Below are 57,671 nucleotides of genomic sequence, written 5' to 3' on the forward strand. Positions count from 1 at the left end.
ATCTCCGTCGGTGCCGCGGTGCTCAACCTGCGGGTTGCCGCGCGCCACCTCGGCTGGGCGCCCGAGCTGTGGCTGCTGCCCGATCCCGCCGACCCCGATCTGTTCGCCACCGTCCGGCTGGACGGGACGTCCCCGGTCCGGCTCCCCGGCACGGAGGCCCTGTACGACGCGATCTGGCGCCGCCACTCCATCCGCACCCCGTTCACCGGCGTACCCGTCCCGGCGGACGTCCTCGACCAGCTGGTGACAGCGGCCCGGGCGGAGGAGACGACCCTCCGCCTCCCCGGCGCGGACGAGACGGCCCGGCTGCTCGAACTCACCGCCGAGGCCGAACGCCGCAACACCACGGACCCCGCCCAGCGGACCGAGAGCCGCAACTGGATCCGGAGCGGGGACGCGCCGCCCTACGGCATCCCGGTGCGGGCCCTCGGCCCGCAGGACCGGGACGGCCGGCTCCCCATGCGGGACTTCGCCGCCATCCGCCCGGCCGAGCACCGGCCGCCCGCCACGTTCGAGCACGAGCCGCGCATCGTCGTGCTCACCACCGAGCACGACCGCCCCGAGGACTGGCTGCGCACCGGGCTCGCCCTGCAACACGTCCTGCTGGCGGCCACCGTCCACCAGGTGCGGGCCTCGCTGTTCCACCAGGTGATGGAGTGGCCGGACCTGCGCTGGGCCGCCCGGGAGCCCCACCTACGGCCCGAGTACGTGCAGATGCTCGTCCGCCTCGGCTACGGCCCGGAAGGAACTGCCACGCCCCGGCTGCCGGCCGCCGATGTCCTCGACCCCGAAACCTAGGGAGTGCTTGAAATCCTTGCTCAAGGTCAGGAACGCGACATAGCCTCTTGGAATGGTGCAAAGCGCAGCGAAGGATGTGGACGGCTACCTGGCCGAGGTGTCCGATGAGCGTCAGGACGCACTGGCTGAGCTGCGGCGACTGTGCCGTCAGGAGCTGGCGGGATTCGCTGAGGTCATGGCCCACGGTATGCCTGCGTACGAGCGGGACGGTGTCGCCGAGATCGCCTTCGCCAACCAGAAGCGGTACATCTCCTTCTATCTGATGCGCAGTGACGTCCGTGAGGCGTTCACCGAACGGCTGGCCGAGCAGGACATGGGCAAGGGGTGTCTGCGCTTCCGGAGGCCGCAGGCCGTCGACTTCGGTCTGCTGCGGGACCTGCTGCGAGCAACTGCGGCACGGCCGGGCAGGGTCTGCTGATGCGGGCCCGGCACCGGATCGTGATCAAGGTCGTTGCCCCGGGCGGTGCGACGGGCACCGGGTGAACCAAGGAGCCATCGTGAACCAGAACCGCGACATCGAGACGACTCGCCGCGCCGATCCTGCGGATGTCGCGCGCCGGATCACCGAGCGCCGCGACCAGCTCGGCCTGACCGACCGGATGCTGGCCCACCGCGCGGCCATGGCCCCTCGGTACCTGGAGCACCTGATGGCGGTTTCCTGCGGATCGCCGCCGCCCTGCGGCTCACCTACCCGGAGCTGGTCGACGGGCGTGCCGACACCCCGCCCGGAGAACCCGAGGCCGGGCCTCGCCCGCTGCTGTTCCACCTCACCGAGCCCGAGTGCTGGGACAAGATCGGCACCCACGGTGTGGGCCACTTCCTCGACCTCACCGTCGAGCGCACCTCGGCCGGTACCTGAGCTGGCCGCGATGCCTGTGTTCGGATGGCGCCGAGGGCGGGCCGGTCCTCACTCATCGCCAGGCGCGGGCCGTCACGTCCCCGGCAGTACAGCGCGTCAGCATCACGACTCCCCTACCCGACCGCGCCCGCGTGGCCGGTGAGGTCGAGGATCTCGTCGACCGGGCGGCGCGGGGTGGCGGGCCCGGGCGGGCCGTAGCCGAGTCGCAGGACGAGTTGGACGTGCCCGGGGCCTTCGCCCGGGTCGCGCAGGCCCCAGCGGGTGTCGGGCCACTCGACGGCCTGGTGCAGGACCGAGATGCGCACGCCGTGGGCCGTCGCCAGCAGCCACACCCGCTCCATCGCCTGGCCCGCGCGCAGCCAGTCCGCGGGCCGGTCACCGTGCGTGGTGAACGTGGCGAGCTGGGGCAGTGCCTCGAAGCGCTGGGACGCCGTGGTGGATGGTGTCCGGTCGGTGAAGCTCCGCATGGGCACGTGGGCGTCGTGGTCCTGCGGGCCCAGCGCGGCCGCCGGGATGCCGTCCGCCGCCGGCTTCTCCAGCCGCAGCCACGCGCGGGTCTCGGCCATCCGTGCCAGGTCGGTTCCGGTGCGCCGCTCGGCGTCGTGGGTCAGGGCCAGCACCCGCCGTACTCCCGCCTCCTCCAGCGGGGACAGCACCGCGCCTTCGTCGAGGGCCGCCGCGATCAGCTCGCCGAGTAGCACCTCGGGGACGTCCCGGTTGGCGAACGGCTGACGGCTGGAGTGGCGCTGCCCGATGGCCTCGAAGAGGTCCCTGCCGAAGGGAAGCGATGCCGACGACGGGCGGGCGAGGCGGACTGTCGCGACCAGGAGCGGCTCCGCCTCGTCGGGGATGAGTCGAACCTCCGGATCGCGTCCGAGCCGGAGGCCGGCGACACGCAGGTTGAACAGGGCCGCGCCGACCGAGATGTGCAGGGCCCGACCGTCCGGGTCGGTGATCGGCACGGCACGGTCCAAGTCGGCGTACACCCGCATGCCGAGCGCGTCGGGCATGGGGCGGAAGCGCCAGGGCTGGCTGTTGTGCAGGGACGGCGCAGCGCCGGCCGCAGCAGCAAGAAACCGCAGCTGCTCCGGGGTGAGGGGTTGCTCGGTCATCGTTGACAGCTCCTTGGGCCGGTCGGACCGGTACGCGCTTACGGCGGCTGGCGCGGGCCGCGGCGGGATGCCCCTGCCCGGTCCGGGCGGGGGCCGGCCTTGCTGCGGCTTCCATCATGCTTCGCAGGCCGAGCCGCCGTCTTGGGCCCACCGGCCCCACAACGCCCGCCGTATGTCCCCCGTACGCGGTCGTCAGCCATCATCGCCGCGGACCACCACGACGGGGCACGAGGCGTGCTGCGCGCAGTGCTGGCCCACGGAGCCGAGCAGGGCGCCGGCGAAGCCGCCGTGGCCACGGCTGCCCACCACGAGCAGATCGGCCCCGTACGACCTCTCCACCAGGACCTCGGAGGCGTTGCCGAGTACGGCCGTCTCTCGGATCTCGACCGGCCGATCGTCGCCGACCGCCTCGGTGACCGCTTGGGCCAGCACTCTCTCGGCGGCATGGCCGAGCTCACGATCCACCGACACCGGGGCGCGCCCGTACATGGCCGGGAGTACCCAACAGAGCACCGCCTCCACGTCGTCGCCGGTCAGCCGTGCCTGCCCGACCGCCCAGCGCAACGCCTGTCGGGAGGAGGGCGAGCCGTCCACCCCGACCACGATCCGGCGTGACGCCGGGACGTCCCTCTCCATCGCGTACCTCGCTTCCCGAGCGGGCCGGCGGACGGCCGCAGGCTTGGACGGCAGGGACCACCCACGGCTGTTTCAACTCTCCGCCCCACCACGACGTGACGCACTCCGCCGCTCGGGCCTCGGCCGAGTCGCCCGGGGCCGACCGCCCTGCCGGGCCGTGCGTCCGGAGAGACCATGAGGGTGTCCGAGAACATGCCGCACCGGATCCGCCTCCCTGCCACCGACTGGGAAGGGCCGCCATCCGGTGTGCCGCTCCGGAGGAGATCGCCGTGGCTGTCACCGATACCTCGCCCGTCCGGGTGGAGGCCCGACTGGACCTTCCGATCTCGCGCTGGCTCTGGCTGGTCAAGTGGATCCTGGTCATCCCGCACTGGATCGTCCTGTGCTTCCTGTGGGTGGCCTTCGTCCTGCTGACCGTGGTCGCGTTCTTCGCGATCCTGTTCACCGGCCGCTACCCGCGCGGGATCTTCGGCTTCAATCTGGGTGTGCTGCGCTGGTCGTGGCGGGTGTCCTACTACGCCTACGGCGGGCTCGGGACCGACCGCTATCCGCCGTTCAGCCTTGGTGCGGAGCCCGACTACCCGGCGACGCTGGACGTCACCTACCCCGGGGAGCTCTCTCGCGGTCTGGTGCTCGTGAAGTGGTGGCTCCTGGCGTTGCCGCACTACCTGGTGGTCGGTGTTTTCGTGGGCGGTTTCCACGAGCGGTGGGGTGGTGGCGGGCTGATCGGCCTACTGGCACTGTTCGCGGGGGCGGCGCTGGCCGTCACCACGCGCTACCCGCCGGGCATTTTCGATCTCCTCGTCGGTCTGAACCGCTGGGTGCTCCGGGTGGCCGCATACGCGGCCCTGATGACCGACTCCTACCCGCCGTTCCGGCTTGACCAGGGTGGCCTTGAGCCGGTCGCCCGAGACACCACGTGATACGGGCGGTCAGCCGACCGGCCGGTCTGGCCGAGGAGCAGGCGGCCCGGCTCCTGACGGAGCACGGGCCGAACACGGTCGGGGCGGCGCCGAGCCCGCCGCTGTGGCCCAGAGTCGCCGCACAGCTGCGCGACCCCCTGATCCTGGTGCTGCTCGCCGTCGTGGTGCTGACCGTGGCGACCGGCGACCACGCCGATGCGATCGTGATCGGCCTCGTCGTCGTGTGAACACCGCCGTGGGCGTCGCCCAGGAGGTCCGCGCGGACAACGCGGTGGCAGCCCTCTCGACGCTCTCCGCCCCTGCGGCCCGGGTACTGCGTGACGGCCGGGAGCGCGAGGTGGCGGCCGCCGCCGTGGTGCCGGGGGACGTTCTGCTGCTCGCCGAAGGAGACATCGTCCCCGCCGACGCGGACCTGACCGAAGCCGCGGGTGCGTGAACTGCTGCGCGAGCTCGCGAGGCCGGCGACGCCCGCCGCGCCGGGCGAGGGTGTTGGGACCGTACACGGCCTGGCGCCGGACCGCCTCGCGCTCCGGCAGACCCGCCGGTGACGTGCGCAGATCCCGGAACAGAAGCGCCATAGGCTCGCGCGGGTCGGGGGCGTCCGAGCGGTCGGTCGGCCGGAGCGCGTACTGCCGCGCAAAGGTGGGGCCTCCTTGCTGCTCGCCCTGCGCACCGCCGGGATCCGGACGGCGGCGGTCTCCACCAGCCGGCGCGGAGCGCTCATGCTCGACCGTGCCGGGCTGGCCGACCTGGTGGATGTCTGTGTGGACGCCGGGGACGCGGGGCACTACGGGCTCGCCGGACCGCCCGACCCGGGCCTGTACGAGCTGGCGCTGAGACTGCTGCAGACCGCACCGGCGCGCTCGGTTCTGCTGGCCGGCACGCCACTGGGCACGGCGGCCGGTGTCCGGGCCGGCTTCGGCCGGACGGCCGCGATCACCTTCGATCACGAGGGCCCCTCGGCGCCGTGGCCGGGCGGGGAGCCGGTCGTGCGTGGGCTGGGCGCCGTCGCGGTCGTCGAGAGCGGTTGAGTCCTCAGCGCACGAGAACACGCTCGCCCGAGCGCGGGACGACCGCCGTCCAGCCCGGTTCACGGTCGATGGTCACGCGCGTCATTGATGCGGGAAATCGTGCACCTGCCGGCGGGCGAGGGTGCCTGAGCTGTCCGGCGGCCCTTCGCGGAGAGACGATGGAGGGCACCGAGACGGAAGGCGAGGTCGAACGACGGGGCTGGATCGGACGAGGCCGCCAGTATCGGTGGCGGGCGGAAGGAAGGCCGGGAATGTGCGCCTCCGATGCGGGCCGGCCCCTGGCGGGCACGGTGCGGGCTGCCGCGTCCGCGCCCGGTGGCCTGCTGGACCTGCTGGGTGTGGCCGCAGCGGTGTTGGACGCGGATGGGCGGGTCGCCCTGTGGAGCCCGCAGGCTCAGGATCTCTTCGGCTGGAGCGCCGAGGAGGCGCTTGGCCGGTACGCGGCCGAGCTGCTGGTCGCCGAAGAGAACCGGGGTCTGATCCTTGAGCTGTTCGCCGAGGTGATGGGTGGCGGCGGGCGCTGGGCGGGGGTGTTCCCGGTGCGGCACAAGGACGGCAGCACCCGGCTGGTGGAGTTCCGCAACATGCGGTTGCAGGACGAGCGCGGCCGCCTCTATGCCTTGGGGATCGCCACCGACGAGGCCACGCTACGTGGCGTCGAGCGCGATCTGGCCCTGTCGGCGCGGATGGTGGCCCAGTCCCCGATCGGGCTGGCGGTGCTGGACACCGACCTGAGGTACGTCCTGGTCAACCCGACGCTGGAGCGCATCAACGGCCTGCCGGCCGAGCAGCACCTCGGTCGCGATGTCCGCGACGCGCTGCCGTTCCTCGACACCGGGGTCGTCGAGTCCGCGATGCGCCAGGTACTGGCAAGCGGCAAGCCGCTGGTGGATCAGTTCACGGTCGGCCGCACGCGTGCCGATCCCGACAGCGACCACGCCTGGCGAGCGTCGTACTTCCGGCTGGAGGACTCAGCCGGGCGGGTGATCGGCCTGGCCGTCGCGGTGGTGGACGTCACCGAGCAGCACCGCGCGGCCGCCGAGGCCGCCCGCGCCCGACAGAGACTGGCACTGGTCGCCCAGGCGTCCATGAGGATCGGCACCACCCTCGACCTCGGCCGCACTGCCCAGGAACTGGCCGACTTCGTCATCCCCGACCTCGCCGACGTCGCCGCGGTCGACGTTCTCGACTCGGTCCTGTGTGGACGCCCGCCCACACACGGACCGGTCGCGGGGCCGGTGACCCTGCGGGCCCTGGCCGTCGCGGCGGCCTACCCCTCCGACGCCTTGCGCGCCGCCGACCCGGTCGGGGAGATCGCCAAGTACGACGCCGACCGCCTGGTCACCCGGTGCGTGACCACCGGCCGTCCGGTGCTCGTGGCCCACGTGGCGGGCGAGGACCTGCCGGGCATCGCCCGAGACGGCGAGGCCGCGGCCGTGCTGGCCCGAGCGGGCCTGCGCTCCTACCTGGCGGTGCCGCTGATCGCCCGCGGAGAGGTGCTCGGCGCCCTGGACCTCAAGCGCGTGCGTGATCCGCTGCCCTTCGGCGAGGACGACATCGTGCTGGCCGAGGAGCTTGCCGCCCGCGCCGCCGTGTGCATCGACAACGCCCGCTGGTACCAGAGCCAACGCAACACGGCCCTGACCCTGCAGCGCCACCTGCTGCCGCACGTGCCCACGCGGCCCGTCGGTCTCCAGGTCGCCTCCCGGTACCAGCCCGCGGGACGCGCCGCGCTGGCCGGCGGTGACTGGTTCGACGCCATCACGCTGGCCGGCGACAAGACCGCCCTGGTCGTCGGCGACGTGATGGGCCATGACATCAACGCCGCCGCCAGGATGGGCCAGCTGCGCACCGCCACCCGCACCCTGGCCGATCTCGACCTGGACCCCGCTCAGGTGCTGCACCACCTCGACCGCGTCACCGCCGAACTCGACGAGACCATCGCCACCTGCGTCTATGTCGTCTACGACCCGCACGGCAGGCGGTGCCACATCGCGCTGGCCGGCCATCCGCCCCCGGTGCTGGACCGCCCCGGTCGGGCCCCGGTGCTGCTGGAGCTGCCCCCGGGCGCGCCGCTGGGCGTCGGAGGCGTCCCGTTCGAGTCCTCCTGCGTGGAGCTGGCGCCCGGTGACCGGTTGCTGCTGTACACCGATGGCCTGGTGGAGACTCGTGATCAGGCCATCGACACGCGCCTCGATGCCCTCATGAGCCTGCTCCGCGGGCCCAGGCTCCCGCTGGAAGCAACCTGCGACCGTCTGCTGACCGCTCTGCGGCGGGCGGACGACGACGAGGACGACGTGGCCCTGCTCATCGCCGAGGTCGACTCGGCGCCGGGTCCGGTCGGACACGCGGCGTGAGGGGTGCGAACGTCGATCCGGGCAGCCGGACGCCTTGTCAGTCCGCCGCCGCATCCCGCTGCTCGGCCTCCGCCGAGCCGGTGAGATGAGGATCCGGCTGTCCTGCCCGGCGCTGATCGACGGACACCCGGCGCCGATTCTCAGGGGGTGCGGAAGGCGAGGACGACGTTGTGCCCGCCGAAGCCGAACGAGTTGCTCAGTGCGGCGTTGACGAGCCGGCGCTCGGCGGTCCGCCAGCGGAGCCGACGAGGTCGGCATCGACCAGGGCTCCGGCCAGGATCGGGCCGCCCACGGTCGACAGGGCCATCACCGGGCCGAACCGGCCGAACGCGCGGCCGGTCTCGGGACGGTCGAACATCTCCTTGATGATGCCGAGGCCTTGAGGGGTCATCACCGCACCGAGCAGGCCCTGCAGTCCGCGCGCGCCGATCAGCATCCCCGGCGACCAGGAAACCGCACAGAGCAGCGAGGCCGCGGTGAAGCCGAGCGCGCCGATCAGGAACATCCGCTTGCGGCCCACGATGTCACCGAGCCGGCCGCCGGTGATCAGGCCGCTGGGCTGTCACCCCGACCGGCCCGCCACCTGCGACGACCGCTCGAACTCTGGGGCGATCCGCCTGCTGTGGTGTGAGGTCACCCCCTTTCAGGAGGCCTCTGGCCGCGGTGAGATGGATCACGTGCTGGCCCTGGGCGGCCAGGGGGGCGGTGAGGGCCGCCAGGTGCAAACTTCCAGGTTGGGGGCTGTGTTGCCAGGTGACATCCAGGGTTGAGTCCGTTCAGTTGGCCGGCCGATGGAAATCTGTGAATTTCCACAGAATTGGTATGCGTTGACGTGCATTCATATGTCGGAGCACGCTTCGGCGCTATGAAGAGATCCCTTCTGAACGGCTCGCTCACCCTCGTGGTCAGCAGCCTCGTGATAGTCGGCGCGGGCGTCACCGCGTCCGCCGCACCCGCCACCAGCCCCGAGCCCAAGGCCCCCAACAGCAGGGCCCTGCAGGACGCTGCCGACCAGATCGCCGCCAACCCCCACGCGGTCAAGGCCGGCGTCCAGGACGAGTTCCAGGCCGCCAACGTCCAGGTGGACCCCGACGGCACCCGCCACGTCCACTTCAACCGCACCTACCAGGGACTGCCGGTCCGGGGCGGTGACGTCATCGTCCACTCCACCCCCGGAGGCCGGCTGGACTCCACCACCCTCACCCTGGAAGCGCCGCTCAGCCTCTCGGTGACCCCCTCAGTCACCGATCGGCAGGCGATCGCCAAGGGCGTCAAGCTCTTCCGCGGCGCCAAGGGCGACGCCACGGCCGTGCTGAAGGTCGACGCCACCGCGGCCACCCCGAAGCTGGTCTGGGAGGTCGTGGTCAACGGCACCGGCCCCGACCAGTCGCCCAGTCACTTCCACGTCCTGGTGGACGCGAAGACCGGTGACACCGGCGAGAGCTGGGACACCTTCTCGGCGTTCCTGCACGAGGGCGTGCAGCGCAAGACCGCCGCCGCACCCGCCGCCCAGCCGGCCGCCGCGCTCGCCGCCGCGACCGCCGACGGCACGGGCAAGGGATACCAGGTCGGCAACGTCACCGTCAGCACGACCCAGAACTCCACCGCCGGCTACACCCTCAAGGACTCCGCCCGGGGCAACGGCGAGACGCGGGACGCGCAGAACAAGACCGTCGCCAACGACTCCCCGCCCGCCGGCTGGGGCGTGGCCCTCAACGACACGGACAACGTCTGGGGCAACAACGCCCTGACCGACCGCGCGACGGTCGCCGTGGACGCCCACTACGGCATCCAGGCCACCTGGGACTTCTACAAGAACGTCCTCGGCCGCAACGGCATCAAGAACGACGGCGTCGGCGCCCGCTCCTTCGTCCACTACGGCACCAACTACGGCAACGCCGGCTGGGACGACGACAGCTTCTCGATGATCTACGGTGACGGCGCCGTCGGCTCCAAGCCGTTCACCGAGATCGACGTCGCAGGCCACGAGATGAGCCACGGTGTGACCGCCGCGACGGCCGGCCTGGTCTACAGCGGCGACGCGGGCGGCCTCAACGAGGCCACGTCCGACATCATGGGCACGATGGTCGAGTTCAACGCCAACAACGCGGCGGACGCACCCGACTACCTCATCGGCGAGAAGATCGACATCAACGGCAACGGCACGCCGCTGCGCTGGATGGACGACCCCAGCAAGGACGGCGCCTCGGTCAAGTGCTGGTCGACCGGCACCGCCGGCCTGGACCCGCACTTCTCCTCGGGCGTCGGCAACCACTTCTTCTACCTGCTCGCCGCCGGCTCCGGCCAGTCGCAGTGGGGCAACAGCCCGACCTGCAACAGCTCCACCGTCACCGGTATAGGCAACGACGCGTCCACCAAGATCTGGTACCGCGCCCTGTCGACCTACATGACCTCCAACACCAACTACCCCGGTGCCCGCACCGCCACCATCAAGGCCGCCAAGGACCTGTACGGCGCGAGCAGCACCCAGTGCGCCGCCGTCGAGAAGGCCTGGAGCGCCGTCTCCGTCGCCCCGACCGCCACCACCTGCGGTGGCTCCACCGAGCCCCCGGCTCCGAGCGGCAACCTGCTGCTCAACCCCGGCTTCGAGTCCGGCGCGACCTCCTGGACCTCGACCTCCGGCGTCGTGACCAAGGACGCGGGCCAGCTGCCGCACACCGGCTCGTACTACGCCTGGCTGAACGGCTACGGCTCCGCCCACACCGACACGCTCGCGCAGACGGTGACCATCCCGGCGACCGCCACCGCGCCGAAGCTCTCCTACTGGATCAAGATCGTCACTGGGGAGACCGGCACCACGGCGTACGACACCCTCAAGGTCCAGGTCGTAGACGGAACCACGGCGACCACCCTGGCCACGTACTCCAACGCGGACGCCACGTCCGGCTACGTCCAGCGCACGCTGGACCTGTCGGCCTTCCAGGGCAAGACCGTCACGATCAAGTTCACCGGCACCGAGGACTCCTCCCTCAAGACCAGCTTCGTGATCGACGACACCGCGATCACCGCCAGCTGATCCCCGGCACCCGAACGGACCCGGGCGGCACGGCGCGCGACGCCACCGCCCGGGTCCCTGCGGACCGTGCTCGCCGGTGCGCACTGGGCGTCAGCCGGGCCCGATGCGATGTCGGGCCTCGGCTGCGTTTCAATCTCTCGGTGCTGGAGCAGGCGAAACTGCTGAAGCTCAAGGACACCACCGGCCTCTACGGCACGCCCGACGACATCACCGACAACCCCAAGCACCTCAAGATCCTGCCGGTGGACGCCCAGCAGACGCCGCACGCGGGCAACCTGCCGGCCCGCCGGGTGCTCCGCCGCTGACGGCCGCCGTCCGGCCCGGGGAGGCACCGGCGGCCGGCGCGGCGTGTGCTCGCCGGTCCAGACGTTGCCGGTGAAGGTGCCGAGCATCAGGCCGGACGGAGGGAGGCACGAGGAGGAGCGTCGTGAGCGAGATCGTTGTGAGGTCCGTGCGGCTCGGCTCGGGTCTCACTCTCCCGTACGCGGAGTCGGCCGTGCCCGGGGGAGTGCCGGCGGACGGCTCATCGGTTGGGGTAGCTTCCGCCGTGCCGGAACCGGACGGCAGAGATGATCATGGCTATGAGTAGCACGGCGATGCCGATGAAGAGCAGGTAGAGCAGGCCGTCGGCGACGGCGCCGACGATGCCGAGCACGATCGCCAGGATGATCAGGAACAGCACCAGTGCCATCTTCGGCCTCCTTCGAGGGCTGTTGGTTCCTGCCGGCGTGCCAGGTGGCGTTCACGACTTGGAGCCGCCGCGGAGGAGCAGCTTCACGGGATAACGGGTGGCACGTGCCCGCGACGTCCGTGCACCTGTCCGTCTGATCCGCGGCGCCGGCGAGAGCGGAAGCCGACGGCAGGGAGTCAGGGTCGGGTCCGGCGGCGAACCGCGTGGTGTCGTCCGCTGCCGGGCGTTCTCATGCGCCTGCCCGCGGGTCTGCGGTCGGCACGCCCGCGGCTGTCAGGAGGTCGGTGCCGGTGCGCGTGTTGGCCGGGTCGGACGCCGCTGTCATCAGCCACTCGGCGGCGGAGGCCTCGGCCTCAGGGGGGATCACCAGGAGCTTCAGATTCAGAGGGGTGAAGGAGCACACCATCACCTCGTCCGCGTCCTGCTCCTGTTCGAACCACCCGACATGGATGACGTGGCCTGCGACCGGGACACGCCGGGGGATCACCGGCCAGTGCGTCGGATTCACGGTGACGCGGGTGATCCTCCCCCACGTGGGGTCCAGGGCTGCCGCCAGTGGGGGGAGTTCGCGCATGAGGTCGTGCGAGCGGGGCCACCAGGCACCGTCCAGCCGCCCCGGGGTGGCGCCCTTGGGTGTCAGTGAGAGTCGGACCGGCGGTTCTGGCCCCGGTGGCTGGGCAGCGGTGGGATCGGAGGTCGCGGTCATGTCGAACACCTGTCCTGGGCTCGTTTGTGAACGGCCTGGTTCTGCCGCCAGGGCACCGCAGGGATCCGCAGGCCGTGGACGGTGAGTTCTTTCACCGTACTCCGGCCACAGCCCTGGCCTCCAAGGTGAGCAGGAGGCGGCCGATGGGTCGCTGTCGGTCGAGCGCCGTCCCCGTGAAGGCGGGCTGCGGCTGGTCTCTGCCGGCGGCCGCCTACAGTTCTGGCATGGCGAGGTGATCGGCGGTGCCGCCGCGCCACTCGACCAGAAAGAGGCTCGCGTCATCGGTGGTGGTCCCGCCCCGTTCCCGCATCAGGCTGTGGGAAAGGCTCCGCACCATCTCCTGCACGCCCCCGCCGGCGGGTCCGACGCGCTCGATGGTGGCGACGAGCCGTTCCTCGCCGAACTGTTCCCCGCCTGACTGGTGCTCCTCGACGACTCCGTCGCTGTCGCCGGCGACGTTGTAGGCGGGTTCCAGGATTCCGGCGACCGCGACCTGCGGGGTGTTCCGGCGTTGTCCCTGTCTCAGCATCGCACCGGCTCCCACCGCGCGACACCCAAGCCAGGTTGGATCTAGGCAGCGTCCATTGCGATCCCCGGTCTACCTCGCAGTGGCGAACAGCCCGAGAACGGGTGAGATGTTCTTATTCGTGCACCTGGCGGGCCCGAATGCGCGATTTGTCGGAGTAACCTGGAAGGTGCCGGAGAACTTATCGGCAGGACGATCGCGAGGAGGTAGATATGCAGATTAGTGGAGCAGGAGCCCTGATTCTGCGACTCGTGATCGCGAAATCCCCACCCGGCCTTTCGGTCGGGAGACAACGGGACCACTGAGGTGTCGGGGGCGCAGGTACAAATCCTGTTGTTCGAATCAGCTTTTATGCAGGGCGTGGGCCGTTTTCGCAGAGATGCGGAGGCGGCCTTTTTGTTGGTGCGTCGACCGCGCCGGGGGTGGTCGCCGGCGCGGTCGGTGAAGTCGTGAGCAGTGCGCCTACGCCAAGCCCTCGGCTTCCTCTTCTTCGGCGACGGCGATGGCGATGCCGAGAGCTGCGGCGATGTTGCCGGCAGCGGACATGACGCGGGCGGTGCCCACGATGGGGGCGATCGCGACCAGGACGTCCTGCAGCTGGCTTGCGGTGACGTCGGCCCTGAGGGCGGGCTCGATGTGGGCGAGGTAGGACACCGGGGGCGCGTCCATGGCGGCGAGCGCGGCGATGCGCGTGAGGATGAGGATGTCCGGGGGCAGGTCACATCGCTCGACCGAGTCGACCGTCATGGCGGCCAGGGTGTCGAGTACGGGTGTTTCCGATCGTGTGGTCACGTGTCTCTCCTGGTGGCTTGGGGCGAATCGACGCGGGACGACTTGCGAAGGACATCGCATCGAGGGCCTGCCGGGCGGCGTCGAACGCCTGCTGCCCGACCCTAGGGACCAGCCGGGCCGGGCGCCCGGGAAGTGGGCTGTTCGGGTGGATGGGGCAGCACCGACGACCTGCCCCGAACGGCCGGTGCGCCCGGCGCGGTGGTCGAGGACCTGAACAGCGTGCGGGCCTGGCCGCCACTCCGTGGGGGAGTAACGTCCAGGCCCGGTCGCCGGCCTCAGTGCTGCGCCGCGGGGCCGGAGTTGGCGGTGTCCCGGCTCGCTGGTTCGAGCGGCGCCGAGGTCACGAACGTCCGCTCGGTGAGCGCGACGGTCGGCCTCAGCACCAGCACGGCGGCGCAGGCCGCGGTGACCGCTGCCATCACGATCAGCAGCGCCCGGTAGTCGAACCGGTCGATGAGGACCGTGCCGGCGGCGAGCGACAGCGACTGCGGGACGAGCACCAGCATCGTGCACATGGCGTTGACGCGGCCCTGGAGCCGGGACGGCGTGTGGAGCTGCGCCGCGGACGACAGCACCACCATGATCCAGGTGATGGCGATCCCGTCCGCGACCTCGCCCGCGACGACGAACGCCAGGTGCGGCACGCAGTAGGCGAGCGCCGCCACCGTGAACGCGCCGATCCCGAGGCCGGCGGTGCGCGCCATGCCGACCCGCCGGATCAGCGCGGAGACCGTGAGGCCGCCGACCACCGCGCCGACACCCTGGACGGCGTTGAGCGTGCCGAGCGCCGAGGGCGGCCGGCCCAGCCCCTCGTCCACGACCGCGAACATGACGGTCTGGCTCAGGCCGATGACGCAGAACGCGCAGGCCGCGGCGTAGCCGATCTGGGCCAGCACCGGTGTGGCGCTGATGTGCCGGATGCCCGCCAGGGCGCTGCGGAGGAACGGCTCGTGGGACGGCTCCGGTCCGACCGATTCCTCGACCCGCAGGCCGGCGAGCGCCAGGATCGCGGCCAGGAAGGTCAGGGAGTTGAGCACGGCGAGCGTTCCGCCGCCGGAAACCGCGTAGACCGCCACGCCGACCAGCGGGGCGATGATGCGCAGCCCCTGACCGGTCGTCTGGAGGATCGCGTTGGCGCCGGTCAGCTGGTCGTCGGGGAGGAGGTCCCGGCGGATTCCGGCCGATGCGGCGCCGAGGACGCCGAAGGCCACGCCGTAGCAGACCGCCACCAGGTAGATGATCCAGAGCTGTTCGCCGCCGTGCACCGTGAGCAGGGACAGTACGGCCAGCGCCATGAGGGCGTTGGTGACCATGAGCAGCGGGCGCCGTCGCACCCGGTCGGCCAGGTGGCCGAAGAGCGGCGACAGCACCATGGGCGCGCCGAGGGCGGCCTCGACCCCGCCGGCGGCGGCGTTGCTGCCGGTGAGGTCCTTGGCCCAGATGCCCAGGGTCAGGTACAGGGCGCTGCTGCCGAAGCCCGAGAGTGCCTGGCCGATGAGCAGGCGGCGGAACCGGGGGTCCGCTAGCGGCTTCACCGCCTCTCCCGGCCGTCACGGCGGTGCAGCAGGACCGGCGCGGACTCGTAGCCCCAGATGAGGTTGGAGTGCAGTCTGCGGGCCGGGCCGGCCGGTTCGGCGCTTCCGGCCTGGGCGAGCAACTCGGAGAACAGGACCCGGAGTTCGGTGCGGGCGAGGGCCCCGCCCAGGCAGAAGTGCGGGCCCACGCCGAAGGCGACGTGCGGGTTGGGCGTGCGCCGGACGTCGAAGCGCTCGGGCGCCTCGAAGACCGTCTCGTCCCGGTTCGCCGACGGCATCCAGACCGTCACCGGGTCGCCGGCCCGGATCGGCCGGCCGGCGATCTCGACGTCCCGGGCGGCCGTGCGCAGCACGTGCATCGCCGGGCTGGTGAAGCGCAGGATCTCGTCGACGACGCCGTCCATCCGGTCGGGGGAGGAGGCTGCCAGCCGCCACTGGTCGGGGTGGGCGGCGAAGGCGAGGAGCCCGCCGACGGTGGCGTGCCGGGTGGTCTCGTTGCCGCCCGAGATGAGGCCGTCGCAGTTGAGGAAGATCTCCTCGTCGGTGAGCGGCACGCCGTCGACGAGGCCGTTCACCATGGCGCTGATGACGTCCTCGCCCGGTTCCTCGCGGCGGAAGTCGACGAGGTCGGCGTAGTAGGCGAGCATGCCGGCGTGTGCTTCGAGCCGGGCGATCGGGTCGACGTCGGAGGCACCGAAGGCGGCCCGGGTGGAGTTCAGCATGAACCCCCAGTCGCTCTTCGGTACGCCCAGCAGGTCGCAGATCACCGCCACCGGCAGGACGGCGGCGAAGTCGGTGAACTCGCAGGGTTCACCGGCCAGCACCGGCTCCAGCTCCTCGCGCACGATCGTCCGCATGTTCTGTTCCAGGCGGGCGACCATGCGCGGGGTGAACGCGGAGCTGATGACCCGCCGGATCTTCGCGTGTCGGGGCGCGTCCGTGACGATGAGCATCTTCCCGGCGGCCTCGGCGGTGGCGGTCGGGTTGTGGCCGATCCGCATGCCCTGGGCGGAGGTGAAGGTCGCGGTGTCCTTGAGCACCCGCTGGACGTCGGCGTGCCGGGAGACGGCCCAGAAGCCGCTGCCGTCCGGGGAGTCGTTCCAGTGGACGGGGTGGTCGCGGCGGAGTCCGGCCCACACCGCCTCCGGGTCGCCGGCTCCGTACAGGGCCGGGTCCGCGAGGTCGACCGCCGGCGGGGCGCTGCGGCTCCCGGTCGCTGTGGTCATGATGCGCTCCCCTCGGTGGTGGCCGGAGCCTGGGTGGTGGCCGGCGCCGGGCCGAGCAGCTGCTCGGCCCGCGCGATGGACAGGATCTGTTCGGGCCGGCCGAGGACCAGCTCCGGGAGGTGCCGGGAGACGGCCGCCACCGGCCAGTCCCACCAGCGGGCCGTGAGCAGCCGCTCGACGTCCTCGGGGCCGTAGCGGGCGCGGATCACCCGGGCCGGGTTGCCGCCCACGATCCGGTAGGGCGCCACGTCGGAGGCGACCAGGGCGCCGGCGCCGATGATGGCGCCGTCGCCGATGGTCACCCCGGGCATGATGGTGGCGCCGCGGCCGATCCAGACGTCGTTGCCGATCCGGGTGTCGCCCTTGCGGGCCGGCCCCCGGGCGATCAGGTCGTCGATCAGGCCGTCGCGCCAGTCGCCTTCGAAGCTGAAGAACGGGTAGCCCGTCGGCCCGTCGAAGACGTGGTTCGCGCCGGCCATCACGAAGGTCACGCCCGCGGCGATGGAGCAGAAGCGGCCGATGAGCAGCCGCTCGGTGCCGAACGCGTAGCGGACCCGGGCCTCCTCGAATCCGGCGGTGTCCTCGGAGGCGTCGTAGTAGGAGAAGTTCCCGGCGACGACCTTCCCGCCCGGTTCGAGCACCGGGCGGATGAAGACGAGGCGGTCGTCGCCGAGCGGACGCGGATCGCGGGGGTCCGGGATGTCCAGGTCGGGGTCGACGTCGGGGTCGACGTCGAGGTCGGGGGCACGGTGGTCAGTCACGGAGGGCCCCCGCTCCCGCCGGTTGCGTGGGCGCAGGGTCGTCCCGCAGGGCCTTCAGGGCGGCCGTCACCAGCGGCCCCGACTGCGCCATGACGACGGGCGTCATCATCGCGTCGTGGTCGGAGTCCACCACGTGGTGCTCGGCCGCGGTGAGGTACGGCTGCCAGGCCTCCTCCGCGGAGCCCCGCTCGGCGACGGTCTTGGCGGCGGCGATGCTCAGGACCCGCCCGTGGTAGCCGTCCCGGTGCGGCGGCCCGAGGAGGGCGGCGACACCCTTGGCCGCGCGGACCAGGGCCCGGCTCTGGCGGGCGTCGAGGGCGCCGTCGGCGGACGGGCCCGCGATGACCTCGCCGGTCACCCACGCGGCGAAGTCGCCCTCCAAGTCCTCGGACGTCACCGGCCGTTCGTACGGCCAGGCGTCGTAGAGGACGACCAGGTCGACCGCCCGCCCGGAGGACTCCAGCAGGCGGGCGACCTCGTAGGACAGGACCCCGCCCAGCGACCAGCCCATGACGACGTACGGGCCGTCGGGGTGCGTCGCGGTGATCAGGTCCGCGTAGCGCCGGGCCAGCGCGTCGAACGACTCCACCGCCTTGAAGCGGCCGTGGCTCTCCGTCACCTGGATCCCGTAGACCGGCTGGTCCCGCTCCAGGTGGGGCAGGACGGAGCTGTAGCACCAGCTGAGCCCGCCGATGGGGTGGATGCAGAAGACCGGCCGGCTGCCCGCCCGGCCGCGCCGGAGTTCGATGACGTTGGCGTACGGGTCGGTCGGGGCCTCGTCCAGCCGGGCCGCGAGACCCGCGGCGGTGGGCGCCTCGAACAGCGTCGCGATGCCGATCTCGGCGCCGAGCAGGGCGCGGATCCGGCCGGTCAGCCGGGTCGCCAGCAGCGAGTGACCGCCCAGCTCGAAGAACGAGTCGTTCGGGCCGACCCGGTCCAGCCCGAGCTCCTGCGCGAAGAGCCGGACCAGGACGGCCACGCGCGGGTCGTCCGGGGCGTCCCCGTCGGCCGGGCCGGCCCCTGCGGGGCTGTTCGCCGAGGGCGCGGGCAGGGCCTTGCGGTCCAGCTTCCCGCTCGGCGTCAGCGGCAGGTGGTCGAGGACCACCACGTCGCCGGGGACGAGGTACTCCGGCAGGTGCTCGGCCGCGTACCGCCGCAGTGCGGCGGGGTGGTCCCGGTCCTGCGGCTCCTGACCGGCCGCCAGGACGGCGTAGGCCACCAGCCGGACGTCCCCCGGGCGGTCCTCGCGGGCGATCACCGTGGCGTGGGCGACCTCCGGGTGGCCGGTGAGCACCGCCTCGATCTCGCCGGGCTCGACGCGGAAGCCCCTGATCTTGATCTGCTCGTCCGTCCGGCCGAGGAAGACCAGCTCGCCGTCCGCGGTCCATCGCACCAGGTCCCCGGTGCGGTACATGCGCTCGCCGGGCGCGCCGAAGGGGTTGGGCAGGAAGCGCTCCGCCGTCAGCGCGGGTCGGTTCAGGTACCCGGTGGCCAGCCCGGCCCCCGCGAGGTACAGCTCCCCGGGCACGCCGGGCGGGACGGGGCGCTGCAGCGCGTCCAGCACGAACACCCGGGTGTTCGCCACCGGTCGGCCGATCGGGACGGCCTCCGGCACCCCGTCGACGGTGCGCATGGTCGCGCACACGGTGGACTCGGTGGGCCCGTAGGCGTTGACCACCTTCGCGAAGTGTCGGGCCGCGTCGAGGACGGCGGGCGTGCAGGCCTCGCCGGCGGTGATCAGCGTGACCCCGGCGACGTCCTCGTCGAACTCGGTGGCGAGGACGACGGCGGGCGGCAGGGTGGCGTGGGTGATGCCGTGGACGCGCAGGAAGTCCGCCAGGGTCGGCCCCGGGATCCGGTCGGACTCGGGAACGACGACCAGGCACCCGCCGGTCAGCAGCGCCATCCAGGTGTCCCAGACGGAGGCGTCGAAGCTCATCGAGGCGAACTGCAGCACCCGGCTGTCGCCGTCGACGCCGAGCGTCGCGGCCTGGGCGCGCACCATGCTGGGGATGCCGCGGTGGGAGACCGCCACGCCCTTCGGGCGGCCCGTCGACCCCGAGGTGTAGATGACGTACGCCGGGTGGGCGGGGAGCAGCGGTGCGGTCCGGTCCGCGTCGGCGGGCGCGGTGGCCGGCCGGTCGGCGACCGAGCGCCGCACCTGCTCGTCGTCCAGCGCCAGGACCGGGAGGCCGGGGCCGCCGGGCAGTCCGGCGGCGACCTCCCCGGTGCTGAGCACGCAGGCCGGGGCCGCGTCCTGGAGCATGAAGGCGACGCGGTCGGCGGGGTAGGACGGGTCGACGGGGAGGTAGGCCGCCCCGGCCTTCAGGACCGCGAGCAGGGCCACCACGACCTGCTCCGAGCGGGGCAGCGCGAGGGCCACCAGGCGGCCCGGCCCGATGCCGCGGGCGATCAGCTCGTGCGCCAGCCGGTTGGCGCGGGCGTCGAGTTCGCCGTACGTCAGCTCGGTGTCGAGGTACCGTACCGCCGGGGCCGCGGGGGTGTGCGCGGCTCGGGCGGCGAAGAGCTCGGGCACCGTCCCCGCCGGCACCTCGGTGGTGGTGTCGTTCCAGTCCCGCAGGACCTGCTGCCGCTCCCGGGCGGAGAGCAGCTCCACCTCGCCGACCCGGCGGGCCGGATCGGCGGCCATCGCCTCCAGCACCAGCACCAGCCGGTCGGCGATGCCCTCGACGGTGGCGTGGTCGAACAGGTCGGCGTCGTACCCGATCGCGGCGACCAGGCCGGTGGCCGGCCCGGCCGCGTCGTCGGCACCCGGGCGCTCGCCGAACACGAAGGACAGGTCGAAGGCCGAGATCCCCATGCTCAGGTCGTGGGAGGCGACCGCCAGCCCCGGGAGGGCGAGCTCCGCGCTGATGCTGTTCAGCATGGAGACGCTCACCTGGAACAGTGGGTTGGCGCCGGGCACGCGGGCCGGGTTGAGCGCCTCGACCAGGGTCTCGAACGGGACGTCCTGGTGGGCGTAGGCGCCGAGGTCCGCCTCCCGGACCCGGCCGAGGAGTTCGGCGAAGGTCGGGTTGCCCGAGACGTCGGTGCGCAGCACCAGGGTGCTGGCGAAGAAGCCCACGAGGCCGTCCAGCACGGCGTCGGCGCGCCCGGAGGTGGCCGTGCCCAGCGGGATGTCCGGCCCGGCGCCGGAGCGGGACAGCACCACGGCCACCGCGGCCTGCAGCGCCATGAACACGGTGCAGTCGTGGGCCCGCGCGGCGGCGGCCAGTGCGGCGTGCAGCGCCGGGCCGACCTCGACCGCGACCTCCCCGCCGCGCAGGCTGACCGTGCCCGTCCGCGGCCGGTCGAAGGGCAGCGCGAGCTGGTCGGGGATGCCGGCCAGGGCCTGGCGCCAGTACTCGGTCTGCTGCGAGAGCAGGCTCGCCGGGTCGTCCTCGGCGCCGAGCAGGTCCCGCTGCCACAGCGTGAAGTCGGCGTACTGAACGGGCAGCGGCGGCCAGGCCGGTGCCGTGCCGGTGCGGCGCGCCGCGTACGCCTCGGCGAGGTCGTCGAGCAGCGGCTCCAGCGACCAGCCGTCGCAGGCCACGTGGTGGATGACCAGCAGGAGGACGTGCTCGTCCGGGGCGAGGCGGAAGAGGCGGGCGCGCAGGGCGGGTTCGGTGGTGAGCCGGAAGACCTGCCCGCACTCCTCGGCGAGCTCGGCGTCCAGCGCGTCCGGCGTGGTGTCGGTGACGGTCAGGTCCGTCCAGGCCTCCCGGCCGGGCAGGACCTTCTGCCAGGGCCGGCCGTCCTCGTTGGGCAGGACGGTGCGCAGCGCCTCGTGCCGGTCGACGACGTCGGCCAGGGCGGCGTTCAGCGCCTCGACGTCCAGGGCACCCGAAACGCGTGCCGTGTACGGGATGTTGTAGGCCGCCCCGCCGTCGAGCTCGTTGAGGAACCACAGGCGGCGCTGGGCGAAGGACAGCGGCAGGCGCTCCGGGCGTACCGCGGGGCGCAGGGCCGTGCGGGCCTGCTGTCCGAGGGCGACGGTCGCGGCCAGGCCGGCCGGGGTCGGGGCCTCGAAGACGGCCCGGATGGACAGTTCCACGCCGAGGGCGGAGCGGATCCGGTCCACCAGCCGGATGACCAGCAGCGAGTGTCCGCCGAGGTCGAAGAAGGCGTCCTCGACCCCGACCCGCTCCAGGTCGAGGACTTCGGCGAACAGCCCGCACAGGGCCTCTTCGGTCGCGTTCGCGGGTTCGCGGCCGGTGGACCCGGCGGAGATCTCCGGTGCGGGCAGGGCGGCGCGGTCGATCTTCCCGTTCCGGGTCAGCGGCAGCGTCTCCAGGACGACGATCGCGGCGGGGACCATGTAGGCGGGCAGGTGGCCGGCGGTGAAGTCGCGCAGTTCGCGGGCGTCCGTCCCGTCGGGGCAGGCCGCGTAGGCGACGAGCTGCCGGTTGCCGGGGGTGTCCTCGCGGACGACCACGGAGACGCCCTGGACGGACGGGTGCCGGCCGATCGCGGCCTCGACCTCGCCGAGTTCGATGCGGAAGCCGCGGATCTTGACCTGGTCGTCGGTGCGGCCGCAGTACTCGAGTTCACCGGCGGCGTTCCAGCGGCCCAGGTCGCCCGTCCGGTAGAGCCGGCCGCCGGGTTCGGCGGCGAAGGGGTCCGGGAGGTAGCGCTCGGCGGTCAGCGTGGGGCGGGCGAGGTAGCCGCGGGCCACGCCGGGACCGCCGATGTGGATCTCGCCGACGACCCCGGTGGGCACCGGCTCGCCGCGGGCGTCCAGGACGACCAGCCGCCAGCCCGGGATGGTCCCGTCGATGGGGGAGACGTTCCCCTCGGCCCCGGGGCCCGTCTCGACGGGGGCCATCACCCGCCAGGTCGCGTACACCGTGGTCTCGGTGGCGCCGTAGACGTTCACCAGTCGGGTGCTGTCCGCGGGGTACCGGCGCTGCCACTTGCCGACGGTCGCGAGGTCGAGCGCCTCGCCGCCGAGCACGACCATCCGCAGCCGCAGCGCGCCCAGCGGGTGCCGCTCCTCCCGGGCCACGAACTGCCGGAAGGCGGACGGCGTCTGGTTCAGGACGGTGACCTCCTCGCGGGCCAGCACCCCGTGCAGCGCGTCCGGGTCCATCCCCGCCTCGCGGGGGACGACGACCAGGCGGCCGCCGAAGGCCAGCGCGCCCCAGATCTCCCAGACCGAGAAGTCGAAGGCGAGCGAATGGAACAGCGCCCACACGTCGGTGTCGGACGGGTCCGCGAGGCCCTGCGCGGAGGCCAGGAACACGGCGAGGTTGCCGTGGGTGACCTCGACGCCCTTGGGCCGGCCGGTGGAGCCCGAGGTGTAGATGACGTAGGCGAGTTCGGCCGGCTCGGGCCGCACGGGCGCCGGGCCGGCGGCGTCGGTCGTCCGGGTGGCGTCGAGGGTGCGCCACGGCCCGTCCGGGACGCGGGTGCCGGTATCGGGGTCGGTGAGGACGAGCGGTACCCGGGCGTCGTCGAGGATGAACTGGAGGCGGGCCGGCGGGTAGTCGGGGTCGACGGGGACGTAGGCGGCGCCGAGCCGCAGGACGGCGAGCACGGCGGCGACCATGTCGACGGAGCGGCTGAGGCAGAGCCCGACGCGGTCGCCCCGCCGGATGCCCGCGTCGGCCAGCAGCGCGGCGAGCCGGGCGGCGCGCCCGTCGAGCTGACGGTAGGTCAGCCGGGCGCCGGTGCCGTCGGTGACGGCCGTGTGGTCGCCGACCGCCGCGACCTGCGCCGCGAACCGCTCGACCGCCGACGGCCACACCTCGGGCAGCACGCCCTCGGGCCCGTTGCCCCGGTCGAGCAGCCACTGCCGCTCGGCCCCGTCCATCACCGGAAGTTCGCCGACCGGCCGCTCCGGCTCGGCCAGCGCCCCGGCGAGCAGCAGCTGCCAGCGGCGGGCCAGGGCCTGCGCCGTGGCCCGGTCGAACAGGTCCTCGGCGTACTCCAGCACGCCGCTCAGGCCGGCCGGCTGCCCGTTCTCGCGGTGTTCGGTCAGGCCGAGGCTGAGGTCGAACTTGGCCGCCCCGGCCTCGAACGGCTCCTCGGTGACCGTCAGGCCGGGCAGGGCCAGGCCGCCGTCCCCGTCGGCCTCCAGCGAGAAGCTCACCTGGAACAGGGGGTTGCCGGCCGCGGTGCGGACGGGATTGACGGCCTCGACCACCCGGTCGAAGGGGACGTCCTGGTGGGCGAACGCCGTCAGGGCCGTCCGCCGCACCCGCCTCAGGAGCTCGCCGAACGTCGGGTCGCCCGAGCAGTCGACCCGGAACACCAGGGTGTTGACGAAGAACCCGACGAGCTCCTGAAGGTCCTCGTCCGTCCGGCCGTCCACCGGCGAGCCGATCGGGATGTCGGTGCCCGCCCCCAGCCGGCTCAGCAGCGCCGCGAACGCCGCCTGCAGCGCCACGAACGGCGTGACCCGGTGTTCGCGGGCCAGCTGCGCCAGCGCCCGGTGGGTGTCGGCGTCGACCTCGAACCGCACCGTCCCGGCCGGCGAGGAGCCCGCCGTCGGCGGCCTCGGCCGGTCCCTGGGGAGCGGCAGCTCCTGTGGGGCGCCGCGCAACTCCTCTCGCCAGTAGCCGAGTTGCTGCGAGAGGAGGCTCTCCGGGTCGTCCTCCGTGCCGAGCGCCGAACGCTGGCGCACCGTGTGCTCCGGGTACTCCACGGGCAGGGCGGGCCAGGCCGGCTCGGCGCCGGCCCGGCGCGCGGCGTACGCCGTCCCGAGGTCGCGCTCCACGAGCCCGACGGACCAGCCGTCCGCGGCGATGTGGTGGAGCACCAGCACCAGCACGTGCTCCGCCGGGCCGGTCGCGAACAGCCAGGCCCGCACCGGGAGTTCGGAGGTCAGGTCGAACTCGTGCCGGCAGGCCAGGTCGACCCGGTCCGGCACCTCCCCGGCGGCGCACTCGGCGAACTCCACCGTGAACCGCCCGGCGGCCTCGCCGGGGGCCACGACCTGCTGCCACGGCTCCCCGGCGATCTCCGGGAACACCGTCCGCAGCGCCGCGTGACGGCGTACGACATCGCCGAGCGCCGCCGTGAGCGCCGTCCGGTCGAGGGGTCCGGAGATCCGGACCACCCGGGGCATGTTGTACCCGGCCCGGAACTCCCCGAGCCTGGAAAGGAACCACAGCCGCTGCTGCGCCAGGGACAGCGGCAGCCGGCCGGCACCCGCCGCGGCGGGTGTGTCCGGCGAGAAAGGTGACGGGACGGGAGCCGACCCGTCTTCCCGGGCGTCCAGACCGTGTGACATCAGATGTACCTCCAACTCCGTCCCGAACGACCTTGACTAGGCGCTGCGCAGGCTCTTGGGCCGCATGTCGGTCCAGTTCCGCTCGATCCACTCCAGGCAGTCCGGCTTCTTGCCCCGGGCCCCGGCGTCCTGCCAGCCGAGCGGGTTCTCCCGGTCCTGGGGCCAGATCGAGTACTGCTCCTCGTCGTTCACCACGACCTTGTAGTCCAGGTCGAGTTCGTCGTTGGACATGGCAACCTCCACAGCGAAATGGTTGGGGATGACAAATGGTGTTTCTTGCACGGGTCTTGACGGATCGTCAGGCCGACAGGTGGTGCGCGAGTTCCGCGACCGTGGGGTGGAGCTGGACGTCGACCGGCTTGAGCGGGACACCGAGTTCGCGCTTGATCCGGAAGGCGATCTGCACGGCCCGGATGGAGTCGCCGCCGAGGTCGAAGAAGTCGTCCTCCGCGCCGACGCGCTCCACCTTGAGGATCTCCGCCCACACCCGGGCCAGGGTCTCCTCCAGCGAGGTCCGCGGCGCCACGTGCCCGGCCGGGTCGGCGGCGGAGCGGACGGGCGCCGGCAGCGCGGCGCGGTCCACCTTGCCGCTCGGCGACAGCGGCAGCGCGTCCAGCACCACCACCGCCGAGGGCACCATGTAGGCCGGCAGCCGGCGGCCCAGCCAGGCGCGCACGTCGTCGGCCGAGACCGCGGCGGAGGCGGCCGGGACGACGTACCCCACCAGCCGGCGCTCCGCGCCCTCGCCGAGCGCGGCGGCGGCGCCGGCGGCGACCCCGGGGTGCGCCCGCAGGTGCGACTCGACCTCGCCGAGCTCGATCCGCAGGCCGCGGATCTTCACCTGGTCGTCGGTGCGCCCCAGGTACTCGAGTTCGCCGGTGGCCGTCCACCGGGCCACGTCGCCGGTCCGGTACAGGCGTGCCCCGGGCACGTCGCCGGACGGGTCGGGGACGAAGCGCTCGGCGGTCAGGCCCGGCCGTCCCAGGTACCCGCGGGCCACACCGGCGCCGCCGATGCAGAGCTCCCCGCGGGCCCCGGGCGGCACCGGCCGGCCCGTTCCGTCCAGGACGTGGGCGACGGCGCCGGGGACGGCCCGGCCGATCAGGACGTCGCCGTCCGCGGCGCAGCGGTGGGCGGTCGCGTAGACGGTGGCCTCGGTCGGGCCGTAGGCGTTGACCAGCTCGGCCGCCGCGGCCCAGCGCGCGGCCAGCGGCGCCGGGAGCGCCTCGCCCGCGACGACGACCCGGCGCAGCGCGGGCAGGTCGCCCGGTTCCAGGCCGGCCAGGACGCTCGGCGGCATCGAGATGACGGTCGGCCGGTGCGCGCGGATCGCCGCGACCAGCCCCTCGCCGACGCGGTCGGCCCCGCCGGGGGAGACGACGAAGGTGGCGCCGGTGGTGAGGGCGGACACGAGGTCCGCGACGGACACGTCGAAGCTCAGCGACGCGAACTGGAGAAGCCGGTCGTCGGGGCGCAGGGCCATGACCTCGTCCGTGACGGCCACCAGGTTGTCCAGCGACCGCCACTCGACCTCGACCCCCTTGGGCGTGCCGGTGGAGCCCGAGGTGTAGATGACGTAGGCGAGTTCGGCGGCCTCCGGGCGGACGGACCCGGTGTGGACGGCGTCCGTCGCCTGGGTGGTGTCGAGCGTGCGCCAGGGGCCGTCCGGGAGGCGGCCGGCGGTGCCGGGGTCGGTGAGGACGAGCGGGACGTCCGCGTCCTTGAGGACGAACTCGATCCGGCTCGCGGGGTAGTCGGGGTCGAGCGGGACGTAGGCGGCGCCGAGGCGCCACACGGCGAGGACGGCGGCGACCAGGTCGACGGAGCGGTCGAGGCAGAGTCCGACGCGGTCGCCGCGGCCCACTCCGGCCCCGGCGAGCAGGGCGGCGAGCCGGGCCGCGCGCTTGTCGAGCCGGCGGTAGGTCAGCTGTCCGCCCGCCGCGTCGGCGACGGCGATGCCGTCACCGTTCGCCGCCACCTGCGCCGCGAACCGCTCCAGGACGCCCTGCGGCGCGACGGCCGCGGTGCGCGGCCCGGCCGAGGCCGCGACCGGTCCGGCGAGCTCGCCCTCCGGGTCGGTGACCAGCGACTCGACGGCCCGGACGTGCTGTTCGGCGATCTCGTCGACCTGGGCCGGGGTCAGCCGGTTGGCGTCGTAGTCGATGCACAGCTGCAGGCCGTCCGTCAGCGGGTTGCGGAAGAACGTGACGGTGAGCGGGACGTCGGCCGGCTCCACCCGGCGGCTGGCGGTCAGTTCGCCCAGGCCGCTGAGCAGGTCCGCGTGTTCGCCGTCGCCCATGGTGTCGCGCATGACGTGGAAGTTGTTGAAGGTGAAGTTCGTGGTGAACAGGTCGCGCCCGCCGGCGAGCTGCCGGATCCGGGCGAGCGGCATCCGGCGGTGGGGCAGGATCCGGGCCTCCGCCTCGAAGACCCGGCGGACCAGGTCGGACCGGCGCCCGCCGCCCACTGGGAGCCGGAACGGGACGGTGTTGAGGAACAGCCCGCGGGCGTCCGTCCCGCCGGCCTCCTCCAGCCGGCCGTTGAGCGTGACCCCGCAGCAGACGTCGTCGAGGCCGGTCTGCGCCGCGATCACCTGGAGGTGCGCCGCGAGGAGGACGGTCTTCTCCGGCACGCCGAGGCGCTTGGCGAGCGCCCCGACCCGCGGGCCCAGGTCGGCCGGAAGGTGCGCGTCGCGCCAGCCGTACCCGTCGACCACGCCGCTGGCGCCGTCGCCGCGCAGTGCCGGTCCGGCGGGCCGGGGCGCCTGCTCGGCGAGCGCGGGGAGCTCCGGCAGGGTGTGCCCGGCGAGCGTCTCGGACCAGAACCGCCGGGCCTCGGGCGAGGCCGACGCGTGCTGCTCCAGGGCGACGAAGTCGCGGTAGGCCGAGGCCGGGGGCGGGAGTTGCGCCAGGCCCGCGCCGTCCAGGAGCCGGGTGTAGTGCAGGAGGATCTCGGTGATCGTCGACCACAGGCTCCAGCCGTCGAGGATGGAGTGGTGCTCGACCAGCGTCCACTGGAAGCTGTCGTCGGTGAGCACCTGAACGGCGAGGCGCAGCATCGGCGGCCGCTCCACGTCGAACGGGCGGCGGCGCTCCCGCTCCATCAGCTCGTCGACGGCCCGGTCCTGGTCCGCCGGCGCCAGCGCCCGAAGGTCCTCGACGATGACGGGCAAGTCGGCCTCGCGGTAGACGAGTTGCAGCGGTTCGGCGAAGCTCGTCAGGTCGAATCCGGTCCGCAGAACGGGGTGCCGGGCGATCACGGCCCGGACGGAGCGGCGGAACGCCTCCTCGTCGAACCGGTACGGCAGGCGGTAGCTCGCCGCATTGACGTACGGGAGCACCCGGAGGTCGGACGCCATGTGGTAGATCATCCCGACCTGGAGCGCCGTCATGGGGTAGGCGTCGTCGAGGTCGGACTCGGGGCCGTCGCCGATCCGGGCCCGGTCGGCGGCGGAGAGAAGCTCGAACGGCTTGGTGGGCGCTCGGTCGCCGGCCGTGTCGGCGGCGGCGGCGAGGCCGGCGAGGGTGCGGTGCTCGTAGATCTGGGCGACGGCGATGCCGAGCCCGCGCCCGCGGGCGAGTGCGGCCACCTGCACGGCGCGGATGGAGTCGCCGCCGAGGTCGAAGAAGCCGTCGTCCGTGCCGACCTTCTCGACCTGGAGGATCTCGGCCCAGATCTCGGAGAGGATCTCCTCGGCCGGGGTGCGCGGAGCCACGTAGGCGGCGGCGTCGCCGGAGAACTCCGGTGCGGGCAGGGCGGCGCGGTCGATCTTCCCGTTCCGGGTCAGCGGCAGCGTCTCCAGGGCCACGATCGCGGAGGGGACCATGTAGGCGGGCAGGTGGACGGCGGCGAAGTCGCGCAGCTCGCGGGAGTCCGTGCCGTCCGGGCAGGCCGCGTAGGCGACGAGCTGCCGGTCGCCGGGGGTGTCCTCGCGGACGACCACGGAGACGCCCTGGACGGACGGGTGCCGGCCGATCGCGGCCGCCACTTCGCCGAGTTCGATGCGGAAGCCGCGGACCTTGACCTGGTCGTCGTTGCGGCCGAGGTATTCGAGGTCGCCGGTGGCGGTCCAGCGGGCGAGGTCGCCGCTGCGGTACAGGCGGGCGCCGGGCACGTCGGTGAACGGGTCGGGGACGAAGCGCTGGGCGGTGAGGTCCGGGCGTCCGAGGTAGCCCCGGGCCACGGCGTCGCCGCCGACGTACAGTTCGCCCTGCACGCCGACCGGCACCGGTTCGCCGTGGCCGTCCAGGACGAGCGCCCGGTAGCCCGGAAGGGCGCGGCCGATCGGGCTGCTGCTGGTCTCGATCCGCTCCTCGTCCAGGACCTGCCAGGTGACGTGGACGGTGGTCTCGGTGATGCCGTACATGTTGACGAGGACGGGGCGGTCGGGCGTGTGGCGGCGCCACCAGGTGCGGACCGAGGCCAGGTCGAGCGCCTCGCCGCCGAACACGACCAGGCGCAGGCTCAGGTCGTCCTGCGGGTGGCGCTCCTCCTCGGTCACCAGCTGGCGGAACGCGGACGGCGTCTGGTTCAGGACGGTGACGCGTTCGCGGACCAGCAGGTCGAGGAGGGCCGCGGGGTCGCGCGTCACGTCGCGCGGGACGACCACCACGCGCCCGCCGTAGGCGAGGGCGCCCCAGATCTCCCAGACCGAGAGGTCGAAGGCGAAGGAGTGGAACAGCGACCAGACGTCGGTGTCGCGCAGGCCGATGGTCTCCGCGCCGGCGTCCAGCAGCGTGGCGAGGTTGCCGTGGGTGACCTCGACGCCCTTCGGCCTGCCGGTGGAGCCCGAGGTGTAGATGACGTAGGCGACGTCGCCGGCCTGCGGGTCGACGGATCCGGTGTGGACGGCGTCCGTCGCCTGGGTGGTGACGAGCGTGCGCCAGGGGCCGTCCGGGACCCGTCCGGTGGTGTCGGGGTCGGCGAGGACGAGCGGGACCCGGGCGTCGTCGAGGACGTACTCGATCCGGCCCGTGGGGTTGTCGGGGTCGACGGGGACGTAGGCGGCGCCGAGCCGCCAGGCGGCGAGGACGGCGGCGACCATGTCGGTGGTGCGGCTGAGGCAGAGCCCGATGCGGTCGCCGCGGTTGACCCCGGCCCCGGCGAGCAGGGCGGCGAGCCGGGCCGCGCGCTCGTCGAGCCGGCGGTAGGTCAGCTGTGCGCCCGTGCCGTCGGTGACCGCGACGCGGTCACCGGCCGCCGCCACCTGCGCGGCGAACCGCTCCATCGCCGACGACCGCACCCGCGGTGCCGGAGCCGTCCCGACGAGCTCCGCCCGCTCCTCGGCCGACAGCAGTTCGGCCCGCGCCACGAGCGCGTCCGGCTCGGCCAGGAGCGTCCCGAGCAGCCGGCGCCAGTGCCCCACCAGGCGCCCGACCAGCTCCGCGTCGATCAGCTCGGTCCGGTGCTCGACCTCGATCTCGATCCGCTCGCCGTCGTCGTTGACGTTCCAGGTGAGGTCGAACTTGGCGGTCGCGGTGTTCACCGGGACGTGCGCGGTCTCCAGTCCCGGCATCCGCGGTGCCGCGTGCCCGCGGGCATAGCCGAACAGGATCCGGAACAGCGGCGAGCCGTCCCGGTCGGTGCCGAGCCGCCGGGCGAGGTCCTCCAGGGCGACGTCCTGGTGCTCCAGGGCGTCGATGAACGCGTCCCGGGTGGTGCCGAGCAGCCCGGCGAAGCCGGTACCCGGGTCGGCGGTGATCCGCAGCGGGACCACCTTGACCAGGCAGTCCACCAGCCGGTCCGTCCGCGGATCGTCCCGGCCCGCCAGCGACGTCCCGATGACGAGGTCCTGCTGCCCGGAGTAGCGGGTGAGCAGCGCGGCGAACCCGGCGAGGAGCGTCATGGCGGGGCTCACCCGGTGGGTCCGGCCGAACGCGCGGACGGCGGCGGAGAGGGAGTCGGGCAGGGTGAACCGGGACGTCATGCCCTGGTTGCTGCGGGCCGTCGCCCGGCGTCCGGAACCGAGCAGCTCCGTCGCCCCGGGGGCGTCGCGCAGCGTCCGCTCCCAGAAGGCGAGGTTCTCCTCGGCCGTGGCGGCGTCCACCGGCTGGAGCTCGGGCTCCTGCGGCACCTCGTCGGGCACGGGCGCGGAGTCCGCGCCGGCCCGGTAGTGGGCGGCGAGCTCCTCCAGCAGGACGTTCACCGACCAGCCGTCGCTCACGAGGTGGTGGGACACCAGCAGCAGGAAGCACTCGTCCTCGGCGTACCGGATGACGGACACCCGCAGCAGGGCGTCGGTGGCGACGGCGAAGGGACGCGCGATCTCCTCGGCCATGGCCTGCCGGGCCGCCGCCTCGTCGGGCAGCCGGAGCTCGCGGACGGGGATGTCGGTGTGGTCGAGGACGGTCCGGCGGGGGAGGCCGGTGACGGACGCGAATCTCGTCCGCAGCGCGCGGTGGCGGCGGACGAGCGCCTCGACGGCGTCCCGCAGCCCGTTCGGGGACAGCTCGCCCCGCAGGTGCAGCGCGGCCGGCACGTTGTAGACCGGCTGCCCCGGGTTGACCTGCTCGGCCAGCCAGATGCTGTGCTGCGTCGGCGAGACGGGTAGCGAGTGGGTCATGACGCTCAACTCCTTTCCTGATCGGCGGTCTGCCGCTGCCGGTGCACGTCCGCCCGCGCCAGCCGGATGACCCTGACGGTCCTGTGCAGGCCCGAGAGGTCGGGCTCGTGCGCTTCGATGTACGCCGCCAGCGCGGCGACCGTCCCGTCGACGAGCAGGACGCGCAGCGGCACCGTGACGGACAGCTCGCGCCGCAGCCGCGCCACGATCCGCGTCGCGGTCAGCGAGTAGCCGCCGAGCGCGAAGAAGTCCTGGTCGGCGCCGATGGCGTCCACGCCGAGCTCGTCGGCCCAGATGTCGGCCAGGACGGTTTCGAGGGCGGCGCGCCGGCCGGAGGCCGGGGCCGGTTCGGCGGCCGCCTGCTCCTGGCGGGGAACGGCCCCGGGGTCCACGGCGGCCTGGTCCGGCGCGACCGGCTCCCCGGCGGGCAGCCACTGCTCGGCCCGCAGCTCCGGATCCCGCACCACGGCCGCGAGGAGCGACAGGTAGTGCTCGACGAACCGGGCGATGCGCGCGGCGTCGTAGCGGTCGGCCTGGTACTCGACGTTGCCGATGGTCCCCGACGTGGTGGACTCCAGCGTCACCATCAGCCCGAACTTCGCCGAGCGGACCCGGACGGGCACCTCCTCGGCCGTGGCGCCCGGGATCGTGAGCCGCACCGGGTCGACGTTCAGCAGCTCGAAGATGACCGAGGTCAGCGGCGAGCCCTGGGCGCCGTGGATCCGCCGCTCCCGCAGGGCGGTTTCCAGCGGGTAGTCCTGGTGCACATAGGCGTCGATGACGGTGGTCCGGGCGCGGTCCAGGAGCTCGTGGAACGGGAGTCCGTCGGCCAGCCCGGTGCGCAGCTGCACGAGATTGACGAACGAGCCGACCAGCGCTTCGAGTTGCGGGTGGCTGCGGCCGGCGACGGAGGTGCCGACGGTGAGGTCGTGCTGGCCCGAGTAGCGGTGGAGCAGCCCGAGGAACGCGGCGTAGAGCACCATGAACGGGGTCGTGCCGCTGCGCCGGCCGAGGGCCTCGACTTCGCCGAGCAGCCCGGCGGGTATCTCGAAGCGGTGGCAGCCGCCGCGCAGGCCGGGGCCGGCGTCGGCGTCGTCGAGGTGCAGTGCCGTCAGGTCCACCTCAGGGGCGCCGACGACGCTCTCCCGCCAGTGGTCCTGCAGCGCGGGCAGCCGCTCGGCCAGCACACCCCGGTGCCAGGCCGCGTAGTCCAGGTAGCCCGTGTGCGGCCCGTCGTCCGGCGCGGTCGCCCGGCCGGCGTACAGCGTGCCGAGCTCGTCGACGAGGTGGGTCAGCGACCACTGGTCGCAGACGATGTGGTGGACGACGAGGACGAAGGCCCAGTCGTCGGCGGCGAGGCGCACGAGCACCGCGCGCAGCGCGTTCTCGGCCAGGTCGAAGGGCGCGTTGACGGTGTGCTCGACCAGCGCGGCGAGGGCCGCCTCGTCGGGTCCGGACAGCTCGACGGTCTCGAAGGGGGCCGCCGAGACCGGGGCGACGGTCTGGACGGGGCCGCCGTCCGACTCCGTGATCCGCAGCCGCAGCGCCTCGTGACGCCGCACCAGCTCGTCCAGGGCCCGCCGCAGCGCCTCCGGGTCCACCGTGCCGCGCAGCCGCCAGTACAGCGGGAAGTTGTACTGCGCCGCGCCCGGGTTGAGCTGTTCGGCGAGCCAGATCCCGGTCTGCGCGGAGCTGAGCGGGTGGGCGCCGCCGGACGGTGCCGTCGGGATCGGCCGCACCGTCGCGGGCGAGGCCCGGTCGATCCAGTCGGCGAGCGCGGACAGCGTGGGGTGGTGGAAGAGGTCCTCCACGGTGACCTCGACGCCGAAGACGGTGCCCACCCGCATGGCGACCCGGGCGGCCAGCAGAGAGTGCCCGCCCAGGGCGAAGAAGTCGGAGCCGGCGTCGATCCCGGCGGGGGAGACGTCCAGTACCTCGGCCCAGACGCCGGCCAGGAGGTCCTCGGTGGCGGTCAGTTCGGGGGTGCCGGGCGTCGCCGGGAGGGCCTCCGCCGTGTCCGGGCCCGCGTTCTCCTCGACGTCGAGTACGGGCAGGTCCGGCGAGTCCCGGAGCGCGACCAGCACCTGCCGGACGTCCTCGCAGAAGGCCGTCACACCGGCGGGGTCATAGAGGTCGCGGTCGAACTCGCAGCGGGCCTCCTTGCGGTCCGGGTCGAGGCTGAGCACGAGGTCCCGGTCGGCGAGCTGGGGTTCGACGCCCCGCCATTCCTCGGCCGGGCGCCCGAACAGCACCGCGACGCCGGAGCGCCCGGCGGGCTCCTGCCCGGCTTCGAGTTCGATGTCGAGCTCGGCGTCCAGCCGGCCGAGGGTCACCGTCGCGGCGGCCCGGCCGCCGAGGTCGACCTCGATGTCGAGGAGTCGGGCCGGCCCGAGGAGCGTGCCGACCGCGAGCACGGTGCGGCCGTGGTGGTGGCGGGCGGCCAGGGCGGCGGCGACTGCGGCGACCGCCACCGTCTGCGTCTCGATCCCGTACCGGGTCGAGACCTCCGCGAGGCACTCGGCGAAGGCGGCGCCGTCGACGCTCACCGTCGCGCGCCGGAACTGTGGCACCGGCGGCCGCGGCCGGTCGGGCGGCAGGGTCGCGTGGGCGGCCGGCTGCCGGGGCTGGATGAGGCTAGCCGACATCGGCGATCGACTCCTTGGCGTCCTTGATGATGAGGGTGCGGCCGAGGACGAGGACGTCCAGCTTCGAGCGCAGGAAGGTGCGCAGGGCCTCCTGCGGGGTCGCGATGACCGGCTGGCCGCGCAGGTTGAAGGAGGTGTTCAGCACCACCGGGGTGCCGGTGCGGCGGCCGAAGGCGCCGATCAGCTCGAAGAACCGCGGGTTGCTCTCAGGGTGGAGCACCTGGACGCGGGCGCTGCCGTCGACGTGGGTCACCGCGCCGAGGTTCTCGCGGTGCTCGGCGCGGGTCTGCGTCACGAACAGCATGTGGGCGTACCGGTCTTCGGTGCCGGGGGCGATCTCGAAGTACTCGCCGGCGTCCTGGACGCGGACCACCGGCGCGAACGGCCGGAAGCTCTCGCGCTCCTTGACCACCTCGTTCAGGCGGTCGCGCATGGCCTCGGTCCGGGGGTCGGCGATGATGCTGCGGTTGCCGAGCGCGCGGGGGCCGAACTCCATCCGGCCCTGGACCCACGCGGTGATGCGGCCGTCGGCCAGGAGCTCCGAGACACGCTCGGCGAGGTCGGCGTCGGTGGCGCACTCCTCGACGGTGCAGCCCTCCGGCTCGCCGGCCGCCGCCGCCAGCTCCTCGTCCGAGAACCCGGGCCCCCAGTACGGCATGGACATCCGGCCGGCCCGGGAGGACGCGGCGGCGTCCGCCGCGAGCGCCGCGCCGATCGCCGTGCCGTCGTCGCTGGAGGCCGGCTGGACGAAGATGTCGTCGAACAGACGGCTGCGCGACACGAGGCCGTTGAGCGTGCAGTTCAGCGCGACACCGCCGGCCAGGCAGAGCCGGCTCAGGCCGGTGCGCTCGCGGGCCGCGCGCAGGACGTGCAGCATCGCCTGCTCGGTGATCGCCTGCAGGCCCGCGGCGATGTCGGCGTGGTCCTGGGTCGAGGGCTGCCCCGGCAGCCGGGCGGGGCCGAGCACGGCCGCCAGCTCGCGCAGGACGCCCTCGTGGGTCTCGTGCTCGAAGGCCGTGCGGTCCCGGGCCAGCACGGGGACGGTGTACGTGCCGTCCTCCCGCAGCCGCACCATGGCGGCGAAGCGGTCGTAGTAGCGCTGCGGGTCGCCGTAGGGCGCGAGGCCCATCACCTTGTACTCGTCCATGAAGGGGACGAAGCCGAGGTGGTGGGTGACCAGGCTGTAGAGGATCCCGACCGAGTGCATGGCCGGGATGGTCTGGAGCACCTCGATGGACTCGCCCCTGCCGACCGCGACGGTGAGGCTCTCCGACTCGCCCATCCCGTCGCTCACCACGATCAGCGAATCCTCGAACCCGCTGGGGTAGAAGGTGCTGGCGGCGTGGGCCAGGTGGTGCGGGACGGGCCGGAAGCGCTCGCCCCAGGGCCGGCCGGGCAGGAACTTCTCGGCCAGTGCGAGCTGCGACTGCGTCGAGTACACCTCGCGGAACCTGGCCGAGGAGTAGGGGCTCTCGAAGCTGCCGGTCGGCTCCCCGTAGGCGAAGCCGTGCGCCAGGACGTCGATGTCGTCGGGCCCCAGACCGGCCTGCGCCAGGCAGTACTCGATCGCGTTGACGGGGAACGACCCGGTGGTCTTCTCCCCGGTGAACCGCTCCTCCGCGGCGGCGGCCACCACCTCGCCGTCGATCACCAGGGCCGCCGCCGAGTCGTAGCCCTGGGCGAACCTGTGCAGCCGGGGATCGAGCCCGGGGAAAGCCTCCCGCTTGAATTCCAGTCCGCCGTTCAGCCCGCTGTAGCCGAGGACGCGCATAGTCTCAAACCTCACCGTCGATGCCACGCGAAATTGTTCGGCCTTCACGCTAGGCCGGGAAAGCCCCGCACGTCGCCGCCCGCAGGTCGGGACCTGACCTGTACTTCGGTACGGCCGGGATTCTGGCCGAAAGGACGAGCGGTAAAACGTTGACCCGTGCGCGGCGCCGCTCCTAGTGTGACCGGCGGACATATCGAAGGAGCAGCGGATTCCGTCAGGATTCGCGTGAGCGACCGGGTGATAGGAGCCTGAACTCGATGTGCGGAATAGCCGGGGTTTACGGACTCGACGACCCGGCCGGCCTGGACCCCGAAGTCCTGACGGCCATGACCGACGCGCTGGTGCACCGGGGACCAGACGCGCACACCACCTGTGAGACCGGCGCGTTCACCGCCGGATTCCGCCGCCTGTCGCTGGTCGACCTGGCCGGCGGCGGGCAGCCCCACAGCACCCCGGATTCCTCGGTCGTCTCGGTGTGCAACGGCGAGATATTCAACCACCGGAGCCTTCGGGAAGAACTCCGGAGAAAAGGCCACCGATTCCGGGGCGGATCGGACACGGAAGTGCTCGTCCACCTCTACGAGGAATACGGCACCGAACTCACCGACCACCTCGACGGGCAGTTCGCCTTCGCCCTCTACGACCGGCGCGAGGACCGCCTGGTGCTCGCCCGCGACCATTGCGGAGTTCTCCCGCTGTTCTACACGGTGGTGGCCGGCCGGATCATCTTCGCCTCGGAGATCAAGAGCCTTCTCCGGCACCCGCTGGTGGAACGCCGGGTCGACCTGCGAGGGCTCGACCAGGTGCTCTCGCTGCCCGGACTGGTGAGCCCCCGGACGATGTTCGAGGGCATCCGGTCGCTGCGCCCCGGCGAGCGGCTCGTCGCCGACCGCTCGGGACACCGCACCGAGCGCTACTGGGACCTCGACTACCCGCTCTGGGACGACGAGGCGCGCCACCGGGACGCCGCCGCGCTCGGCGATCCGCGCGTGTTCGACGGGTACGCCGACCGGACCAGGTCCGTGCTCGAGGCCGCCGTCCGCTCCCGGTCGGTCGCGGACGTCCCCGTCGGGATGTACCTCAGCGGCGGCCTGGACTCCAGCCTGATCGGCGGGCTGATGGCCGCCGAGCGACCCGACCACCCGTGGCCCAGCTACGCGGTGACCTTCCCCGGCAGCAGCATCGACGAGGCGCGCTACCAGCGGCTGGTGGCCGGCAAGATCGGCACCCGGCACCACGAGGTGCCGGTGGACGCAGCGGACACCGCCGGCCTGCTCAGCAGCATGGTCCGGCACGCCGAGACCCCGGTGAAGGAGTCCTACAACGTCTGCTCGATGCTGCTGGCCCGCAGGGTCCGCGCCACCGGCACGGTCGCGGTGCTCAGCGGCGAGGGCGCCGACGAGCTGTTCGGCGGCTACCCGGGTTACCTGCTCGACACGGGCGGCCCGGACCGCGGGCCGGGCCACCTCCTGGAGGAGCAGCTCGAACGCGAGGCCGCCCACCGGATGTGGGGCCTGGACCTGCGGTACGAGACCGACCAGCTCCCCGCCCACGACCTGCGCCGCCAGCTCTACAGCGGCCCGCTGGCCGAGGAGTTCGACGGCTTCTCGGTGACCTCCCAACGCCTCGTCGAACCGGAGCGCCTGATCGGGCGCCACCCGCTGCACCAGCGCTCCTACCTCGACTTCCACCTGCGGCTCGCCGACCACCTGCTCGGCGACCACGGCGACCGGATGGCCATGGCCAGCTCCGTCGAGATGCGCTTCCCGTTCCTGGCCAGGGACGTCGTCCGGCACGCGACCGCGATCCCGCCGTCCCTGATGACGGCCGACGGCCGGGAGAAGGCCGTACTGCGCCGCGCGGCCGAGGGTCTCGTCCCGCACGAAGTCCTGGACCGCCGCAAGTTCGGCTTCCGCAGCCAGACCAGCACCGAGCTGCTGCTGGCCGGCGACGACTGGTTCAACGACCTGCTCTCGCCCTCGACCGTGCGCCGGCAGGGCTACTTCGACCCGGCCGTCGTCGCGGAGCTGATCCGCCGACAGACGTCGGGGGCCCGCACCGTGCACCCGCACCTGGACACGGACTACCTGCTCGTCATCGCGACCTTCGCGATCTTCCTGGAGGAGTTCGACCTGCCGTGCCTGGGATGATCAGAGAACGCGTCACCACGCACCCGAAGGCCGCCGTGCGGCCGTTCCCGGCCGACGCCCCCGCGCGCACCGGGGAGCCCGGCACCCGCAAGCCGCTGATCGGCGTGATCGGCGGAATGGGCCCGCTGGCCTCCACCGAGCTGCTCAACACGGTGTACGGACTCGAACCGCCCGAGCACGAGCAGCTCGCCGCGCGGATCCTGCTGTGGTCCGACCCGGCCGTGGCCGACCGGACCACGGCCATCCAGTCCGGAACGGTCGACCTCGTCCGGGAGGCGCTGGAGTACTCGGTCGACCGCCTGCTCACCGCCGGCGCCGACGGCGTCGTGGTGGCCTGCATCACCGCGCACCCCGCGATCCGGCTGCTGCCGGAGCGGCTGCGCTCCCGCTGCGTCTCCCTGGTGGACCTCGTCTTCGAGCAGCTCACCGAACGCCCCGGCCGACACCTGGTGCTGTGCACCCGGGGCAGCGTCCTCGCCGGGGTCTTCACCGACCACGAGCGCTGGCCCGAGTTCGCGCACCGCCTGGTCCTGCCCGACGACGAGGACCAGGAGCAGCTGCACCGCCACGTCTACCGTCTCAAGCGCAACGGCGACCGGCTCGCGACGATCGACTTCGTCCGCGGACTCCTGCCGAAGTACCAGGCCGCCGCGTTCGTCGCCGGATGCACCGAACTGCACCTGGTGACCCGGGCGATCGAGGCCCGCGGGCTGACCCGGCACCTGCCCAGCATCGACCCGATGACCGTCATCGCACAGCGAATCAGGGATGGATTGATATGACAACGCCGACGGTTCTGAGGCGATGGGCGGACAGCCTGGCCCGCGACAGCTCCCGCTGTGCCGTCAAGTCGGGCCCCCGAGAGGTGAGTTACCGGGATCTCGCGGGCCGTGTCGCCGGCTACCAGGCCGCGTTCGAGCGGATCGGCAGGCCCACCGACCCGGTCCTGCTCTCCTGCGCCGACCCGGTCGAGGTGATCGCGGCCGTCCTCGGCTGCATGGCCGCCGGCCGCACCTTCGCACCGGTCGACCCCAGGCTGCCCGCCGCCGTGCTGGACGGCGTGCTCGCCGCCCTCCGTCCGGGCGCGGTCGTCGCCGACGCCGCGAGCCGCGAGGCGCTCGCGGGGCGCGAACTGCCCGACGGCACCGGGTTCGTCCGCCCCGAGACGCTGGAGCCCCGCGAGTGGTCCGCCGAGGCCTGGCAGCGGGCCGCCCCGGAGGACCGCGGATACGTCTACTTCACCTCGGGGACGACCGGGCGCCCGAAGGGCATCCGCGGCAGCCTCCGGGCCGTCCACCACTTCGTCGACTGGGAGATCGCCGAGTTCGGGATCGGCGAGGGCACCAAGGTCTCCCAGCTGACCTCCCCGGGCTTCGACGCGTTCCTGCGCGACGCCTTCACCCCGCTGTGCGCGGGCGGCACCGTCTGCGTGAACCCGGCCGCCGAGACGCCGGTCGGCGAGGGCCTCGCGCGCTGGCTCACCGAGAACGAGGTCGAGGTCCTGCACTGCGTGCCGACCCTCTTCCGCACGCTGCGCTCCGCCGCCCTGACCCCCGGCTCCTTCCCGGCCCTGCGCGCCGTGCTGCTCGCGGGCGAGCAGCTCCACCCCGCGGACGTCTCGTGGTGGCGCGGCCTGTTCGGCGGCGGCAAGGAGCTGGTCAACCTGTACGGGCCGTCCGAGACGACCATGACGAAGTTCTTCCACCGGACGACGGAGGAGGACGCCCACGCCCGGCTGGTGCCGGTCGGCCGGCCGCTGCCCGGCGTGGCGGCCCGGGTGCTGACCGGGCCCGGCGATCCGCAGGACGCGCTCGGCGAGGTCGAGCTGGAGGTCCCGTTCCCGCTCCTCGGCTACCTCGGCGCGGACGAGTGGCGCGGCACGGCCACCACCTACCGCACCGGCGACCTCGGCAGGTTCCGGCCCGACGGGGCACTGGAGCTGTACGGCCGCCGCGACCAGCAGGTCAAGGTCCACGGTGTGCGCGTCGACCTCGGTGAGGTCGAGAACGCCCTGCGCACCCGCCCCGGCGTGCAGGACGTCTGCGCGGCGGCGGTCACGGAGGACGTGTCGACCGCCCTGGTCGCCTACGTGGTGGCCCCGGACCTCTCCGACGCCGAGCTGCGCGCGCACGCCGCGCAGCTGCTCGCACCCGGCCTGGTGCCCTCGGTGTTCGTCCGCATGGCGGCGATCCCCCGGACGCTCAACGGCAAGGTGGAGCGCCGCTCCCTGCCGCTGGTCCCGCTGCGGCGGACGGCGGAGGCCACGGAACCGCCGCAGGGGCCGGCGGAGACGCGGATCGCCGCGATCTGGAGCGAGATCCTCGGCCTGGCGGGCGTCAACCGCGACGACGACTTCACCCTGCTCGGCGGCGACTCCCTGGCGATCGCGCGGCTGATGGACCGGGTCCGCTACGAGTACCAGGTGGACCTCCCGCTGCGCGCGTTCCTCCAGGACCCCACCGTCGCCGGGCTCGCCTCGGTCGTGACGGACCGCATGGCGCGGAGCGGGTCGTGAGCGCTCCCGCAGCGGCCCTGCCCGCGAACGCCGTGCTCCGCGCCCGCCTGACAGGGGAGTTGGACGTCACCGCGCTGTCGGCCGCCGTCGGCGACCTCGTGGCCGCGCATCCGGAGCTCAAGGCGGCGGGGGAGCGGCCGGGCCGGGTCCGGCTGAGGGTCATCGACCTCTCGCGGTCCGCCGGGGAGCAGCAGCGTCGCGTCCTCGCCGACCTGGTGGCCGACGAGGCCGCCCGGCCGGTCGGGGCCGCCGGCCGCCCCCGGCTGCGGGCCTGCCTCGCCGGGCTGGGCGCCGGGGCGTACGAACTCCTGCTCGTGGTGGACCGGGAGCGGGCCGACGAGTGGTCGCTCGCGCGGCTGACCCGGGACCTCGGCGCCGCCTACCGCGCGCGGACTCCGGACACACCGGCGCCGCCGCCCGCGACCGGCCCCCTGCCGGGCGCCTGGTTCCCGGGCGAGCGGGCGTCCCGCAAGCTGCCCGGGGAGCCCGGCGGTGCCGCGGCCGAGCGGGTGCTCGCCGCCTTCGCCGCGGTGCTCGCCAGGTACGCCGGGACGGACGAGGCCGTGGTGACCGTGCCGGACGGCCCGGCGCACCGGGTGATCCGGCTGGACCTCTCCGGCGCCCTGACGCCCGCTCAACTGGGCGCCATGGTGCGTACGGCACCGGAGGCCGGCACGGACGGACCGGCCTTCCCGATCCGCGCGGTGTTCGCGGGGCACGACCTCCCGGCCGCGGTCCTGGACCTGCCGGGCATCGCGGCCGAGGTGACCGTCGACTCCCCGCCCGACCCGCAGGGCCGGCTGACCCTGGCCGTGACCGGGCCGGACGAGTTCACCGTCGCCCTCACCGGGGCGCTGCCCGGCCGGGTGACGGCCGACGGCTTCGCCGGCCACCTCGTCCGGGCGTTGCGGTTCGGGCTCGACACCCCCGACCGGCCCCTGGCCGAACTCGACCTCTCCGGCCGCCCTGCGCCCTACCCGGCACCCGCCCCCGCCACCACCCGGCCGTACCGCGACTACCTGGCCTTCCTGGACGAGGAGTTCGCGGCGCGGGTGCGGGAAGCCCCCGAGGCGGTCGCGGTGCGCTCCCCGGAGGGCACGCTCGACTACGGCGGGCTCGACCGGTGGAGCTGCCGGATCGCCCGCGCCCTGGCCGGCCACGGCGCGGGCCCCGGGCAGGTGGTGGCGCTCCTGCTGAGCGGCGGTGCCGGCCAGATCGCGGCCGTCCTCGGCGCGATGCGCACCGGCGCGACCTTCACCTGTCTGAACCCCGCCGACCCGGACGCCCGCCTCCGCGACATCCTGGCCGGCACCGGGGCGGTCTGCGTGCTGGCCGACGAGGCCGCCGCCGCGGCGCACCCCGCGCTGCTCGGACCGGACGGCCGGCTCGCGGGCCTGCCGGTGCTTCCGCTGGGGCCCGCCCCGGGGGACGACTCGCCGGGGGAGCACGTCTGCTTCCCGGCCCCGCCGGTCGCCGACCACCCGCTGTGCATCGTGCACACCTCGGGGAGCACCGGCACGCCCAAGGGGATCGCGCTGTCGCGGGCCGCGTTCGCGCAGTTCGCCGAGTGGCAGCGGGAGCGGTTCGGGATCGGACCGGAGAGCCGGGTCGCCCAGTGGGCGCCGCTCACCTACGACGCCGCGTACACCGAGATCTTCGCGGCGCTCACCGCCGGCGCCGCGCTCTGCCTGCCGCCCGCCGCGGCGCGGCGCGATCCGGTCTCGGTGGTGCGCTGGCTGCGGGGGGAGCGGATCGGGCAGATCCAGACCGTGCCGTCGTTCTTCCGGCTGCTCACCGAGGCGCTGGACGCGCAGGGCGGCGAACTGCCGGACCTGCGGCACGTCCTGGTCGCCGGTGAGGTGTTCCCGGTGGACCTGGCCGAGGCCTGGGCGCACCGGGCGGTGCGGCCGGGGCTGCACAACCTGTACGGGCCCACCGAGTGCATCCTCGCCACCCACCACGAACTGCCCCCGGGCGGGGCGTTCCCGGCCACCGTGCCGATCGGCGGGGCGATCCCGGGGCGGGAGGTGCTCGTCCTCGACGGCCTCGGCCGGCCGTGCCCGGCCGGGGTGCCCGGCGAGATCCACCTGCGCAGCGGGTTCCTGGCCGGCTCCTACCACCGCCGGCCCGCCGAGACGGCCTCGGCGTACCTGCCCGACCCCTGGCGGCCCGGCCGGACGCTGTACCGCACCGGCGACCGCGGGTACGTGCGGGCCGACGGCACTCTGGCGTTCACCGGCCGGACCGGCAACCAGGTGAAGATCCGCGGGAACCGGGTCGAGCTGGACGAGGTCGAGGCGGTGCTGGAGCAGCAGGCCGGGGTGCGGGAGGCCGCCGCGGCCGTCCGCACCACCGCGTCCGGCGACCCCTGCCTGGTGGGCTACGTGGTGGCCGACGCCGGAGTCTCCGGGGAGGGACTGCGGCGGCTCGTCGCGGCGCGGCTGCCGGCCCCCGCGGTGCCCGACCTGATCGCGGTGCTGGCCGATCTGCCGCGCACCGCCACCAACAAACGTGATCGTGCGCGGCTGCCCTGGCCCCTGCCGGCACGACGGAACGAACTGGAAGGTGAGCAATCATGACGAACGGCGAAGCGGCGATCGCGGCCCTGGCGGCCGGGACCGGGGTCGGCCCGGACACCGTGCGGCTGGCCGCGTCGTTCAAGGTGGCGGCGGTGCTGACCGGCTCCGACGCGCTCGGCGACGACGGTGCGAGCTGGCGCGAGCTGATCGCCCGGGTGGCCACCCCGGACGGGCAGGCCGAGGCCGAGCGGGTCCGGAAGGAGGCCGCCGAGCAGGAGCACATCGGCCCCGACCGTGCCGAGGGCTACGTCCGGACGGTCCTGGAGCGGATGACCGCCGCCCCGGACGAGGCGCACGACGCGCAGGGCCTGGTCGGCGGGGAGGAGTTGGCGGCCACCCTCGCGGCCTCGGCCGGTCCGGTCCGGCCGCTGCCGGAGCGCCGGTTCCACGAGCTGTTCGAGGAGCGGGTGCGCCGGCACCCCGACGCGGTCGCCGCGGTGCAGGGCGGGCGGAGCTGGACGTACGCGGAGCTGAACCGCCGCGCCAACCGGATCGCCCGGTCGCTGCGGCAGCAGGGGCTGGCCGACGAGGACGTGGTGGCCGTGGTGGCCGAGCGTTCGTTGGAGTGGATGGCCGCGGTGATCGCGATCTTCAAGGCGGGCGGCTGCTACCTCCCGCTGGACCCGGCCTTCCCGGCCGAGCGGATCTCCGTCGTGCTGGAGCGCAGTGACTGCCGCCGGGTGCTGGCGGACCCGGGGGTGGCCCAGCTCGACGAGGCGGTGCGGGGGCGGGAGGTGACCGTCTCGCTGCTGACCGAGGTGCCGGCCGGGACCGGCCCCAGCTCTGAGGAGGACCTCGGACTGCCCGTCCGTGCCGACCAGTTGGCGTACATCTACTTCACCTCGGGATCGACCGGCGAGCCCAAGGGCGCGATGTGCGAGCACGCCGGCTTCCTCAACCACCTCTACTCCAAGATCGATGACCTGGGTGTCCGCGAGGGCGACGTCATCGCCCAGACCGCCCCGCAGTGCTTCGACATCTCGCTGTGGCAGCTGCTCTGCGCGCTGCTGGTCGGCGGCCGGACGGAGATCATCGGACAGGAGACCGTCACCGACGTCCGCCGGTTCGTGGAGACCGTCACCCGGGCGGGCGTCCAGGTGGCCCAGCTGGTGCCCTCCTACCTGGACCTGGTGCTGGAGACCCTCCAGGGCGACAGTCTCGGCCTGCCGTCGCTGCGCTGCCTCGCGGTGACAGGCGAGGCGCTCAAGACCGAACTGGTGCACCGCTGGTTCGCCGCCTTCCCCGGCATTCCGCTGGTCAACTGCTACGGCACGACCGAGGTTTCGGACGACACCAACCACGGCGTGATGCACCGCCCGCCGGCCGGCCGGTCCGTCCCGCTCGGCCCGCCGACCCGCAACGTCCGCGTGTACGTGATGGACGAGCGGCTGCGCATGGTCCCCGACGGGGCGCCGGGGGAGATCGTCTTCGCGGGGGTGTGCGTCGGCCGGGGGTACGTCAACGACGCCGCCCGGACGGACGCCGCGTACCGGGCGGACCCGTACCGGCCGGGCGAACGGCTCTACCGCTCCGGCGACTTCGGCCGCCGGCTGCCCTCCGGCGAGTTCGAGTACCTCGGCCGCCGGGACTCGCAGGTGAAGGTGAGCGGCTTCCGGATCGAGATCGGCGAGATCGAGAACCGCCTGCTGCAGGTCCCCGGCGTCCGGGACGGCGCCGTGGTGATCGCGGGTTCGGCCGAGGACCCGCAGCTGGTCGGTTTCTACAGCGGCGCCGCCGCCCCGGAGCCCGGGGCCGTGGACCGGGCCCTGGCCGCCGTCCTGCCGCACTACATGGTGCCGGGCCGGCTGCACCGCCTCGCCCGGCTGCCGCTGTCCGCGAACGGCAAGATCGACAAGAAGGCGCTGACCGCCGCGGCCCGGGAACAGGGCCGGCCGGCCGCCGGCGGCGACGTGGCGCTCCCGGAGACCGACACCGAGCGCCGGGTCGCCCGGCTCTGGGCCGAGCTGCTCGACGTGCCGCTCGACCAGGTCGGCCGCGGCTCCCGGTTCGTCGAGCTCGGCGGCACCTCGCTGGCCGCGATCCGGCTGGCGATCGCCCTGGACCGCGCGGTGACGGTGGGCGAGCTGAAGGCCACCCCGACCGTCGCCGAGGTGGCCGGACTCCTCGACCGCAAGGCGGCCGGCCGGACCGCGGAGGCGCGGCGATGACCCCCGCCACCCGCACCGCACCGGGCCTGCGCGTGCTCGAAGCCGCCCCCGGCCCGCGATGGGCCGCCGAGCACCGCGCGGAGGTCCTCACCGAGGTCGAGGCGTCCGGGGCCGTCCTCCTGCGCGGCCTGGGCGTCGCCTCGGCCGCCGACCTCGCGGCCGTCACCGCCGCACTCGGGGTCGAGCCGATGGCCGAGCGGGAGGGGTTCGCGCCCCGCGAGCGCCACGGCGAGACGGTCTACTCGGCCTCGCACTGGCCCGCGGACGCCCCGATGTGCATGCACCACGAGCAGAGTTACGCCGCCGAGGTCCCCGGCCTGCTGGTGTTCGGGTGCCTGACCGCCCCGGACCGCGGCGGCCGGACGATGCTCGCCGACTCCCAGCAGGTGCTGCGCAGCCTCCCCCCGGACCTGGTCGAGCCGTTCCGTCGGCACGGCTGGCTGCTGCTGCGCACCTACCAGGACGTCGGCGTGCCGTGGACCGACGCCTTCGGCACCGACGACCGGGCCCTGGTCGACGCCTACTGCGCGGCCGAGGGCATCCGGCACGAGTGGTTCGACGACGGCCGGCTGCGCACCGCGCAGCGCCGGGCCGCCGTCGTCGCCCACCCCCGCACCGGCGTGCCCGGCTGGTTCAACCAGATCGCCTTCCTCAACGAACTGACCATGGACCCGGCGATCCGCGAGTACCTGCTCGACCAGTACGGGCCGGCCGGTCTGCCGTTCACCACGGCCCACGGCGACACCACCCCGATCGGCGCCGACACCGTCGAGGCCGTCAACGCGGTCTACGACGCGGCCGCCTTCGGCGAGTCCTGGCGGGACGGCGACGTCCTGGTCGTCGACAACATCCGGATGGCCCACAGCCGGGAGCCGTACGAGGGCCCCCGGGAGGTAGCCGTCGTCCTCGGCAACCCGGTCCGGCTCGCCGGCCACGTCCTGCCCGGCGGTGAGGCCGGATGACCGCCGCCTCCTTCGCGCAGGAACGCGCCTGGCTGGCCAGCCGGTTCGCCGCCGACACCGCGCTGTACCACGTCGCGGACCAGTGGCCGCTGCACGGGGACGTCTCCGAGCGGCAGATCCGGGCGGCACTGGCCGCCGTGGTGGACCGGCACGAGGCGCTGCGCACCGGGTTCCGGGTCGTGGACGGCGCGCTGACCGCGGTCGTCCACGACCGCGTCGACCTCGATCTTGAGGCCGTCGACCTGTCCGGCCACACCGAGGAGAAGCAGCGCGAGGATCGCGAGACCCTCGCCGACCGGCTGAAGCACACCGCCTTCGACCTCTCCCGCGCACCGCTGTGGCGCGCGGGCCTGGTCAAGCTCGGCGCCGGGCGCTGGCGGTTGCTGTTCGTCGCCCACCACGCCGTCTGCGACGCACCGTCACTCTTCAACCTCCACGCCGAGATCACCGAGTTCTGCGCGGCGTTCGAACAGGACCGGCCGCCGCACGTCCCCCGACTCCCGCTCTCCTACGGCGACTACGCGCGGCAGCAGCGCGAGCGGCTCGACGGTGCCGAGATCGCCGCGCTGGCCGGCTACTGGCGGGCGCAGCTTGCCGGTCTGCCACCCGCGCACGGCCTTCCGCTGGACCTGCCGCGGCCGGCCCGGCGGTCCTTCGCCGGCGCGGAGCTCCGGGCCGAACTCCCGGCCGGCACGGCGTCCGCGGTCGCGGAGGCCGCCGGCCGGTACGGGGTCACGCCGTTCGAAGTCCTGCTCGCCGGGTACGCGGCCCTGGTCCACCGGCGCTCCGGCCGGGACGACATCGTCCTCGGGGTGCCGCTCTCCGGCCGGGACCGCCCCGAACTGCTGCCCCTCGTCGGCACCTTCGTGAACATGGTGGTGCTCCGGGTGGACGCCTCGGGCGACCCCTCGTACGCCGGGCTCGTCGAACGCGTCCGGGCGGTGTGGCGGGCGGCCCGCGACCACCAGGAGATGCCGTTCCAGACCGTGGTCGAGCAGCTCGCACCGCAGCGCGGCCCCGGTCTGCCCCCGCTCTACCAGCTGGCGTTCAACGTCACGGCGGCCGAGGGCTTCGGGCCCCCGTCCACCGCGGCCGAGGACGACCTGCTGCTGGAGGTGTCCGGCACGACGGCCCGCCTTGAGTACAACACCGCCCTGTTCGGACGGGAGACCGCCGAAGGGCTGCTCTCCGACTACGCGGCGGTGCTCACGGTGGCCCTCGCCGACCCGGCGACACCGCTGTCCCGGCTCCCGGCCGGCCCGGGGCCCGCGGGGGGTGCCGCCCCGGTCCCACGGCCCGGCCACGTGCCGCCGCGCACCGCCGCCGAGGAACTGGTGGCCCGCGCCTGGGCCGACGTCCTCGGCGTCGACCGGGTGGGCGTCGACGACGACTTCTTCGCCGTCGGCGGCCACTCGCTGCAGGCGCTGCGCCTGCTCGCCCGGCTGTCGTCCGACCACCGCGTCGAGACCACCGTCGACGCCTTCTTCTCGAACCCGACCGTCGCACGGCTCGCCGCCGAACTGGAGCGGCACGCCGCGACGCGCCGGGAGAACCAGACCGACCCCGAGGGAGAGACATGGCAGTGACCGGCCGGATCGACGGCGTGCCCAGCGAGGTCTGGGACGAGGAGGTGCTGGCCCCGCAGTTCGGCTACGAGGCCGAAGCGCTGTTGCCGCACTACGTGTCCATCGAGAAGGTGCTGCTGCTGGAGTACCGCAGGATGGGCCTGGTCGACCCGGAGGGGGCGGCCGCGATCGCCGGACGGCTCGACGAGCTGACCCCCGAGCTGATCCGGGCGGACCCGCGGGACAACATGTCGGACATCTTCTTCGCCATGGAACGCCACGTGGCCCGCGGCGGCACCGCCCCGTTCGCGGCCTGGCACGTGGACCGCAGCCGCAACGACTTCCAGGCCTGCGGCCAGCTGTTGTCCTGCCGGGAGAACGTCCGTGCCCTCGCCGGGGACCTCGTCGCCCTGGGACGCACGGCGGCGGCGCGAGCCGCCGAACTGCCGGACAGTCCGATGCCCGGCTACACCCACGCGCAGGCCGCGCAGACCATCACACCCGCCTTCTACCTCTCGGCGCTCTCCGAGGAGACCCTCGGCGCGGCCCGGCGCCTGCTGACCACCTACGACCAGATCGACCGCTCGCCGCTCGGCGCGGGCAGCATGGCCGGCCAGGAACTGCCCTGGGACCGCGAGCGGATGGCCGGACTGCTGGGCTTCCGGCAGCCGCAGCCGCACGCCCTCGTGTCGGTGGCGTCCCGGTCCTGGGCCCTCGCGGTCGCGTCCGAGCTGTCGAACTTCGCCGTGCTCCTCAGCCGGTTCACCACCGACCTGATGACGTGGAGCGGCGCCGGGTTCGGGTTCGTGGACTTCCCCGACGCGCTGGCCGGGATCTCGGCCGCGATGCCGCAGAAGCGCAACTTCCCGGTCCTGGAAAGGATCCGCGGCCGCTGCTCGCACGTCGTCGGCTGCGCGACCCAGCTCGCCTTCGCCCAGCACGGCACCCCGTACGCCAACAGCGTCGAGGTCTCCAAGGAGGCCGGGCGGCACCTCCAGGCCCAGTTCGCCGCGCTGCGCTCGGCCCTGCGGCTGGCCCACACCACCCTCGCCACCGCCACGTTCCGGACCGACCGCATGCGCGAGGCCTGCGAGGGGGACTTCCTCGGCGCCTTCACCCTCGCGAACCTGCTGACCCTGGAGGCCGGCGTCCCCTGGCGGACGGCGCAGGTGATCGCCGGAGCCTACGTCAGGGCCGCCATCGCCGAGAACCTGACCGCGGCCACCCCCGACGGCCCGCTGCTCGCGGCGATCGCCGAGGAGCACGGCCACCGGGTGCCCGAACCCGCCGAACTGCTGTCCGGCGCCTTCGACGCCGACAAGGCCGTCCGGGTCAAGCACTCCGCGGGGTCGACGCACCCCGATGCCGTCCACGCCATGCTCGCCGCGCAGGAACGCGGCTACCACGAGGTGTCCGGGCAGTGGCGGCTGCGCGACGAGGCGGCGAGCGTCGCCGCGGCGCGCGTCGACGCCCTGCTGGCCGTCGAGGACACCGCCGAGCGCACCCCGGCGGGCACCCCGTGACCGGCCCCAGCCTCATCACCCGCCGCCCGGGCGCGGACCTGCGCAGCGGCCGGGCCGACGCCTCCGGCACCTTCGGCGAACTGCTCCAGGGACGGCTGCCCGACGGCACGGACTTCCTCGTCACCCTGCCGATCACGCTCCGCTCCCGGGCCTGGTTCCGCTTCGACCGGGCCGGTCCGCTGCGGGTCTTCCCCGCCCACAAGAAGAAGTCCCTGCGGCTGGCCGAGGCCATGCTGACGGCCCACCAGCCCGGTGGCGGCGGGACCCTGATCCTGGACAGCGACCTGCTCATCGGCAAGGGACTGGCCAGCTCCTCAGCCGACCTGGTCGCCACCGCGCGCGCGGTCGGCGGCGCGCTGGGACTGGACACCGGCCCGGCGGCGGTGGAGCACTGGCTGCGCCCGATCGAGCCGACCGACGGGGTGATGCACCCGGGCGTCGTCGTCTTCGAGCACCGCGAAGTGCGGCTGCGCGAGGCCCTCGGCGGGCTGGCGCCGGCCACCGTGGTGGCGGTGGACGAGGGCGGCCACCTGGACACCGTCGCCTTCAACAAGCGCCCCAAGCGCTACTCGCCGGCCGACACCGCCGAGTTCACCGGACTGCTGGACACCCTGACCGCGGCCGTGCGCGCCGGGGACCTCGCCGCCGTGGGCCGGGTGACCACCCGCAGCGCCGTCCTCAACCAGCGGTTCGCACCCAAGCGGCACCTGGACGCGATGCTGGCCATCGCGGGGCGGACCGGGGCGCTCGGCGTGGTGTGCGCACACAGCGGCACCATGCTGGGCCTGCTGTTCGACGACGCGGACCCGGACCACGCCCGCAAGGTGGCCGAGGCGCACGCGGCCTGCGAGGCCCTGGGCGACGACACGTTGCTGTTCCGGACCCTCCCCCGACCCTCCCGGCAAGGGCATTCCCACACCTCCTAAGGACGTACACACATGCGGCAGGAATCGGTCATCGACGGCATCGGCCACACCCCGGCGGTGCGGCTGCGGGTGGACGCCCCCGAAGGCGTCGAGGTCTTCGCCAAACTGGAGATGCAGAACCTCTTCGCGATGAAGGACCGGGTGGCCCGGCAGGTGATCCTCGAAGCCCGGCGTACCGGCGCGCTGGCCGAGGGCGGGCCGATCGTGGAGAGCTCCTCGGGCACGATGGCGCTCGGGGTGGCCCTGGTCGGCACGTACCTCGGCCACCCCGTGCACATCGTCACCGACCCGCGCATCGACCCCATCACCCTGGCCAAGCTGCGCACCCTGGGCTGCGAGGTCCACGTCGTGGCGGCGATGACCGGGCAGGGGTGGCAGAGCGCCCGGCTGGAGCGCCTGGCCGAGTTGATGGCCTGCCTGCCCGGCGCGTTCTGGCCGCGCCAGTACAGCAACCCGCAGAACCCCGCCGCGTACCGCGGCCTGGCCGGCGAACTGGTCGCCGACCTGGGGTCGGTGGACGTCCTGGTCGGGGCGGTGGGCAGCGGCGGCTCGCTCTGCGGGACGTCGAAGGCGCTGCTGGAACGCCTGCCCGACGTCTCGGTGGTGGGCGTGGACTGCGTGGGCAGCGTGCTCTTCGCCCAGCCGGACCGCCCGACCCGCAAGCAGGGCGGGCTCGGCAACAGCCTCTTCCCGGAGAACATCGACTACCGCGTCTTCGACGAGGTGCACTGGCTGTCCGACGACGAGGCCTTCGACGCCACCCGCCGGCTCGCCCGGGAGCAGAAGATCTTCGGCGGGAACACCTCCGGGTCGGTCTACCGGGTCCTCACCCACCTCGCGGCCCGCGCCGAGCCGGGCACCCGGCTGGTCGGGATCATGCCGGACCGCGGCGACCGCTACGTGGACAGCGTCTACGCCGACGCGCCCGACAGCGCTGTCGTCGCCGAGGCCCCGGAGGAGGTGGAGTACGGTGCCACGGTTTCCAGTTGGTCGTTCGCCCGGATACCCCGCCGGGACCGGCGGCTGCTGCTCTTCGTCGAGTCCAACACCACCGGCACCGGGATGATCGCGCTGCGGACCGCCGTCCGGCTGGCCCTGGAGCCGGTGCTGTTCACCAAGGACGCGGCGCGCTACCCGGAACTGCCCGACACCGGCTGCCGGGTCGTGGTCTGCGACACCGACGACGAGGCCGCGCTGACCGCGGCCATCGCCGGGGTGAGCGCCGGACGCCGGGTGGCGGGCGTCACGACGACCAGCGAGTTCTACCTGGAGCACGCCGCGCGGGCGGCCGCGGCCCTGGGCACGCCCGGCAACCCGCCGGAGGCGATGACCCGCTGCCGCGACAAGGCGCTGACCCGCACCGTGCTGCAGGAGGCCGGGGTGACCCAGCCCGGGTTCGCGATCGTCACGGACCCGGCCCTGGTCGCGGCCGCCGTCGCCGCGGTGGGGCTGCCCTGCGTGGTCAAACCGGTCGGGGAGTCCGGCTCGCAGTCCGTGCTGTGGTGCGAGGACGCCGTGACCGCCGCCGCGCACGCCACCGAACTGCTCGCCGTCACCCACAACGTGCGCGGCCAGCGGACCCCTGGCGCGGTGCTGGTCGAACAGTACCTGGAAGGGCCCGAGTTCAGCGCGGAGATGTTCGGCGTGGACGGCGAGGCCCGGTGCGTCGGCGTCACTCAGCGCACCGTCAGCCCGCTGCCGCACTTCGTCGAGACCGGGCACCTCTTCCCCGCCGACATCGACGACGTGCTGGCCGAACGGATCGCCGACACCGCCCGGCAGGCGCTGAAGGCCGTCGGCTTCGAGCGCGGCCCGGCGCACGTCGAGCTCAGGCTGACCGCCGACGGCCCGGCCGTCATCGAGATCAACGGACGGCTGGCCGGCGGCATGATCCCGGAACTGATCCGCCCGGCCACCGGCATCGACCTGCTGGAGCAGCAGATCCGCGCCGCCGCCGGCCTGCCGCTGAACCTGTCGGCCGACCACGCACGCCGGGCCGGCCTGCGGTTCCTGACCGCGCCGCGGCCGGGCCGGCTGACCGGCGTGGACGGGGTCCGGCAGGCCGAGCTGGTGCCGGGCGTGGAGCGCGTCCTGGTGACCGGGACGCCGGGGCGCGAGGTCCGGCCGCCGCGGAGCGCCTACGACCGGCTGGGCCACGTCATCGCCGTCGGCTCGTCGCCGCAGGAGGTCGGACGGGCGCTGGCCGAGGCGACCGGACTGATCGAGGTCGGCGTCGAAGCGGAGTGACGACACGTCATGCCCCGCCCGGGGCACACCGGTCGCCGGGGCGCTCGTGGAGCTCGGCCGCGATCCGGCCGAGCATCCCGTCCATCTCCTCCCGGAGGAAGAAATGGTCCCCGGGATGGACCTGGAGGGCGAAGGACGCCGAGGTGAGGTCGGCCCAGCCCGCGGTCAGCTCCGCCCGGACGATCCGGTCGTCCCGGCCGGCGAACGCCGTGATGGGGCAGGAGACCCGGCTCCCGGCCGGCGCGTGCCACTGTTCGAGCAGGGTCAGGTCGGCCCGGATCACCGGCAGCATGAACTCCATCAGTTCGGCGTTGGCGAGGATCTCGGGAGGCGTGCCGCCCATCGCGGACAGCTCCGCCATGAGCGCGGCGTCCGGCAGGTCGTGCAGCGGCCTCGGCTCGGGGGCCGAGGCCGGCAGGGCCCCGGACACGAAGAGCCGGGCCGGCGGCGTGGCCCCGGGCCGCCGCTCCAGCTCCTCGGCCACCGCGTACGCGATCTTCGCGCCCATGCTGTGCCCGAGGATCGCGAAGGGCCCGCTCTCCCTCCGGAGGACCTCGCACAGCGCGTCCACCATGGCGGCCATGTCGGTCAGCAAGGGATCACGCAACCGGGTTCCGTGCCCCGGCAGTTCGACCGGGACCGCCTCGACGGCGAGGTGCCGGGCCGCCTCCGTCCACGGGCGGAAGAAGTGCGCCGCCCCGCCGGCGAAGGGGAGGCAGTAGACGCGGGGCAGCTCCGTCGTTCCCTTGGTCCACGGCAGCCAACGGGCACTGTGGTCCTGCTCCTGTCGCAACATCAGCTGACACCGTTCTGGTGGGCGAACACGGCGGCCTGCAGGCGGTCCCTGAGCCCGAGTTTCCTGAGCAGCTGGGAGATGTGGAACTTGACCGTCGACTGCACGATGCAGAGCCGCTTGGAGATCTCGGCGTTGGACATCCCGTTCGCCAGCAGCGCCAGGATCTCGCGTTCGCGGAAGGTGAGAACGTTGAGACCGAGCGCCGGGAACAGCGCGGGCTGTTTGTCGCGGACCCAGCCCAGGAGCAGGGCCGCGATGTCGGGGGAGAGGAAGGAGTGGCCGGTGGCCATGGCTCTGATGGCCTGGGGGAAGTCCTCCACCAGGGTGTTCCGGGTGACGATCCCGGTGGCGCCGGCCAGGATGGACTCCAGGACGGCGTCGCCCTCGGCCGGCGCCATCAGCAGCGTGCGGGGGGCCTCCGGGCTCGGCCCGAGGAGCTCGCGGACGAGATCGATCCCCGTCATGTCCGCGAGTTCGAAGTCGGCCACGACGACGGCGGGGTTCAGCTCCCGGGCCAGCGCGCTGGCGGTGCTCCCGTCCGCGGTCTCGCCGACCACCCGGATGTCCGGCTCGGCCACGAGGGCCGAGGAGAGTCCGCTGCGCATCAGCGGCTGGCCCGCACATATCAGAATGGGTATTTCCATCGGTCTGTGACATCCCCCTTCATCGGAGTGGTCCTCCCAGCACGCCCGGTTCCCGCCGGTCCGGGCGTCGCCGTAGGCGAGCCGCCGGCCGGCCGGACTTGTCCGACCCCCCGTCGGGGAGTGCTGCTCGGGTTCGGACTGAATCAGCCCCTGCTGGGCCCGGCGGGCCAAGCGGCGTCGAGCCCGAGGGCGATGGCCAGCAGCTGGGTGCGGCTGCTGGCCCCGCTCTTGGCCCGCATGTTGCGGATATGGGTCTCGACGGTGTGGTGGCTCAGGTGCAGCAGGCGGGCGATCGCCCGGGAGGTGCGGCCCTGTGCGAGGTGGACAAGGATCTCCCTCTCCCGCGTCGTGAACAAAGGTTCAGCCTCCCCAGGAGGTGTCGTCGCAGGGGGTGCGGGGCGGGCAGGTGAGGACGCCGGCCGCGGTCGGAACGTCGTGGCGGGCGGGCGCCGAGGAGGCCGAGGCGACCGGCGTCAGCCATGCGGCGACAGCGCCGAGGAGCGCCACGGTCGTGAGGATGATGCGCTTCATGGGGATCTCCCGCGGGTTCATTGGCATTTGCCCCATTGGGTGAAGGGGCCATGGCTCCACTCTGGCGGGCATCGAAGATCGCCGACATGCTTGGAACCGTTCATCAACTTGCCTGACAGCAAAGAGGTGTGGGGGTAAATATGGACAAAAACGATCGCGATGTGACAGAGCGTCGGACCGAAGCAGGTCAGGGGCACGAATCCGACCTGTCCGTCTACGCATGGTTTGCGGAGAACCGGTACACCGGCGCCCACGATCCGGCGGTCGTGGCGCAGGCGACGGGACTGTCCCCGTCCGGTGTGACGGCGGCGGTCGAGCGGCTGCTCGACACGGGACTGCTGGCGCCGGCCGGCGCCAGGGAGGAAGCCCTGCGGGTGGTGTCCCCCGACTCGGCCTTCTTCCGGCGCGCCGCGCCCGTCGAGGCGGAGATCCGTCAGCGCCAGGACGACATCGCCCGGATGCGCAGCCGGTTCGACGAGTTCTCCGCGCTGTTCCCGGACAGCCGCGAGTCCGGCGCGGGCATCGAGGTGATCCCCACGCTGGCGGAGGTGCGCTTACTGCTCAACCGGCTGGGCGAGCAGTGCACCACCGAGGTGGTCTCCTGCCAGCCCGGCGGCGGCGCCCGGATTCCCGAGGCGATGTCCGAGGCCCTGGTGCGCGACCGGGCGATGCTGGAGCGCGGCGTGCGCATCCGCACCCTCTACCACCACACCGCCCGCTTCAACGGCCCCAGTCAGGCCTACGTCGCCGCCGCCTCCGTCCTGGGCGCCGAGTACCGCACCACGCACGAACTGGCCGGGCGGATCATCATCATGGACCGCGAGACCGCCTTCCTCCCCGCCGCGGGCGCGGAGCTGGGAGCCGTGGTCATCCGCGAACCGTCGACCGTCGCCTACCTGTACGAGATGTTCGAACTCACCTGGGGCCAGGCCACCCCGTTCCAGGAGTCGACCGGACGCGAGATGGAGGCCGTCGCCCGGGAACTGCACCGCACGATCCTGCGCCTGCTCGCCGACGGGCTGAAGGACGAGGCGATCGCCCGCCGGCTGGGCATGTCGCTGCGCACGGCGCGCCGTCACATCGCCGAGATCCTGGAGCAGCTCGGCGCCGACAGCCGCTTCCAGGCGGGCGTCGCCGCCAGCCGGACGGGCCTGCTGGATACCTGAAAACCGTGATGCCTTCCGACACGCCGATGCTCCATGCTTGACACTCCGACATCACTGTGGTCGATGGCACCACCGAAGGAGATAACACGTGGACTGGGAACGCCTGAGCGAGCGCCCCGGGCTGGACCCGTACCTCCAGGAGCTGGCGCTCTTCCTGGACGCCCACTTCGCCCGCACCTTCGGGCTGCTCTGGCCCGAGAACGACCCCGTCGTCCCCCGGGGCGTGGGCGGACCGCCGGACACGGCCCTGGGCGGGTACGTCGCCGCCGGCCTCACGACCCTGCTGGGCTGGAAGGTCGAGCACGCCACCGGTGCCCGACCACCCTCCGGCCACTGCCTGGTGATCCAGTCCGCCGGATCGAGCCGCTGGACGCTCCGGTCACCGGGCGACCTCGCCGCCGAAGTCTCCACCCTGAGCGGCGAGGCCCTGTACCTCCCGCCCGGCTACCGGTCCACCGCGGTCCACAGCGACGACGCGAGGCACGTCACCCTCGTGGTCACCGATCCCGAGGAGCGGCCGCCGGCGCCACCCGCCGCGCCGGCGGCCGACGGCCCGCAGGGCTGAGCCCGTCAGGGCTTCAGCCGGATCCGGCCCGGCGGCTCTGCCGGCCCTCGCTCTCCACCTGGTGACGACCTCCAGCGGCCGATCCGGCCGGTGGGGGCGACGTGCGTGCCGCCATCGGCCTGCGTCGAGGTCGACGATGTCGGGGCGGTTGTGACATCACCCCGGACAACGACACCCCGCTGCGCCGCACCGATCGCGCGGGGCGGGTCTGCCACTGGATTTCCGGAGCTGCACCTCGTCGACCGCAAGCGCGGCTTCGGCGGCGTCCCGCAGACGGTGGCAAATCTCAGGATGACACTGCGTAGCGAGTGGCGATCGCGGCGGCACGGTTGCGCAGGGAGTCGCGCAACCACTGCGGGGCCAGGCCCTCCGCGCTTGTGGCGAGCTGCCACAGCGCCCACTCGGCGTGTCTCGCATCTTGGAAGGTCACCTCCAGCCGCAGCCGGCCGTCTGCGTCGGCTTCCTCGGCGAGGACGGCCAGCGCGGTGCCGACCAGGTCCTCCCGCCGCGCCGGGTCCACCCGTACCACCACGGTGACCTGGTTGCCGCCGGTTCGAAACTGCCTGCTGCGTTCCTGCCAGGCCCGGCCCAGATCGACCCGCTCGGGTCGCTCTGCCGGTTCGGCGAGTTCCTCGGCTGCCAGGATGCGGGACAGCCGGTAGGTGCGGTCCGCGCCGGACCTCGTGGCCAGCAGGTAGCCCTGGTCGCGCACGGTGACCAGGCCGATCGGGTCCACCGTGCGCCAGTTCGGGGGCTGGTCCACGGCCGCGTAGTGGATGCGCAGCTTGTGTCCGGCGAACACCGCGCGCAGGACCTCGGCCACGATGGCGTCGGGCACCTCCGCGGCAACCAGTCGACGCGAAAGGAGGTCGGTCTCCGGGTCGATCAGCAATCGCTGAGCCGCGCCGGCCGCGGTGTCCCGATAGCTTTCCGGCAGCGCGTCAACCACCTTGAGCATCGCCGAAGCGAGCGCCGAGCCGAGGCCGAACGCCTGCGCGCCGCGCCGCGATCCGGCGACCAGCAGGGCAAGGGCCTCGTCGTGGTTCAGCCCGGTGAGCTCGGTCCGGAAGCCGGGCAGCAGCGCGAAACCGCCGTGCCGACCGCGTTCGGCGTAGACCGGGACACCGGCTGCGGACAGCGCCTCGATGTCGCGCAGCACGGTGCGTGTGGACACCTCCAGCTCGCGGGCCAGCGTGGCCGCGGACAGCCGACCGTGCTGCCGCAGCAGCAGCACCAGCGAGACCAACCGATCAGCGCGCACACGAAAACGCTACCGGAATACACGACACACGATGTCGTGATTGGTTGCGAGGCTTGACCAGCACCACACAGACCCACCGCACACGAGAGGTGACCTGCATGGCACACGCCCTTGTCAATCCGGACGGTTTGCACGACCCGGTCCCGTTCGGCTACAGCCACACCGCCACCGTCCCCGCAGGCACGGAACTGGTGCTCATCGCGGGTCAGTACGGATCGGGCCCGGACGGCGCGGTTGTCTCCTCCGACTTCACCGATCAGGTGAGGCAGGCGTTCCGCAACATCGGCGTCGCTCTAGCCGCCCATGGACTCGACATCAGCCACGTCGTCCAGCTCAGGACGTATGTGGTCAACCATGACGTCAGCAAGCTCGGGCCGATCGCCGGGGCCGTGCAGGAGGGCTGGGGTACCAAACCGCCCACGCAGACCCTCATCGGCGTCGCGAGCCTGGCTGCGCCTGACGTGCTGTTCGAGGTCGAGGCCATCGCCGCCCGGCCCTGACCCGCCGCCCCGCATCCGGACTGTTCGCCCCGACGCGGCTGGCGGTTCGGTAGCGGGGTGGCGTGGCAATGTGAGCGGGCGCCATCGGACCCGCGGGTCCGGGCAACACGTCGCCCTGGTGAGGGAGCGCCTCGTAGGCGAGCGCACGCGGCTCGCCTATGAGGCGTCGACGGCTTCCGCCGAACCCGGCTCGTCGCGGTGGATCCACGCGCCGCACACCGGCAAGAACGTCGACATGCTGTCGATCGAGAGTCTGGACGGCCCGCTCATGGGCGGCGTCCGGCCTTGACCCTGTGGTCTCTGCCCGGGCGGCCGGTCGGCAGGCAGGTCACCCAGACCGCGGCGGGGTTTCGCGGCGATACTGGAGATGA

The 57,671-nt window shown here is 73.4% G+C and carries 42 protein-coding genes and 3 pseudogenes; 24 read left to right on the forward strand and 21 right to left on the reverse strand.

Going from position 1 to position 57,671, the window contains the following annotated elements; translation table 11 throughout:
- Both ACZ6NC_RS31840 and ACZ6NC_RS31845 read left to right on the forward strand, forming a co-directional pair.
- The coding region (locus ACZ6NC_RS31840) for an Acg family FMN-binding oxidoreductase (RefSeq protein ID WP_465737323.1) at positions 1 to 798 on the forward strand (798 nt) is incomplete at its 5' end.
- Between the two features lie 52 nt (positions 799 to 850).
- Positions 851 to 1,216, forward strand: a complete 366-nt coding sequence (locus ACZ6NC_RS31845; RefSeq protein ID WP_465737324.1) for an iron chaperone — start codon at positions 851 to 853, stop codon at positions 1,214 to 1,216.
- Positions 1,217 to 1,770: 554 nt separating this feature from the next.
- Here the strand turns inward: ACZ6NC_RS31845 and ACZ6NC_RS31850 are convergent.
- Together ACZ6NC_RS31850 and ACZ6NC_RS31855 are read right to left on the reverse strand one after the other, a co-directional pair.
- The gene (locus ACZ6NC_RS31850; protein ID WP_465737325.1) at positions 1,771 to 2,769 is read right to left on the reverse strand and encodes an Acg family FMN-binding oxidoreductase; all 999 of its coding nucleotides are present in this window, start codon (positions 2,767 to 2,769) and stop codon (positions 1,771 to 1,773) included.
- Between the two features lie 192 nt (positions 2,770 to 2,961).
- Positions 2,962 to 3,405, reverse strand: coding sequence for a universal stress protein (locus ACZ6NC_RS31855; protein ID WP_465737326.1), 444 nt, complete (start codon positions 3,403 to 3,405; stop codon positions 2,962 to 2,964).
- A gap of 269 nt (positions 3,406 to 3,674) precedes the next feature.
- On the opposite strand from ACZ6NC_RS31855, the gene ACZ6NC_RS31860 reads away from it, so the two are divergent.
- The 3 genes from ACZ6NC_RS31860 to ACZ6NC_RS31870 are packed head-to-tail and all read left to right on the forward strand — an operon-like array spanning position 3,675 to position 4,764.
- Entirely contained in the window at positions 3,675 to 4,328 is a 654-nt protein-coding gene (locus ACZ6NC_RS31860; protein ID WP_465737327.1) for a DUF4389 domain-containing protein, read from the forward strand.
- A complete protein-coding gene (locus ACZ6NC_RS31865) occupies positions 4,325 to 4,555 on the forward strand; it encodes a cation-transporting P-type ATPase (protein ID WP_465737328.1) in 231 nt (76 codons plus the stop codon). The genes ACZ6NC_RS31860 and ACZ6NC_RS31865 overlap by 4 nt, the downstream gene beginning before the upstream one ends.
- Positions 4,552 to 4,764, forward strand: coding sequence for a P-type ATPase actuator domain-containing protein (locus ACZ6NC_RS31870; RefSeq protein WP_465737329.1), 213 nt, complete (start codon positions 4,552 to 4,554; stop codon positions 4,762 to 4,764). The genes ACZ6NC_RS31865 and ACZ6NC_RS31870 overlap by 4 nt, the downstream gene beginning before the upstream one ends.
- Positions 4,765 to 4,813: 49 nt before the next feature.
- Here the strand turns inward: ACZ6NC_RS31870 and ACZ6NC_RS31875 are convergent.
- Positions 4,814 to 4,906 (reverse strand): annotated as a pseudogene (locus tag ACZ6NC_RS31875) (cation-transporting P-type ATPase); the annotation flags it as partial.
- Here ACZ6NC_RS31875 and ACZ6NC_RS31880 point away from each other — a divergent pair.
- Positions 4,886 to 5,359: an HAD family hydrolase gene (locus ACZ6NC_RS31880; RefSeq protein ID WP_465737384.1), complete on the forward strand. Its 474-nt coding sequence runs from the start codon at positions 4,886 to 4,888 to the stop codon at positions 5,357 to 5,359. The pseudogene ACZ6NC_RS31875 and the gene ACZ6NC_RS31880 overlap by 21 nt on opposite strands.
- A 251-nt stretch (positions 5,360 to 5,610) precedes the next feature.
- Entirely contained in the window at positions 5,611 to 7,716 is a 2,106-nt protein-coding gene (locus ACZ6NC_RS31885; RefSeq protein WP_465737330.1) for a SpoIIE family protein phosphatase, read from the forward strand.
- A gap of 238 nt (positions 7,717 to 7,954) precedes the next feature.
- Here the strand turns inward: ACZ6NC_RS31885 and ACZ6NC_RS31890 are convergent.
- Positions 7,955 to 8,269 (reverse strand): annotated as a pseudogene (locus ACZ6NC_RS31890) (MFS transporter); the annotation flags it as partial.
- Positions 8,270 to 8,581: 312 nt separating this feature from the next.
- Between ACZ6NC_RS31890 and ACZ6NC_RS31895 the strand changes: the two are divergent.
- A complete protein-coding gene (locus ACZ6NC_RS31895) occupies positions 8,582 to 10,753 on the forward strand; it encodes a M4 family metallopeptidase (protein WP_465737331.1) in 2,172 nt (723 codons plus the stop codon).
- Positions 10,754 to 10,893: 140 nt separating this feature from the next.
- Complete coding sequence (locus ACZ6NC_RS31900; protein WP_465737332.1) at positions 10,894 to 11,058, forward strand: MetQ/NlpA family ABC transporter substrate-binding protein; 165 nt, start codon at positions 10,894 to 10,896, stop codon at positions 11,056 to 11,058.
- Positions 11,059 to 11,276: 218 nt separating this feature from the next.
- Here the strand turns inward: ACZ6NC_RS31900 and ACZ6NC_RS31905 are convergent, their stop codons facing one another.
- From ACZ6NC_RS31905 to ACZ6NC_RS31960, 12 genes are all read right to left on the reverse strand, one after another.
- A complete protein-coding gene (locus ACZ6NC_RS31905; protein ID WP_465737333.1) occupies positions 11,277 to 11,444 on the reverse strand; it encodes a hypothetical protein in 168 nt (55 codons plus the stop codon).
- Between the two features lie 229 nt (positions 11,445 to 11,673).
- Positions 11,674 to 12,432, reverse strand: coding sequence for a DUF5994 family protein (locus ACZ6NC_RS31910; protein WP_465737334.1), 759 nt, complete (start codon positions 12,430 to 12,432; stop codon positions 11,674 to 11,676).
- Positions 12,362 to 12,679 (reverse strand): SpoIIE family protein phosphatase, encoded by a 318-nt coding sequence (locus ACZ6NC_RS31915; RefSeq protein ID WP_465737335.1) that lies wholly within the window; start codon positions 12,677 to 12,679, stop codon positions 12,362 to 12,364. The genes ACZ6NC_RS31910 and ACZ6NC_RS31915 overlap by 71 nt, the downstream gene beginning before the upstream one ends.
- A gap of 459 nt (positions 12,680 to 13,138) precedes the next feature.
- Positions 13,139 to 13,468: a carboxymuconolactone decarboxylase family protein gene (locus ACZ6NC_RS31920; protein WP_465737336.1), complete on the reverse strand. Its 330-nt coding sequence runs from the start codon at positions 13,466 to 13,468 to the stop codon at positions 13,139 to 13,141.
- Positions 13,469 to 13,743: 275 nt separating this feature from the next.
- Positions 13,744 to 15,003, reverse strand: a complete 1,260-nt coding sequence (locus tag ACZ6NC_RS31925; RefSeq protein ID WP_465737337.1) for an MFS transporter — start codon at positions 15,001 to 15,003, stop codon at positions 13,744 to 13,746.
- Complete coding sequence (locus tag ACZ6NC_RS31930; RefSeq protein ID WP_465737338.1) at positions 15,000 to 16,229, reverse strand: cytochrome P450; 1,230 nt, start codon at positions 16,227 to 16,229, stop codon at positions 15,000 to 15,002. Before ACZ6NC_RS31930 ends, ACZ6NC_RS31925 begins: the two co-directional genes overlap by 4 nt.
- Positions 16,226 to 16,990 carry a CatB-related O-acetyltransferase gene (locus ACZ6NC_RS31935; RefSeq protein ID WP_465737339.1) on the reverse strand — a complete coding sequence of 255 codons (765 nt, stop codon included), beginning with the start codon at positions 16,988 to 16,990 and terminating at the stop codon, positions 16,226 to 16,228. The genes ACZ6NC_RS31930 and ACZ6NC_RS31935 overlap by 4 nt, the downstream gene beginning before the upstream one ends.
- On the reverse strand, positions 16,983 to 24,224 hold the full coding sequence (locus ACZ6NC_RS31940) for an amino acid adenylation domain-containing protein (RefSeq protein ID WP_465737340.1): 7,242 nt from the start codon (positions 24,222 to 24,224) through the stop codon (positions 16,983 to 16,985). The genes ACZ6NC_RS31935 and ACZ6NC_RS31940 overlap by 8 nt, the downstream gene beginning before the upstream one ends.
- A 36-nt stretch (positions 24,225 to 24,260) precedes the next feature.
- Complete coding sequence (locus ACZ6NC_RS31945; protein WP_465737341.1) at positions 24,261 to 24,455, reverse strand: MbtH family protein; 195 nt, start codon at positions 24,453 to 24,455, stop codon at positions 24,261 to 24,263.
- 67 nt (positions 24,456 to 24,522) lie between these two features.
- On the reverse strand, positions 24,523 to 30,786 hold the full coding sequence (locus ACZ6NC_RS31950; RefSeq protein ID WP_465737342.1) for an amino acid adenylation domain-containing protein: 6,264 nt from the start codon (positions 30,784 to 30,786) through the stop codon (positions 24,523 to 24,525).
- A 5-nt stretch (positions 30,787 to 30,791) separates the two neighbouring features.
- On the reverse strand, positions 30,792 to 33,431 hold the full coding sequence (locus ACZ6NC_RS31955; RefSeq protein WP_465737343.1) for a condensation domain-containing protein: 2,640 nt from the start codon (positions 33,429 to 33,431) through the stop codon (positions 30,792 to 30,794).
- Positions 33,421 to 35,202: a carbamoyltransferase family protein gene (locus ACZ6NC_RS31960; RefSeq protein ID WP_465737344.1), complete on the reverse strand. Its 1,782-nt coding sequence runs from the start codon at positions 35,200 to 35,202 to the stop codon at positions 33,421 to 33,423. Before ACZ6NC_RS31960 ends, ACZ6NC_RS31955 begins: the two co-directional genes overlap by 11 nt.
- Before the next feature lie 257 nt (positions 35,203 to 35,459).
- On the opposite strand from ACZ6NC_RS31960, the gene asnB reads away from it, so the two are divergent.
- From asnB to ACZ6NC_RS32010, 10 genes are read left to right on the forward strand one after another with little or no spacing between them, the layout of a single operon-like run.
- A complete protein-coding gene (gene asnB / locus ACZ6NC_RS31965; protein WP_465737345.1) occupies positions 35,460 to 37,352 on the forward strand; it encodes an asparagine synthase (glutamine-hydrolyzing) in 1,893 nt (630 codons plus the stop codon).
- Positions 37,349 to 38,134: an aspartate/glutamate racemase family protein gene (locus tag ACZ6NC_RS31970; protein WP_465737346.1), complete on the forward strand. Its 786-nt coding sequence runs from the start codon at positions 37,349 to 37,351 to the stop codon at positions 38,132 to 38,134. Before asnB ends, ACZ6NC_RS31970 begins: the two co-directional genes overlap by 4 nt.
- Complete coding sequence (locus tag ACZ6NC_RS31975) at positions 38,131 to 39,867, forward strand: non-ribosomal peptide synthetase (RefSeq protein ID WP_465737347.1); 1,737 nt, start codon at positions 38,131 to 38,133, stop codon at positions 39,865 to 39,867. Before ACZ6NC_RS31970 ends, ACZ6NC_RS31975 begins: the two co-directional genes overlap by 4 nt.
- Complete coding sequence (locus ACZ6NC_RS31980; RefSeq protein WP_465737348.1) at positions 39,864 to 42,446, forward strand: amino acid adenylation domain-containing protein; 2,583 nt, start codon at positions 39,864 to 39,866, stop codon at positions 42,444 to 42,446. The genes ACZ6NC_RS31975 and ACZ6NC_RS31980 overlap by 4 nt, the downstream gene beginning before the upstream one ends.
- Positions 42,443 to 44,614, forward strand: a complete 2,172-nt coding sequence (locus ACZ6NC_RS31985) for a non-ribosomal peptide synthetase (RefSeq protein ID WP_465737349.1) — start codon at positions 42,443 to 42,445, stop codon at positions 44,612 to 44,614. The genes ACZ6NC_RS31980 and ACZ6NC_RS31985 overlap by 4 nt, the downstream gene beginning before the upstream one ends.
- A complete protein-coding gene (locus ACZ6NC_RS31990) occupies positions 44,611 to 45,576 on the forward strand; it encodes a TauD/TfdA family dioxygenase (RefSeq protein ID WP_465737350.1) in 966 nt (321 codons plus the stop codon). The genes ACZ6NC_RS31985 and ACZ6NC_RS31990 overlap by 4 nt, the downstream gene beginning before the upstream one ends.
- Positions 45,573 to 47,162, forward strand: a complete 1,590-nt coding sequence (locus ACZ6NC_RS31995; protein ID WP_465737351.1) for a condensation domain-containing protein — start codon at positions 45,573 to 45,575, stop codon at positions 47,160 to 47,162. The genes ACZ6NC_RS31990 and ACZ6NC_RS31995 overlap by 4 nt, the downstream gene beginning before the upstream one ends.
- The gene (locus ACZ6NC_RS32000) at positions 47,153 to 48,664 is read left to right on the forward strand and encodes a lyase family protein (protein ID WP_465737352.1); all 1,512 of its coding nucleotides are present in this window, start codon (positions 47,153 to 47,155) and stop codon (positions 48,662 to 48,664) included. Before ACZ6NC_RS31995 ends, ACZ6NC_RS32000 begins: the two co-directional genes overlap by 10 nt.
- Entirely contained in the window at positions 48,661 to 49,590 is a 930-nt protein-coding gene (locus ACZ6NC_RS32005) for a GHMP family kinase ATP-binding protein (protein ID WP_465737353.1), read from the forward strand. The genes ACZ6NC_RS32000 and ACZ6NC_RS32005 overlap by 4 nt, the downstream gene beginning before the upstream one ends.
- A 12-nt stretch (positions 49,591 to 49,602) precedes the next feature.
- Positions 49,603 to 51,837, forward strand: a complete 2,235-nt coding sequence (locus ACZ6NC_RS32010) for a pyridoxal-phosphate dependent enzyme (protein WP_465737354.1) — start codon at positions 49,603 to 49,605, stop codon at positions 51,835 to 51,837.
- A gap of 7 nt (positions 51,838 to 51,844) precedes the next feature.
- Here the strand turns inward: ACZ6NC_RS32010 and ACZ6NC_RS32015 are convergent, their stop codons facing one another.
- From ACZ6NC_RS32015 to ACZ6NC_RS32030, 4 genes are all read right to left on the reverse strand, one after another.
- Positions 51,845 to 52,633 carry a thioesterase II family protein gene (locus ACZ6NC_RS32015; protein WP_465737355.1) on the reverse strand — a complete coding sequence of 263 codons (789 nt, stop codon included), beginning with the start codon at positions 52,631 to 52,633 and terminating at the stop codon, positions 51,845 to 51,847.
- Positions 52,633 to 53,277: a LuxR C-terminal-related transcriptional regulator gene (locus ACZ6NC_RS32020; protein ID WP_465737356.1), complete on the reverse strand. Its 645-nt coding sequence runs from the start codon at positions 53,275 to 53,277 to the stop codon at positions 52,633 to 52,635. Before ACZ6NC_RS32020 ends, ACZ6NC_RS32015 begins: the two co-directional genes overlap by 1 nt.
- A gap of 143 nt (positions 53,278 to 53,420) precedes the next feature.
- Complete coding sequence (locus ACZ6NC_RS32025) at positions 53,421 to 53,633, reverse strand: response regulator transcription factor (RefSeq protein ID WP_465737357.1); 213 nt, start codon at positions 53,631 to 53,633, stop codon at positions 53,421 to 53,423.
- Positions 53,634 to 53,637: 4 nt separating this feature from the next.
- Entirely contained in the window at positions 53,638 to 53,808 is a 171-nt protein-coding gene (locus ACZ6NC_RS32030; RefSeq protein WP_465737358.1) for a hypothetical protein, read from the reverse strand.
- Between the two features lie 161 nt (positions 53,809 to 53,969).
- Between ACZ6NC_RS32030 and ACZ6NC_RS32035 the strand changes: the two genes are divergently transcribed.
- The 3 genes and pseudogenes from ACZ6NC_RS32035 to ACZ6NC_RS32045 all read left to right on the forward strand — a co-directional run.
- Positions 53,970 to 54,974, forward strand: a complete 1,005-nt coding sequence (locus ACZ6NC_RS32035; RefSeq protein ID WP_465737359.1) for a helix-turn-helix transcriptional regulator — start codon at positions 53,970 to 53,972, stop codon at positions 54,972 to 54,974.
- 88 nt (positions 54,975 to 55,062) lie between these two features.
- Positions 55,063 to 55,539, forward strand: coding sequence for a hypothetical protein (locus ACZ6NC_RS32040; protein ID WP_465737360.1), 477 nt, complete (start codon positions 55,063 to 55,065; stop codon positions 55,537 to 55,539).
- A gap of 155 nt (positions 55,540 to 55,694) precedes the next feature.
- Positions 55,695 to 55,827: pseudogene (locus ACZ6NC_RS32045) on the forward strand (M24 family metallopeptidase); the annotation flags it as partial.
- Here ACZ6NC_RS32045 and ACZ6NC_RS32050 read toward each other — a convergent pair.
- Complete coding sequence (locus tag ACZ6NC_RS32050) at positions 55,826 to 56,800, reverse strand: helix-turn-helix transcriptional regulator (RefSeq protein WP_465737361.1); 975 nt, start codon at positions 56,798 to 56,800, stop codon at positions 55,826 to 55,828. The pseudogene ACZ6NC_RS32045 and the gene ACZ6NC_RS32050 overlap by 2 nt on opposite strands.
- 98 nt (positions 56,801 to 56,898) lie before the next feature.
- Here ACZ6NC_RS32050 and ACZ6NC_RS32055 point away from each other — a divergent pair, with 98 nt between their 5' ends.
- Both ACZ6NC_RS32055 and ACZ6NC_RS32060 read left to right on the forward strand, forming a co-directional pair.
- A complete protein-coding gene (locus tag ACZ6NC_RS32055; protein ID WP_465737362.1) occupies positions 56,899 to 57,300 on the forward strand; it encodes a RidA family protein in 402 nt (133 codons plus the stop codon).
- A gap of 118 nt (positions 57,301 to 57,418) precedes the next feature.
- Positions 57,419 to 57,589, forward strand: coding sequence for a hypothetical protein (locus tag ACZ6NC_RS32060; RefSeq protein WP_465737363.1), 171 nt, complete (start codon positions 57,419 to 57,421; stop codon positions 57,587 to 57,589).
- The last annotated feature ends 82 nt before the right edge of the window (positions 57,590 to 57,671 follow it).

This window comes from Kitasatospora sp. NPDC041988 (genome assembly GCF_055588525.1).

What these genes read in the sequence shown, in the direction of transcription:
- ACZ6NC_RS32010 (WP_465737354.1), top strand. Translation starts at nt 49,603, where the DNA reads ATGCGGCAGGAATCGGTCATCGACGGCATCGGCCACACCCCGGCGGTG.
- ACZ6NC_RS32030 (WP_465737358.1), bottom strand. Translation starts at nt 53,808, where the DNA reads ATGAAGCGCATCATCCTCACGACCGTGGCGCTCCTCGGCGCTGTCGCC.
- ACZ6NC_RS31960 (WP_465737344.1), bottom strand. Translation starts at nt 35,202, where the DNA reads ATGCGCGTCCTCGGCTACAGCGGGCTGAACGGCGGACTGGAATTCAAG.
- ACZ6NC_RS31970 (WP_465737346.1), top strand. Translation starts at nt 37,349, where the DNA reads ATGATCAGAGAACGCGTCACCACGCACCCGAAGGCCGCCGTGCGGCCG.
- ACZ6NC_RS31950 (WP_465737342.1), bottom strand. Translation starts at nt 30,786, where the DNA reads ATGACCCACTCGCTACCCGTCTCGCCGACGCAGCACAGCATCTGGCTG.
- ACZ6NC_RS31905 (WP_465737333.1), bottom strand. Translation starts at nt 11,444, where the DNA reads ATGGCACTGGTGCTGTTCCTGATCATCCTGGCGATCGTGCTCGGCATC.
- ACZ6NC_RS31995 (WP_465737351.1), top strand. Translation starts at nt 45,573, where the DNA reads ATGACCGCCGCCTCCTTCGCGCAGGAACGCGCCTGGCTGGCCAGCCGG.
- ACZ6NC_RS32020 (WP_465737356.1), bottom strand. Translation starts at nt 53,277, where the DNA reads ATGGAAATACCCATTCTGATATGTGCGGGCCAGCCGCTGATGCGCAGC.
- ACZ6NC_RS31845 (WP_465737324.1), top strand. Translation starts at nt 851, where the DNA reads ATGGTGCAAAGCGCAGCGAAGGATGTGGACGGCTACCTGGCCGAGGTG.
- ACZ6NC_RS32015 (WP_465737355.1), bottom strand. Translation starts at nt 52,633, where the DNA reads ATGTTGCGACAGGAGCAGGACCACAGTGCCCGTTGGCTGCCGTGGACC.
- ACZ6NC_RS31850 (WP_465737325.1), bottom strand. Translation starts at nt 2,769, where the DNA reads ATGACCGAGCAACCCCTCACCCCGGAGCAGCTGCGGTTTCTTGCTGCT.
- ACZ6NC_RS31945 (WP_465737341.1), bottom strand. Translation starts at nt 24,455, where the DNA reads ATGTCCAACGACGAACTCGACCTGGACTACAAGGTCGTGGTGAACGAC.
- ACZ6NC_RS31955 (WP_465737343.1), bottom strand. Translation starts at nt 33,431, where the DNA reads ATGTCGGCTAGCCTCATCCAGCCCCGGCAGCCGGCCGCCCACGCGACC.
- ACZ6NC_RS31910 (WP_465737334.1), bottom strand. Translation starts at nt 12,432, where the DNA reads ATGACGCGAGCCTCTTTCTGGTCGAGTGGCGCGGCGGCACCGCCGATC.
- ACZ6NC_RS31895 (WP_465737331.1), top strand. Translation starts at nt 8,582, where the DNA reads ATGAAGAGATCCCTTCTGAACGGCTCGCTCACCCTCGTGGTCAGCAGC.
- asnB (WP_465737345.1), top strand. Translation starts at nt 35,460, where the DNA reads ATGTGCGGAATAGCCGGGGTTTACGGACTCGACGACCCGGCCGGCCTG.
- ACZ6NC_RS31915 (WP_465737335.1), bottom strand. Translation starts at nt 12,679, where the DNA reads ATGCTGAGACAGGGACAACGCCGGAACACCCCGCAGGTCGCGGTCGCC.
- ACZ6NC_RS31930 (WP_465737338.1), bottom strand. Translation starts at nt 16,229, where the DNA reads ATGACCACAGCGACCGGGAGCCGCAGCGCCCCGCCGGCGGTCGACCTC.
- ACZ6NC_RS31855 (WP_465737326.1), bottom strand. Translation starts at nt 3,405, where the DNA reads ATGGAGAGGGACGTCCCGGCGTCACGCCGGATCGTGGTCGGGGTGGAC.
- ACZ6NC_RS31975 (WP_465737347.1), top strand. Translation starts at nt 38,131, where the DNA reads ATGACAACGCCGACGGTTCTGAGGCGATGGGCGGACAGCCTGGCCCGC.
- ACZ6NC_RS31940 (WP_465737340.1), bottom strand. Translation starts at nt 24,224, where the DNA reads ATGTCACACGGTCTGGACGCCCGGGAAGACGGGTCGGCTCCCGTCCCG.
- ACZ6NC_RS32055 (WP_465737362.1), top strand. Translation starts at nt 56,899, where the DNA reads ATGGCACACGCCCTTGTCAATCCGGACGGTTTGCACGACCCGGTCCCG.
- ACZ6NC_RS31885 (WP_465737330.1), top strand. Translation starts at nt 5,611, where the DNA reads ATGTGCGCCTCCGATGCGGGCCGGCCCCTGGCGGGCACGGTGCGGGCT.
- ACZ6NC_RS31985 (WP_465737349.1), top strand. Translation starts at nt 42,443, where the DNA reads ATGACGAACGGCGAAGCGGCGATCGCGGCCCTGGCGGCCGGGACCGGG.
- ACZ6NC_RS31990 (WP_465737350.1), top strand. Translation starts at nt 44,611, where the DNA reads ATGACCCCCGCCACCCGCACCGCACCGGGCCTGCGCGTGCTCGAAGCC.
- ACZ6NC_RS32000 (WP_465737352.1), top strand. Translation starts at nt 47,153, where the DNA reads ATGGCAGTGACCGGCCGGATCGACGGCGTGCCCAGCGAGGTCTGGGAC.